General features: G+C 60.1%; 46 protein-coding genes (2 of these 46 only partly in view). 31 read left to right on the top strand and 15 right to left on the bottom strand.

Annotated features, from left to right (window positions below; translation table 11 throughout):
• Together AAF739_06160 and AAF739_06155 are read left to right on the top strand one after the other, a co-directional pair.
• Nucleotides 1-1,964, top strand: the 3' portion of a protein-coding gene (locus AAF739_06160; protein ID MEM6382241.1) for an ABC transporter permease. It extends 643 nt beyond the left edge of the window; 1,964 of the gene's 2,607 nt are visible here — the last part of the coding sequence; its start codon lies off the left edge, out of view; its stop codon occupies nucleotides 1,962-1,964.
• A gap of 126 nt (nucleotides 1,965-2,090) precedes the next feature.
• Nucleotides 2,091-4,529 carry a mechanosensitive ion channel domain-containing protein gene (locus AAF739_06155; GenBank protein ID MEM6382240.1) on the top strand — a complete coding sequence of 813 codons (2,439 nt, stop codon included), beginning with the start codon at nucleotides 2,091-2,093 and terminating at the stop codon, nucleotides 4,527-4,529.
• A 42-nt stretch (nucleotides 4,530-4,571) separates the two neighbouring features.
• Here the strand turns inward: AAF739_06155 and AAF739_06150 are convergent, their stop codons facing one another.
• The gene (locus AAF739_06150; GenBank protein ID MEM6382239.1) at nucleotides 4,572-5,288 is read right to left on the bottom strand and encodes a glutathione binding-like protein; all 717 of its coding nucleotides are present in this window, start codon (nucleotides 5,286-5,288) and stop codon (nucleotides 4,572-4,574) included.
• 159 nt (nucleotides 5,289-5,447) lie between these two features.
• On the opposite strand from AAF739_06150, the gene AAF739_06145 reads away from it, so the two are divergent.
• From AAF739_06145 to AAF739_06125, 5 genes are all read left to right on the top strand, one after another.
• Nucleotides 5,448-5,819 (top strand): helix-turn-helix domain-containing protein, encoded by a 372-nt coding sequence (locus AAF739_06145; GenBank protein MEM6382238.1) that lies wholly within the window; start codon nucleotides 5,448-5,450, stop codon nucleotides 5,817-5,819.
• Nucleotides 5,820-5,918: 99 nt separating this feature from the next.
• Nucleotides 5,919-6,461 carry a septation protein IspZ gene (locus tag AAF739_06140; protein MEM6382237.1) on the top strand — a complete coding sequence of 181 codons (543 nt, stop codon included), beginning with the start codon at nucleotides 5,919-5,921 and terminating at the stop codon, nucleotides 6,459-6,461.
• A 253-nt stretch (nucleotides 6,462-6,714) separates the two neighbouring features.
• Nucleotides 6,715-7,473 carry a Bax inhibitor-1/YccA family protein gene (locus tag AAF739_06135; protein ID MEM6382236.1) on the top strand — a complete coding sequence of 253 codons (759 nt, stop codon included), beginning with the start codon at nucleotides 6,715-6,717 and terminating at the stop codon, nucleotides 7,471-7,473.
• Nucleotides 7,474-7,569: 96 nt separating this feature from the next.
• Nucleotides 7,570-8,352 (top strand): AraC family transcriptional regulator, encoded by a 783-nt coding sequence (locus tag AAF739_06130; GenBank protein ID MEM6382235.1) that lies wholly within the window; start codon nucleotides 7,570-7,572, stop codon nucleotides 8,350-8,352.
• 196 nt (nucleotides 8,353-8,548) lie between these two features.
• Nucleotides 8,549-9,505, top strand: coding sequence for an alpha/beta hydrolase (locus tag AAF739_06125; protein ID MEM6382234.1), 957 nt, complete (start codon nucleotides 8,549-8,551; stop codon nucleotides 9,503-9,505).
• A 61-nt stretch (nucleotides 9,506-9,566) separates the two neighbouring features.
• Here the strand turns inward: AAF739_06125 and AAF739_06120 are convergent, their stop codons facing one another.
• Entirely contained in the window at nucleotides 9,567-9,791 is a 225-nt protein-coding gene (locus AAF739_06120; protein MEM6382233.1) for a hypothetical protein, read from the bottom strand.
• Nucleotides 9,792-9,897: 106 nt separating this feature from the next.
• On the opposite strand from AAF739_06120, the gene AAF739_06115 reads away from it, so the two are divergent.
• The 4 genes from AAF739_06115 to AAF739_06100 are packed head-to-tail and all read left to right on the top strand — an operon-like array spanning nucleotide 9,898 to nucleotide 12,459.
• Nucleotides 9,898-10,230, top strand: coding sequence for a metalloregulator ArsR/SmtB family transcription factor (locus AAF739_06115; GenBank protein ID MEM6382232.1), 333 nt, complete (start codon nucleotides 9,898-9,900; stop codon nucleotides 10,228-10,230).
• The gene (locus tag AAF739_06110) at nucleotides 10,220-10,942 is read left to right on the top strand and encodes an MIP/aquaporin family protein (protein ID MEM6382231.1); all 723 of its coding nucleotides are present in this window, start codon (nucleotides 10,220-10,222) and stop codon (nucleotides 10,940-10,942) included. The genes AAF739_06115 and AAF739_06110 overlap by 11 nt, the downstream gene beginning before the upstream one ends.
• Nucleotides 10,935-11,657: an arsenical resistance protein ArsH gene (arsH, locus tag AAF739_06105; protein MEM6382230.1), complete on the top strand. Its 723-nt coding sequence runs from the start codon at nucleotides 10,935-10,937 to the stop codon at nucleotides 11,655-11,657. The genes AAF739_06110 and arsH overlap by 8 nt, the downstream gene beginning before the upstream one ends.
• 10 nt (nucleotides 11,658-11,667) lie before the next feature.
• Nucleotides 11,668-12,459: an alpha/beta hydrolase gene (locus AAF739_06100; GenBank protein MEM6382229.1), complete on the top strand. Its 792-nt coding sequence runs from the start codon at nucleotides 11,668-11,670 to the stop codon at nucleotides 12,457-12,459.
• Between the two features lie 55 nt (nucleotides 12,460-12,514).
• Here the strand turns inward: AAF739_06100 and AAF739_06095 are convergent, their stop codons facing one another.
• Entirely contained in the window at nucleotides 12,515-12,961 is a 447-nt protein-coding gene (locus tag AAF739_06095; protein MEM6382228.1) for a DUF2794 domain-containing protein, read from the bottom strand.
• Between the two features lie 872 nt (nucleotides 12,962-13,833).
• Nucleotides 13,834-16,506, bottom strand: coding sequence for an aconitate hydratase AcnA (gene acnA / locus AAF739_06090; GenBank protein ID MEM6382227.1), 2,673 nt, complete (start codon nucleotides 16,504-16,506; stop codon nucleotides 13,834-13,836).
• 211 nt (nucleotides 16,507-16,717) lie between these two features.
• Here acnA and ccmA point away from each other — a divergent pair, with 211 nt between their 5' ends.
• From ccmA to AAF739_06055, 7 genes are all read left to right on the top strand, one after another.
• Nucleotides 16,718-17,434, top strand: coding sequence for a heme ABC exporter ATP-binding protein CcmA (gene ccmA, locus AAF739_06085; GenBank protein ID MEM6382226.1), 717 nt, complete (start codon nucleotides 16,718-16,720; stop codon nucleotides 17,432-17,434).
• Nucleotides 17,431-18,111: a heme exporter protein CcmB gene (gene ccmB / locus AAF739_06080; protein ID MEM6382225.1), complete on the top strand. Its 681-nt coding sequence runs from the start codon at nucleotides 17,431-17,433 to the stop codon at nucleotides 18,109-18,111. Before ccmA ends, ccmB begins: the two co-directional genes overlap by 4 nt.
• Before the next feature lie 68 nt (nucleotides 18,112-18,179).
• Nucleotides 18,180-18,944, top strand: coding sequence for a heme ABC transporter permease (locus AAF739_06075; protein MEM6382224.1), 765 nt, complete (start codon nucleotides 18,180-18,182; stop codon nucleotides 18,942-18,944).
• A gap of 2 nt (nucleotides 18,945-18,946) precedes the next feature.
• A complete protein-coding gene (locus tag AAF739_06070) occupies nucleotides 18,947-19,117 on the top strand; it encodes a heme exporter protein CcmD (GenBank protein MEM6382223.1) in 171 nt (56 codons plus the stop codon).
• Nucleotides 19,114-19,704, top strand: coding sequence for a DsbE family thiol:disulfide interchange protein (locus AAF739_06065; GenBank protein MEM6382222.1), 591 nt, complete (start codon nucleotides 19,114-19,116; stop codon nucleotides 19,702-19,704). Before AAF739_06070 ends, AAF739_06065 begins: the two co-directional genes overlap by 4 nt.
• A complete protein-coding gene (locus tag AAF739_06060; protein ID MEM6382221.1) occupies nucleotides 19,688-20,257 on the top strand; it encodes a hypothetical protein in 570 nt (189 codons plus the stop codon). The genes AAF739_06065 and AAF739_06060 overlap by 17 nt, the downstream gene beginning before the upstream one ends.
• A gap of 23 nt (nucleotides 20,258-20,280) precedes the next feature.
• Complete coding sequence (locus AAF739_06055; GenBank protein ID MEM6382220.1) at nucleotides 20,281-21,237, top strand: M23 family metallopeptidase; 957 nt, start codon at nucleotides 20,281-20,283, stop codon at nucleotides 21,235-21,237.
• Between the two features lie 21 nt (nucleotides 21,238-21,258).
• On the opposite strand, the gene AAF739_06050 is transcribed toward AAF739_06055, so the two are convergent.
• The 3 genes from AAF739_06050 to AAF739_06040 are packed head-to-tail and all read right to left on the bottom strand — an operon-like array spanning nucleotide 21,259 to nucleotide 23,152.
• Nucleotides 21,259-21,636, bottom strand: a complete 378-nt coding sequence (locus AAF739_06050; protein ID MEM6382219.1) for a RidA family protein — start codon at nucleotides 21,634-21,636, stop codon at nucleotides 21,259-21,261.
• A complete protein-coding gene (locus AAF739_06045) occupies nucleotides 21,633-22,505 on the bottom strand; it encodes a hypothetical protein (protein MEM6382218.1) in 873 nt (290 codons plus the stop codon). The genes AAF739_06050 and AAF739_06045 overlap by 4 nt, the downstream gene beginning before the upstream one ends.
• Nucleotides 22,502-23,152, bottom strand: coding sequence for a DUF938 domain-containing protein (locus tag AAF739_06040; protein ID MEM6382217.1), 651 nt, complete (start codon nucleotides 23,150-23,152; stop codon nucleotides 22,502-22,504). Before AAF739_06040 ends, AAF739_06045 begins: the two co-directional genes overlap by 4 nt.
• A gap of 93 nt (nucleotides 23,153-23,245) precedes the next feature.
• Here AAF739_06040 and AAF739_06035 point away from each other — a divergent pair, with 93 nt between their 5' ends.
• Complete coding sequence (locus AAF739_06035) at nucleotides 23,246-24,322, top strand: MaoC family dehydratase (protein MEM6382216.1); 1,077 nt, start codon at nucleotides 23,246-23,248, stop codon at nucleotides 24,320-24,322.
• Between the two features lie 36 nt (nucleotides 24,323-24,358).
• Here the strand turns inward: AAF739_06035 and AAF739_06030 are convergent, their stop codons facing one another.
• A complete protein-coding gene (locus AAF739_06030) occupies nucleotides 24,359-24,910 on the bottom strand; it encodes a hypothetical protein (protein ID MEM6382215.1) in 552 nt (183 codons plus the stop codon).
• On the bottom strand, nucleotides 24,911-26,194 hold the full coding sequence (ispG, locus tag AAF739_06025) for a flavodoxin-dependent (E)-4-hydroxy-3-methylbut-2-enyl-diphosphate synthase (GenBank protein ID MEM6382214.1): 1,284 nt from the start codon (nucleotides 26,192-26,194) through the stop codon (nucleotides 24,911-24,913).
• A gap of 59 nt (nucleotides 26,195-26,253) precedes the next feature.
• Here ispG and AAF739_06020 point away from each other — a divergent pair, with 59 nt between their 5' ends.
• The 9 genes from AAF739_06020 to modC all read left to right on the top strand — a co-directional run bounded on the left by AAF739_06020 (nucleotide 26,254) and on the right by modC (nucleotide 33,379).
• On the top strand, nucleotides 26,254-27,177 hold the full coding sequence (locus tag AAF739_06020; protein ID MEM6382213.1) for a glutathione S-transferase C-terminal domain-containing protein: 924 nt from the start codon (nucleotides 26,254-26,256) through the stop codon (nucleotides 27,175-27,177).
• A gap of 37 nt (nucleotides 27,178-27,214) precedes the next feature.
• On the top strand, nucleotides 27,215-27,892 hold the full coding sequence (gene nth, locus AAF739_06015) for an endonuclease III (protein MEM6382212.1): 678 nt from the start codon (nucleotides 27,215-27,217) through the stop codon (nucleotides 27,890-27,892).
• 161 nt (nucleotides 27,893-28,053) lie between these two features.
• A complete protein-coding gene (locus tag AAF739_06010) occupies nucleotides 28,054-28,851 on the top strand; it encodes a 3-hydroxybutyrate dehydrogenase (protein MEM6382211.1) in 798 nt (265 codons plus the stop codon).
• 9 nt (nucleotides 28,852-28,860) lie between these two features.
• The gene (locus AAF739_06005) at nucleotides 28,861-29,247 is read left to right on the top strand and encodes a pentapeptide repeat-containing protein (GenBank protein MEM6382210.1); all 387 of its coding nucleotides are present in this window, start codon (nucleotides 28,861-28,863) and stop codon (nucleotides 29,245-29,247) included.
• Complete coding sequence (locus AAF739_06000; protein ID MEM6382209.1) at nucleotides 29,244-30,338, top strand: patatin-like phospholipase family protein; 1,095 nt, start codon at nucleotides 29,244-29,246, stop codon at nucleotides 30,336-30,338. Before AAF739_06005 ends, AAF739_06000 begins: the two co-directional genes overlap by 4 nt.
• Before the next feature lie 8 nt (nucleotides 30,339-30,346).
• Entirely contained in the window at nucleotides 30,347-30,772 is a 426-nt protein-coding gene (locus AAF739_05995; protein MEM6382208.1) for an MmcQ/YjbR family DNA-binding protein, read from the top strand.
• The gene (modA, locus tag AAF739_05990; protein ID MEM6382207.1) at nucleotides 30,769-31,566 is read left to right on the top strand and encodes a molybdate ABC transporter substrate-binding protein; all 798 of its coding nucleotides are present in this window, start codon (nucleotides 30,769-30,771) and stop codon (nucleotides 31,564-31,566) included. The genes AAF739_05995 and modA overlap by 4 nt, the downstream gene beginning before the upstream one ends.
• 11 nt (nucleotides 31,567-31,577) lie before the next feature.
• Nucleotides 31,578-32,300, top strand: a complete 723-nt coding sequence (gene modB / locus AAF739_05985) for a molybdate ABC transporter permease subunit (protein ID MEM6382206.1) — start codon at nucleotides 31,578-31,580, stop codon at nucleotides 32,298-32,300.
• Nucleotides 32,300-33,379: a molybdenum ABC transporter ATP-binding protein gene (modC, locus tag AAF739_05980; protein MEM6382205.1), complete on the top strand. Its 1,080-nt coding sequence runs from the start codon at nucleotides 32,300-32,302 to the stop codon at nucleotides 33,377-33,379. The genes modB and modC overlap by 1 nt, the downstream gene beginning before the upstream one ends.
• Here modC and AAF739_05975 read toward each other — a convergent pair.
• The 6 genes from AAF739_05975 to AAF739_05950 all read right to left on the bottom strand — a co-directional run bounded on the left by AAF739_05975 (nucleotide 33,376) and on the right by AAF739_05950 (nucleotide 40,242).
• Nucleotides 33,376-34,641, bottom strand: a complete 1,266-nt coding sequence (locus tag AAF739_05975) for a glycerate kinase (GenBank protein ID MEM6382204.1) — start codon at nucleotides 34,639-34,641, stop codon at nucleotides 33,376-33,378. The two genes, modC and AAF739_05975, sit on opposite strands and share 4 nt — an antisense overlap.
• A 173-nt stretch (nucleotides 34,642-34,814) precedes the next feature.
• Entirely contained in the window at nucleotides 34,815-35,552 is a 738-nt protein-coding gene (locus AAF739_05970) for an amino acid ABC transporter ATP-binding protein (protein MEM6382203.1), read from the bottom strand.
• A gap of 95 nt (nucleotides 35,553-35,647) precedes the next feature.
• The gene (locus AAF739_05965; protein ID MEM6382202.1) at nucleotides 35,648-36,769 is read right to left on the bottom strand and encodes an amino acid ABC transporter permease; all 1,122 of its coding nucleotides are present in this window, start codon (nucleotides 36,767-36,769) and stop codon (nucleotides 35,648-35,650) included.
• 14 nt (nucleotides 36,770-36,783) lie between these two features.
• Nucleotides 36,784-38,004 carry an amino acid ABC transporter permease gene (locus AAF739_05960; GenBank protein MEM6382201.1) on the bottom strand — a complete coding sequence of 407 codons (1,221 nt, stop codon included), beginning with the start codon at nucleotides 38,002-38,004 and terminating at the stop codon, nucleotides 36,784-36,786.
• A gap of 222 nt (nucleotides 38,005-38,226) precedes the next feature.
• A complete protein-coding gene (locus AAF739_05955) occupies nucleotides 38,227-39,249 on the bottom strand; it encodes an amino acid ABC transporter substrate-binding protein (GenBank protein MEM6382200.1) in 1,023 nt (340 codons plus the stop codon).
• Between the two features lie 288 nt (nucleotides 39,250-39,537).
• Nucleotides 39,538-40,242 (bottom strand): SDR family NAD(P)-dependent oxidoreductase, encoded by a 705-nt coding sequence (locus tag AAF739_05950; GenBank protein ID MEM6382199.1) that lies wholly within the window; start codon nucleotides 40,240-40,242, stop codon nucleotides 39,538-39,540.
• A 185-nt stretch (nucleotides 40,243-40,427) separates the two neighbouring features.
• On the opposite strand from AAF739_05950, the gene AAF739_05945 reads away from it, so the two are divergent.
• From AAF739_05945 to AAF739_05935, 3 genes are all read left to right on the top strand, one after another.
• Nucleotides 40,428-40,928: a peptidase S1 gene (locus tag AAF739_05945; GenBank protein MEM6382198.1), complete on the top strand. Its 501-nt coding sequence runs from the start codon at nucleotides 40,428-40,430 to the stop codon at nucleotides 40,926-40,928.
• 315 nt (nucleotides 40,929-41,243) lie between these two features.
• Nucleotides 41,244-43,223 carry a TolC family protein gene (locus tag AAF739_05940; GenBank protein ID MEM6382197.1) on the top strand — a complete coding sequence of 660 codons (1,980 nt, stop codon included), beginning with the start codon at nucleotides 41,244-41,246 and terminating at the stop codon, nucleotides 43,221-43,223.
• Between the two features lie 189 nt (nucleotides 43,224-43,412).
• On the top strand, nucleotides 43,413-57,671 hold the 5' portion of the coding sequence (locus AAF739_05935; protein MEM6382196.1) for a hypothetical protein. 13,977 nt of this gene lie beyond the right edge of the window; the window shows 14,259 of its 28,236 coding nt (coding positions 1-14,259); its start codon is at nucleotides 43,413-43,415; its stop codon lies beyond the right edge, outside the window.

The following is a 57,671-nucleotide window of genomic DNA, read 5'->3' as shown; positions in this document are numbered from 1 at the left end:
CGGAAGGGCTCGACGCGACCGAACTTGTACAACCCGGCTCGCTGGTTGAATGGGAATACACGCTCGCATGGCCGGAGCCGCTGACGGAAGCCGAGCTGGACACCTTTGAAGCGTCTGTTCTGTCCGCCTTTCCCGATGCAGGTTGGCAGATCCGCGACAGGACCGAGGCAAGCCCGCGACTTTCAACGGCCATCGATCAGTTTGCCCAGTTTCTGACGCTTGTTGGTCTGACCGCACTGGTTGTCGGCGGTGTTGGCGTTGCCAATGCCGTGCGCGCTTTCGTCGATGGCAAGCGGAAGGTCATCGCGACTTACAAATCCCTTGGTGCCGAGGGGCCGTTCGTCTTCAAGGTGCAGTTCTTCCAGGTCATGGCTATTGCCTGCCTCGGCATTGTGATCGGCTTGGTCGTAGGCGCGTCGGTGCCGTTTGTGGTGCAGGCGGTGTTCGGCGGCGTTCTGCCGGTGGCGCTTGAAACGCAGCTCTATCCGGGCGCGCTTGGGCTTGCCGCGCTGTATGGCATCCTTGTCGCCCTAGCGTTCTCCATGTGGCCGTTGGGCACCGTCCGCGATGTGCCTGCCACCGCTCTGTTCCGCGACATCTTTGGCAAGAGCCGCCGCTTCCCGCGCCTTTTTTACATTGCATGGGCCGGGGCAGCGATGATCGGCTTGGGCGTCGTCGCGTTCCTTGTTTCGGACAGCCGGTTCATTGCGGCGATCTACCTGGCGGCGGCAGGCGCCAGCTTCCTCGTCTTGAGGCTTGTGGGGTGGGCCGTCATGGCGCTCGCAAAACGCGCACCGCGTCCCAAGTCCACCGCCACGCGCCTTGCGGTGGGCAATATTCACCGACCGGGCGCGTTGACGCCATCTGTGATCCTCTCGCTGGGGCTGGGTCTGACGCTGCTGGTTGCGCTCGCGCTGATTGATTCCAATCTCCGCCGCCAGTTGACCGGCACAATCCCGGAAGTGGCACCGAGCTTTTTCTTCCTCGACATCCAGAACAGCCAACTCAACGACTTCACGGCGTTGATCGATGCTCAGGCGCCCGAGGCGAACCTTGAGACAGTGCCCATGCTGCGCGGCCGTCTGATCTCGCTCAAGGGAATCCCAGCGCAGGACTATGAAGCGCCACCTGAGGCGCGCTGGGTGCTGCAAGGTGACCGCGGCATCACCTACGAGCCACGCCCACCTGAAGGGACCGTTCTGACCGAAGGTGAGTGGTGGCCCGAGGACTATTCCGGTGAACCGTTGGTGTCGTTCATCGATGAGGAAGGCCGCCAGCTTGGCCTCGAGGTTGGTGACCTGCTGACCGTCAACGTGCTGGGGCGCGAGATTACCGCGCGCATCGCAAACTTCCGCGATGTCGAATGGGAGTCGCTGGCGATCAACTTCGCGATGGTCTTCACACCAAACACTTTTGCGGGAGCGCCCCACGCGCATTTGGCCACGATCACCTATCCTGAGCAGCCAACAGACGAGGTCGAGTTGAGCCTTCTGCGGCAGATCACGGCGAATTTCCCCGGGATCACGTCCGTGCGGATTTCCGACGCGCTCGATGCTGTCAACGATCTGGTCGAAGACCTTGCGCTCGCCGTGCGAGGTGCTGCGTCGGTCACTCTGATCGCGTCCATCTTGGTGCTGGCGGGCGCGCTCGCAGCCGGCCACCGTCATCGGCTGTATGATGCGGTTATCCTCAAAACGCTCGGCGCGACGCGCGGGCGTATCCTGGCGGCGTTTTTGATCGAGTATGCCTTGCTCGGGGTCGCGGCGGCGGCGTTCGGCCTCGCCGCGGGAACATTGGCAGCGTTTGCTGTGCTCGAATATGTGATGAGCGCCGGCTTCACGTTCCTTCCCTCGGTGGCGTTTGGAGCTGTTGGGGTTGCCCTTGTCCTGACCGTTGGCCTTGGCTTGATTGGCACATGGCAGATACTCGGACAGAAGCCTGCCCCCGTTTTGCGTCATCTGTGACGGCAGACTGCGGAAACCGCTTCGAAACATAAGTGTCCCAAGTTTGACGATCTGGTTATAACCGCCAGAAGATGTGTGACGCCGCCGTGAAACCGGGCGCGTGCCCAAACGACCACTGATTGTGCGATGATTGAGCGAATTTTCCCCCTCGTCTTGCTTGCGCTGGCTTTGCTTGTACCTCTGGGATCGGCCCAGGCCCAAACGCCCTTCACGCCCAACCAGGACGCCCAGGCGACGGAAGCGGATGGGGGTGCCGCCGCGCTAGAAGGGCTGCTTGATGTGCTGCGCGATGAGGAGCAGCGCAACGCCCTGATCGAGCAGTTGGAGGCGATTGAAGCCGGTGAAGCGCCGGGTGCAGACGCAGCTGCTTCGGACATACCGCCGTCGGAGCCTCCCAGCTTCGCCCGCCAAGTCGCCGAACTGACACAGAGAGCCGTCGAGGGCATGTACTCGACCATTGGGCGCCTTTGGCGTGATCTCTCCGGAATCAGCTCGCTTGCAAGTGGTTTGAGCGAACAAAGGCAACAGCGGATCCTGACCAATGGTCCGCCGTTGGCCGCCACGATTGTGGCCACCTTGATGCTGTTTTGGGCTCTGACAAGCCTGATCTCTCGCATAGCGCGGAACCAAGCGCCCCCGGGCAGAGGTGCCTGGATCACCGTTATCACGGTGGTCATCAATGCGTTTGCGGACAGCTTGTCGGTCGCGCTGGCCTATACCGTCGGTTACGCTCTCGCGATCACAGTTTTTGGGGGCGGGACCCTCGCGGTCGAACAGACGCTGTTTCTCAACGCGTTTCTCGTCGCTGGCCTTGCCCGGATAGCCATCCGTATCTTCGTTCTCCCCGATCGACCGGAACAGGCAATCTTCAATTTTTCCGGTGCGGTTCAATCGTTCATCTACCGCAGGGTGAAAACGCTCAGCTATCTGCTCGCTTTCGGTGTTTCGGCGGCGGTGCCAATCGCAAATTTGTGGTTTTCCTTTCTGGTTGGACGTTCTTTGCGGGCGACAATCGTCACGTTGGCAGCCCTGTTAGCTGTCTGGACCATTCATCGCGTTGCCAAGATGATCCAAGAGGAGCGGCTGGAAGTCGAGCGGAAGAGGCTTGCCGAGCGCCAGCCCGATGAGAATGCAGATGCCGGTGAAATAGCTGCCGCCGCGTCCGAGGCCACGGCACAAGCGTCCTTGTCCGCGTGGCACAAGGTTTGGCCGTGGCTTGCTTATCTGTATGTCGCGTTCGCTTATTTTATTGCGATCACTCGGCCCAGCCTGATGGCCGATCTGGTTGGCCTTGCAACGCTCAAGACGGTTATCGCCGGCGGCATTCTGGTGCTGGCCTTCCGTTTCAAGAACCGTGCGTCAACCGCTGGCGCGCCCGTTCCAAGGGCACTGCAGTCTGCGCTCCCGGAGCTCAAGGTTCGTCTTGACGCTTTCGTGCCGTCCGTGCTGCGCCTGTTTTCTGTCGGCCTTGTTATCGTGGCACTCGGTTTCATTGTGGACGCATGGCAGATCGTGGACGTGGGCTCCTGGGTCGCCAGTCCCACCGGTTCGGACATCATATGGCGCCTGGCGAGCGCGTTTATGATTGTCGCGCTGATCGTGCTCGTTTGGGCGACGCTAACATCGTGGATCGACAATCGTCTGTCGCTCGATCTCGAGGGCCGGAATGTCAGCGCCCGATCCCGAACACTGCTCGCATTGTTCCGCAACGCCTTCACGGTGGCATTGTTCATCTTCGGGACCATGACCGCGCTATCTCAGTTGGGCATCGATATCGCACCGCTGCTGGCCGGTGCCGGTGTTATCGGCCTCGCAATCGGCTTTGGTTCACAGAAGCTCGTTCAGGACATCATCACCGGTATCTTCATCCAGCTTGATAACGCCATCAACGAAGGCGATGTCATCACCGTGGGTGGGATAACCGGAGGTGTGGAGAAGCTGACCATCCGGTCGGTTGGCATCCGCGACATCAACGGCACCTATCACATCGTGCCGTTCTCGTCGGTCGATACCGTCTCCAATTTCATGCGGAAGTTCGCCTTTCACGTTGCCGAGATCGGGGTGGCCTACAAGGAGAACATCCCGGCCGTTAAGCAGGCGATGCACGATGCCTTTGACCGGCTTAAGGCTGGCGAATTCGGCAAACAGGTTATCGGGGATTTTGAGATGCACGGCGTGACAGCGCTTGCGGACAGTTCGGTCAATGTTCGCGCGCGCATCCGCACGAAGCCGGGTCAGCAATGGGGCGTTGGTCGAGAGTATACGCAGCTCGTCAAAGAGATCTTCGATGAGCGCGATATCGAGATACCGTTTCCGCATCGGCAAATGGTCTACCCACCGCCTCCGGCGCTGCCTGGGCCCAAGACTGAGGAGCCCAAAACTGAGGAGCCCAAAACTGAGGAGCCCAAGACCGAGCAGCCCCAGACTGAAGAGCCGAACACGCAAGAGCCCAAGGGCCGGGCGCCAGAGAAGGCTACCCCGACGCGCCGTCGCAGGCGATCCAAGCGGCAGGACGAGCAGAAAGACGAGCAGCAGGATCTGCCCAACGAGCTTGAGGAACACTGAGGTCTGGCCGCCAAGCTCTGTCGCCTCTCGGCTTGAGCCCGTCTACGCCTTGACGTCTGAAGCGAAGCGCTCGGCCTTCTCCTTAAGGAACGCGCTTTCGTCGGCGTCGCCCCAGAAGGCGGGCTGAGCCTTCGGGATGGTCAACGCCTTGCGGACCATCGGGCGGGCGTCCATTCGGTCGAACCAGGTCTTGAGATTGTCGAGCCCATCGATGGACACTTTCGCCCAGACATGGGCGCGCGCCCACGGGTAGGTGGCCATGTCGGCGATGGTGTAGGCCTCCGCGGCGAGCCATTCGCGGCCCGCGAGCCGTGTATCGAGCACTTCCAACAGGCGCCGGCTCTCGTCGACATAGCGTTTGATCGCGAAGGGATTGGTTTCCCCATTGGGTGCCGCGATGCGCTGGAAATACATCGCCTGGCCCATCATTGGGCCGATTCCCCCCATCTGAAACATCAGCCATTGCAATGTTTCGGATCGTGCCTTTGGGTTGGTCGGCAGGAACCTGCCGAACTTTTCGGCGAGATACCAGAGAATTGCCCCGCTCTCGAACACGACGAAACCGTCGTTGGCGCGATCGATGATGGTCGGGATACGGCCATTGGGATTGAGCTTGAGATAGTCAGGCGCTTTTTGCTCTTTCCGGGCGAAGTCAATGAATGTGAGATCGTAGGGCTCACCGGCTTCTTCGAGGAAGATGACGGGCTTGTAGCCGTTCATCGTCGCCGCGGTAAAAAGATGAATGTCTGGCGTGGTCATGAAGGCAGTCTCCATTGCGCTAGAGCGCGGTTTGCGGACCCTGCGTTGTGTGATAACCAAAAGCAACCAGTATACTTTTTGTAACCTGAAGCCTCCCGATCGAGTGCGCGTTTGGTTTCGCGCGGGGACAACGGCGCCGAAATAGGGAGCATGCCGAAAATGCGGGCGAGTGTTTCACAGGACCCCAAGGGCCGCCGGCTCGTCAGCGAACCCTGCGAGACACCCTGCGCCATCGAACAGGGCATGCGCATCCTTGGCGGGAAATGGACCGGCTCCATACTATGGCATCTCAAGGATACGCCCGTCCGCTTCAACGACCTCGCCCGCATGATCAATGGAGCGAGCAAGAAGATGCTGTCCGACCGGCTCACCCATTTGCAGGATCATGGGCTGATCGTTCGAGAGGTCGTTTCAACGGCACCCCTGGCCATTCAGTACCGCATTACGGCTTATGGGCGGACTGCGCTTGGGGTCCTCGAGACGCTGAAGGCGTGGTCAGAGGGGCAGCCCGATCAGTCTGTCCGTAGCTGAGGCTTGCTTCGCGGAAGCGCCCTCGTGTGAGCAGGAAGATAGCGGGAAGGGCTAGTCCTAGCTTGTTCGCGGCTATGTGGTGCCCCTAACTCTACCCGGATGGATCGTCGCCTTGTTCTCGAGTTTTTGCCCGGAATCGCCTTCCTTGCCGGGAATGCCTACGGTGGGCTTCTATGGGCCGCGGCGGTCACCGTTGTGGCTACCGCGGTGGCGGTTGCGTTGCGGTGGCGCTGGGATGGCTCAATCCCTTGGCTTGCGGTTTCGACGCTCGTTCTTGCTGTCGTGTTGACGGCTTTTGGGCTGGCGCTGAACGATGAGACGTTCGTCCTCGTCCGCCCGACCGTTGGTGCGCTGGCCTTCGCCGGTATTTTGGCCGTCGGTGCTTTCGCGCGGCCCAGCCTGTTGCAGCGGACGCTGGGGTATCGCTTGCAGATTAAAGAAGCCGGTTGGCCGGTTCTGCACGCCGCATGGATCAGCATTTCAGTATTCTCAGCCTTTGCCAATGAAGTCGCAAGGCGTGTGCTTTCGACGGACCACTGGGCCATCTACAATGTGGCGTCCGACCCTGCGCTCTTCGGGTTGATTTACCTTGCAACGCGGTGGATTGCTGAATGGTATTGGGTGGAGGACGAGCCTATTTGAGCGACAATCTTTCACAGATCGATTGCAGAAGAGGCGTCCGAAAGATCACCCCTTGCTGTTCCGTCGATCCTAAGGTCCTCCTTCAAAGCCGCAGCGCGTCACTTTGCATTAGTCTTTTCTCATGGAACGGAGCGTTTACCGTCCGATTTCTCTTGAGAAAGTCGCCATTCATATCCATATTCAGTATCAATTCCCGCAGAGCATGGGATTCTGCGGTCTTTTTGGCCGTTTTCGACCATTTGGAGACAAACACATGAACAACCCGCTTCGCGACGGTTACGCGCCCCAAGCAGGCGCACAGACAGCCGCAGGCATTGATGAAGGCCTTCGCGCCTACATGCTGAAGGTCTACAACTACATGGCCCTGGGCCTTGCCATCACCGGCATCGCCGCGATGGGTCTGTTCCAGCTCGCCGTCGTTCAGGACGCGTCAGGCGACATTGTCGGTCTGACTGGCATCGGGGAAGCGATCTACACGTCGCCCCTGCGCTGGGTAATTATGCTTGCGCCGCTTGGTGCCGTCTTTTTCCTGAGCTTCCGTATTCAGGCGATGAGTGTGTCAGCAGCCCAGATTACATTTTGGCTGTTTGCCGCGATCATGGGCGCATCGCTGTCGTCGATCTTCCTCGTGTACACGGCGGAATCGATCACGCGCGTCTTCTTCATCACCTCGGCTGCCTTCGGTGCGCTGAGCCTTTGGGGTTATACCACCAAGAAAGACCTGTCGGGCTGGGGCTCGTTCCTGTTCATGGGTCTGATCGGCGTTGTCATCGCTTCGGTGGTGAACATCTTCCTTGGCTCGTCCGCGCTTCAGTTCGCCATTTCGGTGATCGGTGTTCTCGTGTTCGCCGGCCTCACCGCCTACGACACGCAGCGCATCAAGACGATGTACTATGAGGGCGATGGCGCCGAAACCATGGGCAAGAAGGCCATCATGGGCGCTTTGAGCCTTTACCTGAACTTCATCAACATGTTCATCATGTTGCTGCAGCTGTTCGGCAACCGCGAATAGGTTTTCGCACGCCAAACTTGCGCAAATAAATGCGCCCCGGTGGGTTCCAGCCCGCCGGGGCGTTTTTTGTTGGTAATGCCCTAACCCTTGAAGCTGATGGCTGGCCAGAAGTCGAAATCACCCCCTGTTGCGGCGAACCGTCTGGAAACACCGGCGGGGGGCGGTGCCTTTGCACTCGACCGTTTGACGGTCGGCATCTTCCTCACCGACCAGCCTGAACACCGGTTTGCGCTTGGGAGCGATCGGCCAACCGCGCAACCCCTATCGGCCAATCAGGGCTTCGTTCTGCCGGCGGGCGCGGAAGGTCTGTGCTTGTACGAGAACGACCACAGCTTCCTGGCTGTTGGTCTTGAGGACCAGCTTTTACGCGAAGTTGGGCTTGAGGGTGCCGACGCCGTCGCGCCGCAAATCGGAACGCTTGATCCGCTCTTGTTGCAGATGAGCTTGCAAGCGCCTGCGCTTGGGGAAGCGCCGAACGCCCTTTACCGGGAGACTATGCAGCGCGCGCTGGCGGCCCATGTCGCGCAGATTGTCCAGACCGTTTCTGCCGAAGTGCAGGCGCTCGATGATGCACGGCTGCGGCGGGCGGTTGCCTATATCCACGATCACCTCGCTGACGATGTATCGCTTGAAACGCTGGCGGGCGAGGCGGCGGTGAGCGCGTTTCATTTTGCACGCGCCTTCAAGAAAGCGCTTGGCCAATCACCGCTGCAATATGTGATCGGCGAAAGGATGCGCGTCGCGGGGGTTCTCCTCAACACGACACAGCTGCCGGTGAGCGAGATCGCGCTCAGGGTCGGCTATGACGACACCAGCCGGTTTGGAAAGCACTTCAAGCGGGCGATGGGTGTCACGGCTGGGGCCTGGCGGAACGGGTAGAGCCAGATCGGTAATCCGGATCCTTTGCACTCGAATTTGCATCTTGTTGTTGAGCATCGGCTCATCATCTCCGCAAGAATTGCCCATACGAGCGCAAGAATGACACCTGTGGGCGAGCGTCCCATCGGTCATTGTCTCCTCATCGCAGCAGGCACCGGGCACCCCGCCCGCCGCTGCCAACCCAGGAGACAGTCCCATGACCAAGACGACCACGACCCTCGCAACCGCCGCCATCGCATCCACTCTGATGGCCTCAACTGCGCTGGCCTCTGACATCCAGACCCGTACGTTCGCCTTTGAAAGCGAGGGTGCGGCAATGGCAGGCACGCTTTATCTGCCGGCCGATCATGATGGCTCGGCCCTGCCGACCGTGATCGTCACCGGTGCCTGGACCTCCGTCCAGCAGCAGATGCCCGCCACCTACGCCCGCGAAATGGCGGCGCGCGGTTTCGCAGCCGTGACCTTCGATTTCCGCGGCTGGGGCCAGTCCGGTGATCTGCCGCAGGGCATCCGCTTCGAAGAAAATCCTCAGGCGAAGATTGCCGACATTGAGGCCGCGATCGCGTTCTCTGCGACGCTCCCCGAAGTCGACGCTTCCAACATCAATGGGCTCGGTATCTGTGCTTCCGCCGGTTACATGGTCGATGCTGCGTCGAGCAACGATCTCATCCAGCGTGTTGGGCTCGTCGCGCCGTGGCTGCAGAACGAAGGGCTCGTCAATGCCGTCTACGGTGGCGAAGAGGGTGTCCAGAACCTGATCGCCATGGGCCGGGCGGCTGAGGAAGCTGGTGGCCAGATCATTCCTGCCGCGGGACCGGAAGGTGCTGAAGGCGTACTGATGCCGATCGGCGGCTATTATTACGAAGCCGATCGCGGCGCGATCCCCCAGTACGACAACCAGTGGAACAACTCGAGCTGGGAAGGTTGGCTGACCTATCACCCCGCCGACCACGGCGCGGCGCTCGATAAGCCGCTTGCTATCGTCCACTCCGAAGCGGCTGCGATCCCGCAAGGTGTGCGCGACTTCCTCGGCGGGTTCGGAGGCGACGCGACACTCGAATGGCTCGAAGACGTCACCCAGTTCGACTTCTACGACAATCCCGAAGACGTCACACGCGCGGCGGACACGATGGCCGCGCACTTCGCTTCCTGACCCAAAGCATGAGCTGCGCCATACTTACCGCTGGCGCAGCCTTCTCCCTCGTTTTCGTCAGCTACGATCCTGCGCGGACGCTCATGATACCGGCGGCGCAAATGAGGGTCAGGCCCAGAACTGTCAGTGTGTCGGGACGCTCGGCGAAGAACAGGATGCCCCAGAGCGCCGCGAAACCCGCATAAGCGAATTCGAAGGTCCCGACGATTGCAATCGGGGCCTTCTGGTAGGCGATGGTGGTGCCGATCGAAGCCGCGAGGATTGAGGCCGTTGGAAGGGCGATCAACAGCCTTTCTTATGCATGAGGACTGATCCACCCAAAACAAGAAAGCTGCCATCCGCCGGGGGTTTTTCGTTTGCCTATGCTTCAATACATCGATATATCGTGAAATATGGATATAAATTCGGCTCTCTCCGCGTTCGATGCTCTCAGCCAACAGGCGCGCCTTGAAGCCTACCGGCTCTTGGTGCGGGCCGGTCCGGCCGGAATGCCCGCAGGCGAAATCGCGACGCGACTTGACGTTCGCCAGAATACTATGTCCGCGCATCTTGCGGTCATGCTGCATGCCGGTCTCGTCCAGCGGCAGCGCGAGGGACGGGTCATCCGTTACTCGGTCGATATCGATGCCATGCGCGCACTGCTTGCGTTCATGCTGGAGGATTGCTGCGGCGGCAATCCAGCACTCTGCCAGCCGATCATTGAAGAGGTCGCCTGTGCTTGCTGAGACCTATTCCCTTTCGCAGCGCCTCGCTGCCGAGTTTATCGGTACGGCGTTTTTGCTGGCGACCGTTATCGGCTCAGGAATCATGGCGGAGCAGCTGGCGGGCGGAAATGTGGCGATTGCGCTCCTTGGCAACACCATCCCCACGGGCGCCATCCTGGTGGTTTTGATCACGATGTTGGGCCCGATTTCCGGCGCGCATTTCAACCCTGTGGTGACGTTGGTTTTCGTGTGCCAGAAGGCGATCCCCGATCGCGATTCGTGGTTCTACGTCCTGGTTCAGATTGCAGGCGGGCTTTTCGGTGCGTGGACCGCGCACCTGATGTTCGAAGAGCCGGTCCTCCAGCTATCGCAAACCGTGCGCACAGGTCCGGCGCAATGGTTCGCAGAAGGCGTTGCGACTTTCGGCCTGATCTTCACAATCCTTGCCACTCTCAAGGTTCGGCAAAGCGCGGTGGCAATGGCCGTTGGGCTCTATATCACGGCCGCTTATTGGTTCACGGCCTCGACGTCGTTCGCCAACCCTGCGGTGACCATTGCGCGGTCATTTTCCGACACGTTCGCTGGCATCCGGCCCGCCGATATGCCGTGGTTCCTCATCAGCCAATATGCCGGCGGTTTCCTCGCTCTGCTGGTTTGCGCGTGGCTGTTTAACCTGCCTTTAGGAGCCAGGGCGCTGGAAGCGCGTGCGCAGAAGGTAATAACCGATGAGTGAGAGTCCCAACCTGATTGCCGAGCATCTGCATCCCATTGACGCCAAGGCGCTTGGCGACACGCTCAGCCACAAGCCTCGGGTCCTCATGCTGTACGGCAGCTTGCGGGAGCGGTCCTACTCGAAGCTGCTGACGCTTGAGGGGAAGCGTATTCTCGAGCGCCTCGGTGCCGAGGTGCGCGTGTTCGATCCAACCGGCCTGCCGCTGGTGGACGACCCGCAAGGCTACGAGCCCTCAAGCGATCATCCGAAGGTGCTCGAACTGCGTGAGCTTTCGCTGTGGTCGGAAGCGCATGTGTGGTGCTCGCCGGAGCGCCACGGCGCGATGACCGGTCTCATGAAGACGCAGATCGACTGGCTTCCGCTGGCCCCCATTGGCGGCATTCGTCCGACGCAAGGCCGGACGCTGGCGCTCATGCAGGTGTGCGGCGGTTCTCAGAGCTTCAACACGGTCAACCAGATGCGCATTCTTGGCCGGTGGATGCGGATGATCACGATCCCCAACCAGTCATCGGTACCCAAGGCATGGCTTGAGTTCGACGATGAGGGGCGCATGAAGCCCTCCTCGTTCTACAATCGGGTCGTCGATGTGATGGAGGAATTGATGAAGTTCACCCACCTCACGCGCGGGCGATCGGCCTATCTGGTCGACCGGTATTCCGAACGGGTGGAGAGCGCCGAACAGGTCAACAAGCGTGTCGCCATCCGGTCAGTTTAGAGGAACAAGCATGATCCTCGTCAAGACGACGCTGGGGTCCTTGGCGACATTGGTGCGTGGCCAAGGAGATCGGACCCTGGTTCTCTGGCCATCTGTCTTCACCGACCACCATATTTTCGAACGGCTGGCTGACGGTCTTGAGGACCGTTACCGCATCATCCTGATCGACGGGCCGGGCCATGGGCAAAGCGGCGGTCCTGAAGCCAGCTTTTCGATGGCCCAGTGCGCGACCGCGATGCTTGAGGTCATGGATTATCATGGCGTCGAAGTGGCGAGCGTAGGCGGCGTTTCATGGGGCGGTATGGTCAGCGCGCATGTCGCCGTGATGGCTCCCGAGCGGGTCGAGCGGCTGCTGCTGATCAATACACCAATGTTCCTTGGCGACAGTGAACCCGCGCTCGCCGCCCGTCTGATAGCCCTTGGCGCGCGCTGGATGCCGGGCTCGACTCTCTTCCGAAAAGGCGTCGCGGGCAGTTTCTTTTCTGATAAGGCTCTTGCGGCGAACCCCAGTTACGCCAAGGCATTCAACGCGATGCTCAAGAGGGCGAAGCCTCGAGCGCTCGGCGCCGCCATCCGGTCGGTGATGCTCGAAAGTGAGCCAGTTGCACCGCTCTTGCCGCAGATCGCCGCGCCGACGCTGGTGATCGCCGGTGAAAACGACGCAATGTACCCCATCGCAGACCTGCGAAAGGTCTCCGAACGCCTGCCAAAGGGGCGTTTTGAAACCGTCCTTGGTAAGCACATTTCCCCCATCGAGGCACCGGACGATGTCGAGCGGCTGGTGCACGAGTTCTTGCAGTAGCCTGGCCTACAAATGGTGGCGCGTTATCGATCCAGCCCTGCATGTGCCACGTGCTTTAGACGACGCTGAGCTTCGGTTTGCTGTCAAAAACGCGCAGGACCGCCTTCAGATCATGGCCGCGCTTGAGAATCTGGCCGGACGCGGACACCACCATGTAGGCGCCCTGGCGGCGGGCAAGGCGGGGATCTTTTTCAATGCGGTAAAGCGGCACTTCCGCGGTCCGGCGAAAAACCGAAAAAACCGCCCGATCCTTGAGATGATCGATCGCATAGTCCCGCCATTCGCCTTCGGCGACCTTGCGGCCATAAACGCTCAACAGCAGATCAAGTTCTCGGCGATGGAACGAAATCTGGCTTGGCGCTGATTGGGAAGCAGGGGCATTGTTTGATGTGACAATGCTTACACGGTCATGGCTCGCGGCGGGGGCCTTCTTTGATGTTGAAGCCAGGCGATGCGCATCAAGGGAAATCGGTGCGCTGACGTCAAGCTGCTCATCTTTCATGAAGGGTATCTCCGGGCCGTATCCAATCCAAAAGCAATGTTCCAAGGGTTTTCGGGTTTGGCAAGCCGAACCGGTGTTCGGTCAAGCACGGAGCGAACCTTTGACGCGCCGTGACGTTGACACATTATAGCCGCAAAAGGGCCGCGATCCGGCCCTTAGCCGGCCAAACTCTTTCGATCTGTTCCGTACTATTACCTGGTGGCGCGGCGCTGGCGTTTCAGACCCTCCAGCCCCCAGCCCCTGAGGCGGTAGCGCCGCGCTCACCAAGGTGAAATCACTCAGCGTACCGAGTGATGCATCGCATCGGCTGTAGTTTGGTGCTGAGCGATAGCTTTAAGACAAACCGTGGTCCTGCGGTTATCGACTACGGCCCGTCATCGCTTATGCGGTGGCGGGTTTTTTGCGGCTTTCGGCTCGTGACTGACCGTCCAAACGCTTGCACCGTCTAAGCAACGTAGAGCCGGTTCAGCTTTGCCAGTGATTGAGCGACCTATCGAACGGCTGTTTACGTTTCCGCGCAGGTCGCCAAATAGTGCGTTGACCATCGCGTGGCCGGCCTTGTTCAGACCGCACGGCCACCGCCGCTCGACGACCAAGGTTCAGTCGCTGAAACAGGCGCGGTAAGACGTCACGTTTAACGATGGTTTCCACATCCTTGACGGACGTGGAAGACTTCCAAGGCGATGTGCCCATGTGTTTCCCCCGGAATGCGAAATAGGCAACACGCACACTCTACGCGACCAAAGACTAGCGTATAAAAGACGGCTAAGCAATAGTCGGCTTATATTAGCAACACTACATATATAATCAGTATAAGAACGGACTAATATTCGCGGGCTTCCGTGGTCTTACAGTTGCAGCAACCGGGGTGTTTAGGCCGCCTGGGCGAGGTTGCGCAGCACGTAGTGCAGCACGCCACCGTGCTCGACATACTCAATCTCGACTTCGGTATCGATCCGGCACTTCAGCTCGATCTTCTTGGTTGTGCCATCGCCATAGGTGATGTCGGCCGTCACCATCTGCCTGGGCTTCAGGTCACCTTCAAGCCCTGTGATCGAAACAGTCTCATCGCCCTTCAGCCCGAGCGATTTGCGATTATCGTCGCTGGTGAACTCGAACGGAATGACGCCCATCCCAACAAGATTGGACCGGTGAATGCGTTCGAAGCTTTCGGCGATGACAGCCTTCACGCCCAAAAGGTTGGTGCCTTTGGCCGCCCAGTCACGCGATGACCCCGCGCCATATTGTTCGCCGCCAAAGATGACCAGTGGAACGCCTTTTTCCTGCCATGCCATCGACGCGTCAAAGATGGGTGTTTGTTCCCCGTCAGGTCCCAGCGTGTAGCCGCCTTCAACGCCATCGAGCATCTCGTTCTTGATGCGAATGTTGGCGAAGGTCCCTCGCATCATGATCTCATGATTGCCGCGACGAGACCCATAAGAGTTGAATTCCCGAACGGGAACCTGGCGTTCGGTCAGATATTGGCCTGCTGGCGTCGTGTCTTTGAACGAGCCGGCCGGCGAGATGTGATCGGTGGTGATCATGTCGCCGAGAATGGCCAGTACCTTGGCGTTCTCGATGTCGGAGATTGTCCCCGGTTCGCGGTCCATTCCCTGGAAATAGGGCGGGTTCTGGACGTAGGTTGACGAAGGCGGCCAGTCGTAGGTGTCGCTATCGGTGGTCTCGACGCTGCGCCACTTATCGTCGCCCTTGAAGACGTCGGCGTACTTCGACTGGAAAGCATCGCGGGTTACCGTCTGGTGCACAAGGTCGGCAATCTCCTGGGAGGTCGGCCAGATGTCCTTGAGGTAGACGTCGTTGCCGTCCTTGTCGTGTCCCAGCGGCTCGCGGGTCAGGTCGATCCGCATGTCTCCCGCAAGGGCATACGCAACGACGAGCGGGGGCGAGGCGAGGTAGTTGGCCCGTACATCGGGGCTGATACGCCCCTCGAAGTTGCGGTTGCCCGACAGAACGGAGGTCGCAACCAGATCACCATCGTTGATCGCCTTGGAGATTTCTTCCTGCAGCGGACCTGAGTTGCCAATGCAGGTTGTGCAGCCATAGCCCACCAGGTTGAAGCCGATGGCATCCAAGTCGTCCTGCAAACCCGCTTCTTCGAGATATTGCGAGACGACCTGTGAGCCCGGTGCAAGCGATGTCTTGACCCATGGCTTTTGCTTCAGGCCCTTTTCCCGCGCTTTGCGGGCCACAAGGCCTGCGCCGATCATCACGTAGGGGTTAGACGTGTTGGTGCACGACGTGATCGACGCGATCACCACCTTGCCCGAAGACATCGCGTAGTCTTCGCCTTCGACCGGAAACGACGTGTCGAGCGGTCGCTTGAAGGTCTCCGCCATCTCCTTCTCAAAGCCCTGAGCCGCTTCGGTCAGTGGGACGAAGTCCTGGGGGCGCTTGGGTCCGGAGATGGCCGCGCGGATCGTCCCCATGTCCAATTCGAGGGTATCGGTGAACACCGGTTCGACCCCCGGCTCACGCCAGAAGCCGCAGGTTTTCGCGTAGTCTTCAACGAGCTTGATGCGCGCCTCATCGCGCCCGGTCATCCGCAGATAGCGCAGGGTCTCCTCATCGATCGGGAAGAAACCGCACGTTGCGCCATATTCCGGCGCCATGTTGGCGATGGTTGCGCGGTCCGGCAGTGGCAGGCGATCAAGGCCATCGCCATAGAACTCGACAAATTTGCCGACCACGCCCTTCTCGCGCAGCATCTGCACCACCTTAAGGACGAGATCAGTCGCCGTTGTGCCCTCAACCATTTCACCGGTCAGCTTGAAGCCGACAACCTCAGGGATAAGCATCGAGATCGGCTGGCCGAGCATAGCCGCCTCCGCTTCGATGCCGCCGACACCCCAGCCCAGAACGGCCATACCGTTCACCATGGTTGTGTGGCTATCAGTGCCTACAAGTGTGTCGGGATAGGCAATCGTCTCGCCTTCGGCGTCATCGGTCCAGACGACTTGAGCCAGATACTCCACGTTCACCTGGTGACAGATTCCTGTGCCGGGCGGGACGACGCGAAAGTTGTTGAACGCCTTCTGGCCCCATTTGAGGAAGGTGTACCGTTCAAGATTGCGCTCATATTCGCGGTCGACATTCATCTGAAAGGCGCGCGGATTGCCGAACTCATCGATCATCACCGAGTGGTCGATCACGAGATCAACCGGGTTCAGCGGATTGATTTTCTCCGGGTCGCCGCCTAGCGCGACAATGCCATCGCGCATCGCGGCAAGATCAACGACCGCCGGCACGCCCGTGAAGTCCTGCATCAGGACACGTGCCGGTCGGTAGGCAATCTCCTGTTCGGACGTCTTGTCGATCACCCATTGGCTCATGGCCTCGATGTCGGCCTTATGAACGGTTTTGTGGTCTTCGTGCCGCAACAGGTTTTCAAGCAGCACCTTGAGCGAGAACGGAAGCTGGCTGACGCCAGGCAGTCCATGCTTCTCAGCTTCCAGTGGATTAAAAACGGTGACAGTCTGATCGCCAATCGTCAGTGTCTGCCGGCTATTAAAGCTGTCGAGCGACATCGATGGCCTCTCCAATCCGCAGCAGGTGATCCGATGGGAGAATCCCGTTGCGCGCTGCCATTGGCGAACGCGCATCACTCCCGAAGCCCAAAGTTCCCGATCTGGGCAGCTTGAAATTGAGATAAGGAACTTTGTAACGGTTTAAAAGAGCGAACGCGGCTAATGGCAGTGTTATGTGAGGCTGTCCGTGGTCTTAGGTGGAGGTTGATGCGTGTGGCGTGAAGCGCGGCTGGACTGCGAAGCTATGGCTTTCAGCCGTGGAGAACGTCCTTTGGCAGCCGGCATCTCCCTATCCTTGACCGCGGGGGACGCCGTTGCGTTAGTAGGCCCCAACGGGTCGGGAAAGACATCGTTGCTGCGAATTCTGGCCGGTTTGGCAGAGCCGCAGGCTGGGCGTATCGCACTATCGGTTTGCGATGTGGCGGCCGATGTGCCGCGCTCAGCCTTATGTCATCTGGGCGGGCACGCCGATGGCCTGAAGGGCGCGCTCACCGTTGAGCAGAACCTCGCATTCTGGATCGCCTATTTTGGTAGGCCGCCGCAGTCGCCCACCATCGCCGAGGCGCTGGACCGTTTGGGGATCGGTCATGTGATAGGACTTCCCGCCGGGATCTTGTCGCAAGGTCAAAAGCGGCGGGTCGCGCTGGCGCGCTTGCTGGTTGCGCCGCGCCCGATCTGGCTGCTTGATGAGCCTACCGCCGCGCTAGACGACGCCTCGGTCGAGCGCTTCATGGCGCTGGCGGCCGCGCATCGCGCCGCTGGCGGAATTGTGGTCTTCGCGACGCATAGCGCCCTGCCCATGGATGGATTGAAGACCCTCGATCTGGCTGACTACCCACCGAAACTTCCTGCATCGTTCGGATCCGCAAAGGCGGATGGGCGGCGGGGTGCATCGGAAGACTACTGGCTCGACGGTGGCGGGTCATGAGCCGTTCCGCATCGCCATTCCTAGCCCTCATCCTGCGAGATCTGCGTCTGGGCAGTCGCGTCGGCGGGGGTGCGCTGACCGGTGTCCTGTTTTTCCTCGCAGTGATCACCACGGTTCCGTTCGGGATAGGTCCGGATCTCAATCTGTTATCCCAGATAGGCCCCGCGATTATGTGGATCGCTGCACTTCTAGCGACGTTGATCGGTCTGGAGCGCCTGTTTCAGTCTGATCGCGACGATGGCGCACTCGATCTGCTGCTCCTGACAGATACGCCGGTCGCATCGATGGTGATCGCAAAGGTGATCGCCCATTGGCTCGGCGCATCGCTGCCGCTGGTGCTCGCCACGCCGGTGCTATCGTTGCTTCTTGCGATTGAACCGGCGGCGATCGCGACGTTGACCGCAACGCTTGCCGTTGGGACGCCCGCGCTATCGTTTTTGGGCGCCGTAGGAGCTGCACTTGCTGTGACCTTGCGTCGCGGAGCGCTGCTTATGGCGGTCATCATTCTACCGTTTTCGGTTCCCGTTCTTATTTTCGGTGTCGCGGCGACCCGCGCGGCAATCATTGAACCTGATCCGTTCTGGCCTCCATTTGCGCTTTTGTGCGCGGTCAGTTTGATTTACGCGGTTGTCGGGACGATCGGCGCGGCTGCCGCAGTTTCAATCGGTGATGGTTGAGACACCTAATGGTATATTAAACCGTGGCTGTGCTATCGGAGCACAAACCAAGGTCATCGTGAGACGAGATGGGCATTCTTGATTACGCCAATCCAACCCGTGTGATGCGCTTCTCGCGCATTGCGAAGCCGTGGGTTGGCGGCGTTGGACTGCTCATCCTCGCCTATGGCCTGTACGGTGCGTTTGTCACCGCGCCAGCCGATTACCAGCAGGGCGAGACCATTCGCATCATGTACCTTCATGTGCCGATGGCCTGGCTCGCCATGGGCACATACTCGCTGATGGCACTCGCCGCGCTCGGCACGCTGGTTTTCAAGCATCCCATGGCCGACGTATCGGCCAAGGCCATGGCGCCCATCGGCGCTGTCTTCACCGCGATCTGCCTCGTTACAGGCTCCCTGTGGGGCAAGCCGATGTGGAACACCTGGTGGGTGTGGGACGCGCGGCTGACAAGCGTCTTGATCCTGTTCCTCGTTTATCTTGGGATCATCGCCCTATGGCAAGCAATCGAGGAGCCGGTAAAGGCCGGCAAGATCACAGCGATCATCACGCTGATCGGTGCGATCAACCTGCCGATCATCAAATTCTCGGTTGATTGGTGGTACACCTTGCACCAGCCGGCTTCGGTTTTTCGCATGGACGGGCCGACCATTTACCCCGCGATGCTCTATCCCCTTTTGACGTGCGCCCTCGGCTTCGCGCTCATCTTCATGTTCCTGCACCTTGTGGCGATGGACAATGAAATGAAGCGTCGGCGCATCCGCGCGTTGCAAATGCGCGCGGCGCGCCGCTCAATACCGCGCCCAACCGCGCAACCGGCTGAGGCAACCTGATCATGGTGATCGACCAGCACTTCGGGTTCATAGCCTTTGCTTGGCTTGCTGGTATTGCAGGCTTTGCTGGCATCGGGCTGTGGCTATGGCTCGATCGACGCGGGCTCGACCGGCAACTTTCGGAGCTCGAGCGGCAGGGCCACGACGTCCGCCGCCTCAAGGGTGGCGAATGAGCGAGCAGACCGCCGCCGGACCATCCAAACGTCGGGTAAGCCTGCTTGCGTTTGCGCCACTGCTGATCGTTTTGGCGCTGGGTGGCGTGTTCAGCTACCAGCTGCTGTTCGGTGGGCAGGCGAGCGATATCCCCAGTGCCCTGATCGGGCAGCAGGTCCCGCAAGTTTCCCTGGAACCGATCCCCGGCCACGAAAGCCCCGGCTTTTCTCCGGACGACTTCCTTGGCCAGGTGACCCTCCTGAACGTCTTCGCAAGCTGGTGCGCGCCTTGCCGCGATGAACACCCGATGCTGATGGCTCTTGCCCGTGGCGGGCGCTTCCAGATCGTCGGCATCAACCAGAAGGATCAGCCGGCCGATGCTCGCAGGTTCCTGTCGACGCTGGGAAACCCCTTCGATCGCATCGGCGTGGATCCCAGCGGCCGTGCGTCCATAGAGTTCGGCGTTTATGGCGTCCCGGAAACCTTCATCATCGGAACCGATGGCGTCATCCTGCACAAGCATATCGGGCCTTTCACCGCGCGCGATATCGACGTCACGCTTATGCCGATCATTGAAGAGGCTCTAGGTCGTGACCGCAGCAGCTGAGCCGGGTCCGCAAGCGCTCTATGCATCGCCTCTGCGCGCTGGCATCGCAGCGGTTGCGCTGCTTGCGGTCGGCATAGGGCTGGCCGGGGTCCCGATTTTCCAGCTGCTGAGCGGTGCGGCTTTGCCGCTGTCGGTCGGAGGTGCGGTTGCTGCGCTGGCGTTCGTTGTCTTCGGCGGCTTCATCGCCTTTCCTGGATACCAGTTTGCCCGCGCAATCGCGACCGGGACACCGCTTGTGACGACCGACGGCGTGGTTGTCCGGAAACTGCGGATGGGAGCGGGGACCACCGAGCTGGCATGGTCCGATGTCGGTGATCTGGGCCTGCGCGGTATCTGGGTCATCCTTGTCGATGGCCGCATTGGCCAGACAAAATTCGCCCAATCCATGTTTGGCGCGCGGGGCCTCTGGCTTCCCGCACTGTTTGTCCATGGTGGTGGTGCGGAGACGGTTCGGTTCATCGCCGCGCATCGTACGGATCTGGTTGACCCCGTGCTCGCCCAAGTGGAAGCGCGGTCGAAGTCGGCGAGTAAGAAGCGAGGGGCAAGCGCTTGATAAAGGCGGCAGGACCCTTGGCGATGCTTCTCGCCACCGCCTGGTTTCACCCTGCCACTGCGCAGGACCAGCCCACTTTAAGCTTCCCGGTTCAATGTGATCTGGGCGCAACCTGTTTCATCCAGCAATTGGTCGACACCGATTCCGGTCCCGATGCACGTGACCCCTTCTGCGGGGCTGCGAGCTATGATGGACACACCGGAACCGACATTCGGGTGCCTCAGCTTCTCGATACGGCGGTGCATGGAACCGTTGTTGCGGCGGCAAATGGGACCGTGCGTGCCATCCGTGACGGGCAAGCCGACAGGTTTGTGGACGATGAAAGCGATCGGGCGGCAGTGGCAGGCCGCGAATGTGGCAACGGGGTTGTCATCGACCACGCCGGTGGCTTGCAAACCCAATATTGCCACCTCGCGCAGGGTAGCGTCGCCGTCAGCGTCGGTGATACCGTCAGTGTTGGCCAGACGCTCGGCGCCATCGGCCTATCGGGCCTGACCCAGTTTCCACACCTTGAGTTCCTCGTTCGGCGCGATGACGAGATTATCGATCCGTTCAGCGGCCAACTGGCGGATGGCGATCGCTGTGGAGCCGGTGAAAGCCTCTGGTCCGACCAGCGCGTGACGGATCAGGTGACTGAGATGACCCGCATGATTGGCGCGGGCTTTTCCTCTCAACCCGTCGAGCACGACACGTTGATATTTGCCGACCCCGTTGGTCTTTATCCCGGTGCGGAGGCGATCGTTGGGTGGGTTTGGGCAATCAACACCCAAAAGGGCGACCAGTTCCGCTTCTCGCTGAGCGGGCCGGGCGGGTTCACTTTCGAGCATGCCAGCGATCCCCTAGAGCGCGGGCAGGCGACGTCATCTCTGTTTGCCGGGCGCCGGGAAGCGATTGTGCCAGGAACCTATGCGGGGACCGTCGAATTGGTGCGTGGTGATACCGCCATCGCCACCCGGACGTTTGAAGCGACCGTGGAATAGCCCGCGCCTCGCTGCGCGCGGTCAGAGCGTTGCGGTCGCCTCGATCTCGATAAGCATCTCCTCGGTGAGCAAGTCGCAGATCACCAGAGTTGCAGCAGGCCTGATGTCGCCAAAGACCTCACCCGCGACACGCATGACGGCTGGCGCATTGGCTCGATCGGTCACGTAGTAGCGCACGCGGACGACGTTTTGCATGGACGTTCCAGCCTGCTCGAGCGCGCCGGAAATCGTCGCGAACGTGTTCCGCGTCTGCGCCTCGATACCTTCGGGCATCACCATGCTCGCGTAATCGAAGCCCGTTGTCCCAGAGACGTGGACATAGGTTCCATCGCTCACGGCACGGGAATAGCCGGCCTCGGCCTCCATCGGGGAGCCTGAGGAGATCAGGGTTCGGCTCATCGGAACCCTCCTTCGCGCCACGTATCGTAAATCGCGCGAGCATCGTCGCTCCATTGTTCGATAGCGGGCCGCGCATCGGGTGCGCCTTCGTTGAAGAAGGCGGAATAGACCTGTTCGTTCGCCGGATCGACCGCGATCAGGCCGATTGCGAAGCTGCACTGGCTGGGCAGGCAGCCGGTCTGGATGAGGAAATTCCCCTCGATCTGCGGCAGGGAACGCGTTCGCAAATGCTGAGCGAACACAAACAAGCCGTCCCCCCATTGTTCGTTGAGATCCGCGTAGACCGGCTCAGCGGCATACAGATCAAGCGCGGCAAGGTCGCTATACCCGCCAACTTCGGCGTCAAGCGCGTCCCACCCCCGGCCGGGCTGGGGGGCATAGACGATCGGGCCTAGCCGTATCGGCCCCGCTTCGAGATCAAACATCACCGCATCGCCATCGGCGTGCAACTCCGGAGGGCTGAACAGAATGGCCCCGCCCGGATAGGTGGCGGCCGCATACGGCGTGCAGGGCAGACCGATTGGTCCTTGCAGCCAGGGCTCGCCGAAGCTGACGGTCAGCACATAGGGAGAGGCTGCGCAGCCTTCCTCACCCTGATCGACGTACAGGACATGGCCGGCCGTTCCCGAATCGACTTGCAGGATCGGTGCATCGCGAACGATCACTGGTGCGCGGATAATCTCGTTACCCGAAGACGTAAGAATTTGCTCGTTCGTCGCGCTGTCCACGGTAATCGTGACGTCGACATCGCCGGTCAGCGTGAAAACGTCGAGCGTTTGGGCGGGAACGCTTGTGGTGGGCAGGCCCAGAACGAGCGTCGTCGTAAGCAACGCAGTCAAGGCCGAATTCGCGGTTGTGGGGCGCATCATCGTGGTCGCTTCCAAACGCTCATGAGGTTGTTGGCGGGCATGGAAAGGCAGTCGCATCGCGTGAGCCCCAGCGCAAGCAAATGATCCTCTGTTGAGGTGATCGACTTGTACCCGGCATCGTGGTTTTCGGCCCGGATTGCGGCGTCAAACCTTTCATCGCCCGCACTTGCATAGCCGGATTCGCGCAGGAACGGTCCGTAAATCGCGAGGACGCCTCCCGGCGCCAAGGCGGCGGCCATGCAATCCACGATGCTCCGCGCGTCTGCCGCTGAGACCAAATGCAGAAGGTTGGACAGGAACACAACATCAGTTTTGGGGCCCAGCCACTGCTCCTGTGCTGCATCGAACGCGACCGGCGGCAAGACCTGATCGGCCTTGGCGTAGTGGGTCCAGGCCTCGATGCTGGCGAGGCGCGCCGGGTCCACGTCCGTTGGTTGCCAGCGCAGCCTAGGAAAAGCGGTGGAAAAGGCGACGACGTGCTCGCCCGTACCCGATGCGATCTCGAGTGCGAAGCCAGTTTCCGGCACAAACTGCCGAAGGCCGTCGATGATCGGCCCGATGTTCCGCGCGGCGGCGGGGGCGAAAAGCCGATGGTCACCGGTTTCGCCGGTGGGCAGGGCCACGGAGTGGCGGGGGGTTTCATTCATACAGCGGTGACCTGATCAGGCTCTTGCCTCAAAGTCGATCTTGTTGCGGTGCACCATTGCGGCGCACAAGGACGTCGTAATGACAAAGGGACGATAAGCATGGCTACCGAGCCTCTAGGCAAGAACGATGCGGGCAACTTTTTTGAAGATTTCAGCGTTGGTCGCACGCTGGTGCACGCCACACCGCTGACCCTGACGATGGGGGACGCCAGCCTGTATCGCGCGCTCTACGGAACGCGCACCGCTGTGCAGTCCGCCGATAGCTTTGCCCGGGCGATCGGTTATCCGCAGGCGCCGCTTGACGATCTGCTGGTTTTCCATGCCGTTTTTGGCAAGACGGTTCCCGACATTTCGCTCAATGCGGTTGCCAACCTTGGATATGCGGAAGGCGTTTTTAACAAGGCTGTCTACCCTGGCGATACCATCTCGTCGGTGTCGGAGGTGATCGGTGTCAAAGAGAACTCCAACGGGAAGACCGGGACGGTCTACGTCCGCACGACCGGGTCCAACCAGCGTGGTGAGGTGGTTGTGTCCTATGTCCGCTGGGTCATGGTCAGAAAGCGCGACGCGCAAAACCCTGCGCCCGATCCGGTCATTCCGGAACTTGCGAAAGCCGTGGACCCTGCAAATCTGGGTGCGGCCGTCCCGCCACTCTCCGTTGCGGGCTGGGACACCGCGCTCTCGGGTTCGGGCTTTTTCTGGGACGACTATGAGCCGGACGAAAGGATCGACCATGTCGACGGCATGACGGTCGAAGAGAGCGACCATATGCTCGCCACGCGCCTCTACCAGAACACGGCCAAGGTTCACTTCAATCAGCATACCGAAGGTCAGGGACGTTTCGGGCGCCGCCTGATCTACGGCGGACATGTCATCTCGCTGGCGCGCGCGCTTTCCTTCAATGGGTGCCAGAACGCTTTTCACGTTGCCGCGATCAATTCCGGGCGACACGTCGCGCCGCTCTTTGCTGGTGAGACCGTGTATGCGTGGAGCGAAGTTCTGGATCGCGCGGAGATCGCCGGACGAAGCGATGTTGGCGCGACAAGAGTGCGACTTGTCGCGACAAAAGACCGGGTTTGTCGCGACAACCCTCTCATGGACGGCGACGGATACGCCGAGGGCGTCATCCTCGATTTTGACATGTGGGTGGTGCTGCCTCGGCGGGGCTGATCCAGCCCAAGGGCAGCCAACCAGTTCCAAATTCCCTCAGTGGAACAAGACCCCGCCGAGGCTTTTTTCGCGGCAGCCATTCCAGAAACCGGCATTGCGAAACTCCAGCATTGCAATGCGTTGCCCGGCGTAGACGAACGATGTCGATGGGCAGTCATTCGCCAGGGTGCCGCGTTCTGCCGGTCCAGCCCCGCCGCTTGGATAGCGCTCACGAACCAGTTCATAGGCAAGCGCGGCGACCGCGCTTTGCGAAAGGGAGTCGCTTTCGATCCAGCACCATTCGGTGAGCAAAAGTGGTGCTAGAAAGCCGCTCCATCCGGGGCTACGAACGTTGAACGTTCCTTCATCCGCGGGCACGACGGAGTAGCCGCGCTCCTCGAACGATGCGGTAGGGTCCTTGTCGACAAGGTGGTCGAGACAAATCTCAACGGCCTTGGCGAATTCCGCCTCCGAAGCCGATACGGGTTGGGCGTTGAGGGCAAAAAGGCACAGCGTCGACGCAGCAACAAGGGCCACAATGCGAACAGCTATTCCGGGCACTCTTCGGAAAAGCATAAGAGGCTTCTCGGCAACCGCGATGTGGGCCACTTAGGCGTCCTGACTTTCCAACGGGCCTTGTCCAAACCTCTTTTCGATGTAGTCCTCGACTAGGTCCTTGAAGTCTTCGGCGAGGTTCGGACCGCGGAGCGTCATCGCTTTCTTGCCATCGATGAAGACCGGCGCGGCGGGCTGCTCACCCGTACCGGGGAGCGAAATTCCGATGTCGGCGTGCTTGGATTCACCCGGTCCGTTCACGATGCAGCCCATGACCGCAAAGTTCAGTTGTTCCACCCCGGGATATTTTTCCTTCCACGCAGGAAGCTTCGTTCGGATCATCTCCTGAACGTCCTGGGCCAACTCCTGGAACACGGTGGACGTCGTCCGCCCACAGCCTGGGCAAGCTGCCACGACCGGCACAAACGTGCGGATGCCCATCACTTGCAACAGTTCCTGTGCAACGATCACCTCTTTGGTGCGATCGCCACCGGGTTCGGGCGTCAGCGAGATGCGGATCGTGTCGCCAATCCCCTGCTGCAGCAGGATCCCAAGAGCGGCAGACGACGAAACGATGCCCTTGGACCCCATACCCGCCTCGGTCAGGCCCAAATGCAGCGCATAGTCCGACCGTTGGGCAATCTTGGTGTAAACCGCAACGAGGTCCTGCACCTGGCTGACCTTGCACGAGATAATGATGCGATCCCGCCCCATGCCAAGGCTTTCGGCATGGTCCGCCGACAGAAGGGCCGATTGCACCATCGCTTCGTGGGTGACTTCACGAGCGGTAAGTGGTGAACCGTTATCGGCGTTCTCATCCATCAGCTTGGTCAGGAGCGCTTGATCGAGCGAGCCCCAGTTGACCCCAATGCGAACCGCCTTGTTGCGCTTCATCGCCTCTTCGATGATGGCGGCGAACTGAACGTCCTTCTTCGCCTTGAAGCCGACATTACCCGGGTTGATACGGTACTTGTCGAGCGCGTCGGCGCAGGCGGGATGATCGTGCAGGAGCTGGTGGCCGATGTAGTGGAAGTCGCCAACCAGCGGCACCTCCACGCCCCATTTGAGCAGTTTCTCGCGAACCTTGGGCACGGCCGCTGCGGCCTCGTCGCGGTCGACGGTGATACGGACCAACTCCGAGCCAGCCTTGGCCAGCGCGGCGACCTGTGTTGCGGTCGCCCGAATGTCTGCCGTGTCGGTGTTGGTCATTGACTGGACCACCACGGGTGCATCACCACCGACGATGACGCCGCCGACGTCAACGGGGACCGACCGGCGCCGTTTGAAGGGCTCGGAATAATAGTGCAGGCCGGGATCGAGTCTTGGGCGATCGAGCATAAAGGTTCTATAGGCGTGCGAAGGTTGGCTAGCAACTCGCACAGTGAAGGATCGTGACGATGGGCATGCTCCTCGATGGTCAATGGCATCATGATGCAGACCTGTCCATGAAGGACGGAGCGTATCGGCGTGAAAACAGCGCGCTGCCCGACGCTCTGGACGATCCGACCCTGGCTGCGTTGGCTGGGACGCCCGGTCGCTTCGTACTGGTTGCCTCGGCAAGCTGCCCGTGGTCGCACGGAGCCGTTCTTGCCCATCACTTCAAAGGCTTTTCGCCGGCGCTCTGTATCCATATGGCCGGGGGACCCCGCATAGAGGGTTATGCGCTACGGCCGTCCGGGCCATTAGAATTCCTGGGATTTGCGCACCTTCATCAGCTCTACACAGCCACGGATCCGGCCTATACGGGCCGGTCCACCGTTCCGGTGCTTTGGGACATGGAATCCGGGCGCATCGTATCGAATGATTCGACGAATATCATGCGGGCTTTCGACAAGTGCGGCGTCGGGCCAGCTCTCTTTCCAACCGACCGCGCCAATGAGCTTGATGGGTTTATGGCGTGGCTGTTCGAGGGGCTCTCCAACGCGGTTTATCGGGCTGGAAAGGCGCAGCGGCAGGACGAGTATGAAAACGCGACGGCGAGCGTCTATGCGACGCTTGAGGCCGTTGAAGAACGGTTGTCCGATCAGCCCTATCTGTTCGGCGCGACTGTGACGGCTGCGGATATCCGACTGTTTGCCACGCTCGTGCGCTACGATACGGTTTATGCCACCCATTTTCGATGCACCCGACACCGATTGATGGACTTTCCGGCGCTGTGGCGCTTCACGCGCCGGATTTTCCAGCTGCCGGGCATTGCTCAGACTGTCGATTTCGATGAGATCAGGCGTGGCTATTACCTAAACGATGGCTCCCACAATCCCTTTGGCCTCGTGGCCGATCAGCCGATGATTGATTGGTGGGACCGCAGTGACCTCGACTGAGTATTGACACCCCAACGGTCCGCCCCAGTTCCGCGCGATGCCCAAAGCATCTCACACCCTTGCCGCGCGGCTCCTCAGCGCGGCTGATATCGAGCTGGTCTATCAACGTTTGAAGGCCGCCATGCCGGGTCGGACGCCAACTGCAAAAGGGCCGAAGGATCAGCCCGATCCATTCCGGTCCTGCATCTCCTGCATGCTTTCAGCTCAGAGCCGCGACGCAAACACAGCGGCGGCAACCAATGCGTTGTTCGCGCTGGCCAAAACGCCGCAAGCGATGCTTGCACTTGATGATCAACGTATCGCAGCGGCGATCAAACCTGCTGGCCTTTACAACATGAAAGCCCGCAATATCCGGAAATTCTGCACGGCCCTGATAGAGGACCATGGCAGCGTCGTGCCATCGACGCGCGAGGGCTTGCTCAGCCTACCGGGTATCGGCCGCAAATGCGCCGATATCGTCATGAGCTTCACGTTCGGCGCGGACGTGATCGCGGTTGACACCCATGTGCACCGTGTTGCCAACCGCCTTGGGCTTGCGCGCGGCAAAACCGAAGCCCAAACCGCGCAGAGCCTCGAAGATCGCTCCCCCGACTGGGCCAAGGCAGACGGTCATTTTTGGCTTCTGCAGTTCGGCAAAACGATTTGCACCGCTCGGTCTCCCAAGTGCGATGGGTGTGTAGTGTCCGACGTTTGCGTCTGGCCGGAGAAGGCCTAATTCGGCAGGTCCTTAGCGAGACGTGCGGCCTGGTACAGTGTACCTTTCGAGGCCATCGTTTGACGCAAAACTGAATCGGCGCCTCTCCATGCTGCGTTGCAAAAGAAATCAATTCAGCTAAGGTCCGCGCGTTTTTTGATTGATTGGGGGGGAGCGCCGTCATGGCACTGGAATTAGACCTAAGCGGACACGTTGCGGTGGTGACAGGATCGACTTCGGGTATCGGCCTAGGGGTCGCCGAAGCCATGGCAAAAGCGGGCGCAAAGGTTGCTCTCAACTCCCATCTGGATCGTGACGAAGACTACGCGATTGCCAAGGATCTGGCCGACAAGACAGGCGTGGAGGTCGAGTACATTCAGGCTGATATGTCCAAGGGCGACGACTGCGTCGCGCTGGTTGAGAAGGCGACGGAGAAGCTGGGGACCGTCGATATTCTCGTCAACAATGCCGGAATTCAATACGTCGCGCCGGTCGAGGACTTCCCGCCGGCCAAATGGGACGCGATCATCGCGATCAACCTGACGTCTGCGTTCCACACCATCCGTGCCGCCGTGCCGGGGATGAAGGAAAAAAAGTGGGGCAGGATCATCAACATCGCCTCCGCCCACGGCCTGACAGCATCGCCCTACAAAAGCGCCTATGTTTCAGCCAAGCACGGCATTGTTGGCCTAACGAAAACGATCGCGCTGGAACTTGCCGAATGCGGCGGTACCTGCAACGCTATCTGCCCCGGCTACGTGCTGACGCCGCTGATCGAGGGGCAGATCCCCGATCAGATGAAAGCGCACAACATGTCGCGTGAGGATGTCATCAAGAACGTGATGCTTGACCGTCAGCCGACCAAGGAGTTCGTGACCATCGAGCAGATGGGCACATTCGCGGTCTTCCTTGCCTCCGATATGGGCGCCCAGATCACGGGCTCTGCGCTGCCTGCCGATGGCGGTTGGACTGCGATGTAGGGGGAGATTATGGCGGAAGAGGAAGCCGGCTCGGACAAGCTCGACATCGATAACATGTATCTGTGCGGGTCGTCCTTCAACCGGGTGAATCTGTCGGGTACCACCTTTACCGATACCGTCATTGCCGGCGCGACCTTCAACGATGTGAACGCTTCGGGCTTCACATTTGAGAATGTGAATTTCTCTGAATCAAAACTGCACAATGTGAACCTGACCAATGTGGCAGTCAGCTATGTGACGATGAATGGGTTTTCGGTAACAGGCGGGCAGATGGTCGCTTCGCGCTTTGATGATGTGAATCTCACTGGCGCATCGATTTCGAACTCGAACCTGTCGGGCATGACGATCGATGGCATTCTCGTCAGCGATCTTTTGAAGAAGTGGAACGACGGTTGAGCCGCGCACCAAAACGCAAGAAAACCGCCCAGACCAAGACCAAGATGGTCAATCTCGCTCTTCAAGGTGGCGGTGCACATGGGGCGTTCACCTGGGGGGTGCTTGATCGTATTCTTGAAGATGGACGTCTACGCTTCGACGGTATCTCCGGCACCAGCGCCGGCGCGATGAACGCTGTTTCTCTGGCTGATGGCTGGTATCAGGAAGGCGCAGAGGGTGCGCGTGAGAAACTTGAGCATTTCTGGCGCGGTATTTCGCGCAATGGCTCGTTTTCGATCACCGATCAGCAAAGCGAGTTGCTTGACCGGCTGATGAGTTTCTGGATGTGGCCGATGTTGCCCGGCGGGGGTAAGGCAGACTTCACGAAGTTCTTCCCCAGCGCGCCGTGGGCCAACCCCTTTGTTTCGCAGTTGACGAGCCCTTACGATGTCAATCCGCTGAACATCAATCCGCTGCGCGATGTCGTCGAAAAGCTGATTGATTTCGATCGCGTCCATTCTTGCAATGATTTCAAGCTGTTCATCGCAGCCACGCGGGTCTATTCGGGTAAGATCCGGGTGTTTCGGCGGTCCGATGTTACCGCGGACGCGGTGCTGGCGTCTGCTTGCTTGCCCTATGCCTTTCAGGCGGTCGAGATCGACGATGAGCCTTATTGGGATGGCGGTTACACCGGTAACCCGGCGATCTGGCCGTTCTTCACCGAGACCGAGTGCGAAGACATCGTGCTTATTCAGATTAATCCTCTGGAGCGCAGGGAAACGCCAAAAACGAGCCAGGAGATTCTTGAGCGCATCTCCGAGATCACCTTCAATTCCTCTTTGCTGCGGGAGTTTCGCGCGATCGATTTCGTCAATCGCCTTATCGACGCGGGAAAGCTTGAGAGCAGCGGCTACAAGCGCAATCGCATCCATAGAATTGATGCCAGCGAGGAGCTTGCCGCGCTTGGTGCTGGCTCGAAGTTCAACACAAGTTGGGCCTTTTTCACACGCCTTCGCGATATTGGCCGCAATGCGGCCACGGAGTTCTTGTCTGCGCACTATGATGATGTCGGCGTGACGTCGACTGTCGATTTGCGCGGCGCGTTCTCGTAAAAAAGGTCATGCTTGATCGTCCTGCATTCGATGCGCTCTGCGAGGCCCTGCCGGCCACATTCATGGTCGTACAGTGGGGGGATGCGCATGTGTGGAAGGTGGGGAACGCCGACAAAAACAAAGTGTTTGCCATGTCCACCTTCTGGGTCGGTAAGGACGGCGTGGATGCCGACAACCCCCGCAATGGCCAGCATGCTCTGGTGTTCAAAGTAGCTCCGATGAGCTTTGAGATGCTGACGCAGAAGCGCGGTATCACGCAGGCACCGTACATGGCGAAAGGCCAGTGGGTGAGGGTCACCGAAAGCAGTCCGCTGACCGATGAAGACCTTGAAGCCTATATCGGGCAAGCGCATCGGATCATGGCTGGCGGGCTGACCAAGAAGCTTCAAGCTGAACTGGGACTAGTGGACTGGGTGGCGGGAGCGGCCCGATGATCCGTATCGTGCTCGCAATGCTGCTGGTGCTGCTGGCAAACCCTTCGCGCGCGGAACCGTTGACCGTTTTCGCTGCTGCAAGCTTAAAGAACGCGTTTGATGCAATCGCGGATGCATTCGAGACACAATCCGGGTCACAGGTCGTTGTTTCTTACGCCGGGACGTCCGTTCTGGCGCGGCAGATCGAGCAAGGTGCTCCGGCCGATGTTTTTCTTTCGGCGCATCCCGACTGGATGACCTACGCGCGTGAAAACGGCCTTGTCATCGAAGCGAGTATTCAGACGTTCGCCAGCAATCACATCACCGTTGTTGAGCCGACTTTTGCAGCAGCATCGATCAGCTTTGATCTCACCGTACCGGATGACTGGTTGGAAAGGCTGGGGGATGATGGGCGACTGGCGATCGGTTTAACATCAGCGGTACCGGCGGGGATTTATGCGAGCCAAGCGTTGGAGGCCTTGGGTTTGACGGAGGTACTGCGCCCGCGCCTGGCGGAGACGGACAATGTGCGGGCTGCGCTGCTGCTGGTTGCCCGCGGGGAGACGCCGCTCGGTATCGTCTACGCCACCGATGCGAGGGCGGAGGAGCGCGTTCGCGTTGTTGCACGCATTCCTGCCGGGACGCATGCGCCCATCGCTTACCAGGCGGCCCGCACGACCGGTAGCAACCACCCTTCGACAGATGCCCTTCTGGACTACCTGTCTGGTTCTGCGGCCCGGACAGTCCTCGAGGAGCAGGGTTTTCGTGTTCAATCCGGTGACCAGGATCACGATGGGGAAGCCCGCCTTGAATAGGGTCGACTGATATGGCGCAGTGGCTTGCGCAGCAGGTTGGCTGGCTTGCGGAACCCGAATGGCAAGCTGTCGTGCTGTCGCTCCAGGTTGCGTTCTGGGCGGTGCTTGCGAGCTTACCCTTCGGGCTTCTGGCAGCCTACGCACTGGCGCGTTGGCGTTTCCCCGGCCATGGCATCCTCAATGCTCTGATCCATCTTCCACTTGTCCTGCCGCCCGTCGTCACCGGCTATCTGCTTTTGATCGGTTTCGGCCGCCAGGGCCCGATAGGCTCCTTTTTCGAGGAGACCTTCGGCTTTCGTTTCGCCTTTGAATGGACTGGAGCGGCGCTTGCCTGCGCGGTGATGAGTTTTCCGCTCATGGTCCGGGCAATCCGCCTATCTCTTGAAGCGGTCGACCCGAAGCTCGAGGATGCTGCAGCCACCCTTGGATCAAGCAGGTTGCGGGTCTTACGAACGGTCACGCTGCCTTTAGCACTTCCGGGCATCATCGCTGGGTTGGTTCTCGCCTTTGCGAAGGCCATGGGCGAGTTCGGCGCAACGATCACCTTTGTCTCCAATATCCCCGGTCGAACCCAGACAATCCCAACCGCAATCTACGCTTTCCTGCAGGTCCCCGGCGGCGAAGAAAGCGCGTTTCGCCTGATCGCGGTCTCGATCGGCGTCTCGATTGCAGCGGTTGTGATCTCCGAGGTTCTGGCACGGGGTGTGCAGGCTGGACGCCGGGAAAACGAATAATGTTGCAGGTGGCCATCACAATCCGGCGGGGCGACTTTCAGCTTGAGGCCAACATAGAGCTTACCGGTTCCGTTGCGGCGGTTTTCGGTCCTTCGGGTTCCGGCAAGAGCACGCTTCTAAAGGCCATTGCTGGCCTGATTACGCCCGAAAGCGGGCGCATCGCCTTGGGGGACCGGGTGATGTTCGACGCTGCCACGCGCACAAACGTGCCCGTGCATCAGCGTCGCGTCGGTATGGTGTTTCAGGATGCGCGGCTGTTCCCGCATCTTTCGGTCCGGCGCAACCTGACCTACGGCGCGCGTGGACAGGGTCAGGCATCGGTCACCGATGTCCGAGAGATGGCTGCTTTTCTGGGTCTCGAAAACAAGCTGGATCGCAAGCCGGCCGGTCTGTCAGGTGGCGAAGCGCAACGCGTTGCCATTGGACGGGCGCTGCTGTCGAAGCCGGATCTGTTGATGCTCGATGAACCGTTAGCGGGGCTTGACCAGGCGCGGAAGCACTCGGTGCTTTCGCTGCTTGAAACGCTGCGGACGCAGTGGGATATACCCATCGTTTACGTCAGCCATGCGCGCGATGAGGTCGTTCGGATCGCCGATACCCTAGTCGTGGTTGCTGACGGAGTTGCCAGTGAAGCCGGGACGCCCGAGACCGCGTTGATGGTTGCTGGGCCCGGACCGGTGACGGCGGTGAAGGCAAGGCTCGTGGCGAAGAGCGCGCTCGATGGTTTAAGTGAGCTGAGTATTTCCGGTGGACGGCTTTTCCTGCCGCAGGTCGATGCACCATTGGGCTCTGAACTGACGCTTGAGATCAGCGCTCGGGACGTCATGCTGGCAACGGTCGAACCGAAGGGCTTGTCCGCACTTAACGTGCTGTCTGGCGTCATCACCAGCGTCGAGGATGGAGGTAACCATGCCACCCGTCTTGTCACGGTTGATCTAGGTGGTTCGCTGATCAAAGCCGAATTGACCGATCGATCCTGCCGGCTAATGGAGCTGTCAGGCGGGAAGCCTGTCTTTGCGATCATTAAGGCGGCGGCCTTGGGCCAGCCGGCCGGCAATGTCGAAAAGGTCGAGCTCTAGTCAGCGGTGTCTGAGTGTGGCTCGACCAGAATGGCGCGAAAATCGTTGACGTTGGTGAGCGTCGGGCCGGTGATGACCTGCGCCCCGATTGTCGCAAACGCCGTGTGCGCATCATTGCGCTCAAGCGCCTCGGCCGGGTCGATACCGGCATTGTGAAGCATCTGATAGGTCTCGGGGCCGAAAACTGCTCCCGCAACCTCGGCAGCGCCGTCGACGCCGTCGGTATCGCACGCCAACCCGTAAATGCCCCGTGCCCCGGCAAGGTTTGCGCACAGGCTCAACGCGTATTCGGCGTTAGGCCCCCCGATCCCATCGCCTCGGCGCGTGACCGTGCACTCTCCGCCGGATAGGATCACGGTGGGCTCCTGAACGAATTTCGAAAGCGTGCGGGCAATACTGGCGTGATCGCGTCCCACGTCGCGTGCTTCTCCCTCGATAGCATCACCAAGATGTTTGACAGCATAGCCCTTAGAGCGCGCAACCGCTGCGGCAGCCTCAAGCGACTGGGACGGGGCCGCGATGATGCGGTTCTCGGTCGTGGTGAGGCGCCGGTCATCGGGTGGAACAACCCCGGTCGTGTCATTTAGAACGGCCTGTGCCGTCGGCGGTAAGTTGATACCCCAACGCTTGACGATCTTAAGTGCATCGTCCGCCGTTGAAACATCGCCAATCGTTGGACCCGATGCAATGAAGGCCGGGTCATCGCCTGGAACATCGGAAATCATCAAGGCGACAAGGCGCGCGGGATAGGCTGCTGCGGCGAGCTGGCCACCTTTGATGCGGGACAGGTGTTTGCGCACCACGTTCATCTGATTGATGGGTGCGCCGGACCCCAGTAGCGCTTCGTTGATCGCCTGCTTCTCAGCCAGCGAAAGAGCGCCGGCTGGGTCGACCAGAAGCGCTGAGCCACCTCCTGAGATGAGAGCGACAATTGTCGTGTCATCGCTCGCAGCTTCGACCATGCTGCGTAACTCGCGGGTTGCCGCGACCCCGGCCTCATCAGGGACCGGGTGCGATGCGCTGCGCAAGGTGATCCCTTCTAATGGGCGCTCATAGCCGTAGCGGGTGATGATCAGACCATCGCAGGGCCCCCAAGCTGCTTCAAGCGCTTCTCCCATGCGTGCGGAGGCCTTGCCAGCCCCAATAACAAGGATTTTCTCGGGTCTTTCTGCGGGCAGATTGCGAGCGACACACACCATAGGGTCCGCTACGCGGACCGCTTCATCGAATAGCGCGCGTAGGAATTCAATTTGATCAGACATTGCGCGGGGTGCTTAGCACAGGAACCGGGAGAGGGAAGCAGGCCGGATCCGGTGCGTGCGAAAACCAAAAGCACAAGCACCCGGATGAGCCCACAATAACAGAGGACCATTAGATGCGCGAAAGCTCGCGCGATCCACCAGCTTGCTTGAGGACTTCGGGCGTATGGGCGCCGTTACAGGATCTGGTTCAGGAATTCCTGCGTGCGATGGTTCTGTGGATTGTCGAAAAACGCGTTGGGTTCGTTCTGCTCAACGATCTCGCCCTGGTCCATGAAGATAACGCGGTCAGCAACCGCCTTCGCAAAACCCATCTCGTGGGTGACGCACAGCATGGTCATGCCTTCCTTGGCGAGGTCGACCATCGTATCGAGGACCTCCTTGACCATTTCCGGATCGAGCGCGGACGTCGGCTCGTCGAACAGCATGATTTTCGGCGTCATGCACAGTGCACGCGCGATCGCCACGCGCTGCTGCTGACCGCCCGAGAGTTGGCCGGGATATTTCTGGGCCTGGTCGCCGATGCGCACGCGGTTGAGGTATTTCATGCCGATCTCTTCGGCTTCCGCTTTCGGCGTCTTCTTCACCCAGATCGGCGCCAACGTGCAGTTGTCGAGAACCGTCAGGTGCGGGAACAGGTTGAAGTGCTGGAACACCATGCCAACATCGGCGCGCACTGCGTCGATGTTCTTGATGTTGTCGGTCAGCTCGATGCCGTTGACGTTGATCGCGCCTTCCTGATGCTCCTCCAGACGGTTGATACACCTGATCAGCGTCGACTTGCCGGAACCAGACGGACCGCACACAACAATACGCTCGCCTGATTTGACGGCCAGATTGACATCCTTGAGTACGTGAAAATCACCGTACCATTTGTTGACGCCCGTCATGGTGATGACGTCGCTGGTGCCCATCGTTGATGCGGCTGTTTCTGCGGGTGCGGTAGCTGACATATGCAGATGTCCTTGGGGTTACACGAAACGAAGGGAAGCGATGAAGGGGTGGGCGATCATGAGCGCTTATGGCCCCGGTGCAGATCGTTCTCCAGCCATTGGCTGTACTTTGACATGGAATAGCAGAACACGAAGTAGATGATCGCAACGAAGATCATGCCTTCCTTGTAAAAGGCACGCCATTCGAGATCGTTGATCGCCGCGCGCATGGTGAACATGAGATCGAATATGCCAACAATCAGCACCAGCGACGTGTCCTTGAACATGCCGATGAAGGTATTCATCTGCGGCGGAATGGTGATTTTCAGTGCCTGCGGCAGGATGATGAAGACCATCGCCTGCCAATAGGACAGGCCCATTGCGTCGGCCGCCTCATATTGGCCTTTTGGAATAGCCTGAAGACCGCCGCGTACCACCTCTGCGAGATAGGCGGCAGCGAACATAATCACAGCGACCTGCGCGCGTAACAGCTTATCGATCGTCACGCCTTCGGGCATGAACAGCGGGAACATCACCGAAGCCATGAACAAGATGGTAATCAACGGAACACCGCGGATCAGTTCAATGTAGCCGACGCAAAAACCCTTGACGACCGGCATGTTCGAGCGGCGTCCAAGCGCTAGCAAAACGGAAATTGGGAACGCGATGCCGCAGCCGAGTACAGCGAGCATCAGCGTGATTGGCAGGCCTCCCCACAAATTGTTGGGCACACGATCGAGGCCGAAGATGCCGCCAGCCAGCAGTATCCAGCAGATCGCCAAGCCAACTGGCCAAATGACCAACAGGCTTTTGTTCCACATTGGCTTGAAGCAACTCAGAATGACGAGACCAACGAACAGGATCACCGACGCTCCGGGGCGCCATTGCTGCTCAAACGGATAGGTGCCGAAAAGAATGAACCGCCATTTCTCGTAAACAAACGCCCAGCAGGCGCCTGCAATGTCATCGCAAATGTCGGCTGGGCCCGCTTGCCACTGGGCATCGGTGATGAACCAGCTAACCATACCTGGGATAACGCTGTAGGCCGCGTAGGCCAGCAGGATGGTCAAAACGGTGTTGTACCATGTGTTGAAGAGATTTTCCTTCAACCAGATTATCGGACCGGGGCGCACCGACAAAGGCGCGGGACGAGCCTCGGTGGGTGTGAAGTCTGTGCCAGTATTTGAAACGTCAGCCATCGTCTCGTCCTCCCTCAGCGTTCCGTGAGGGCGATGCGCCCATTGTACCAGTTCATGAACACGGACGTGAGCAAGGACAGTGTCACATAGACTGCCATCCAAATGCCGACGACTTCGATCGCCTGGCCCGACTGATTCAGTGCGGTTTGCCCAACCGCCACTAGCTCAGGATAGCCGATTGCAATGGCAAGCGACGAGTTCTTGGTCAGGTTCAGATATTGGCTCGTAATCGGCGGAATGATCACCCGCAGTGCCTGCGGAAGGATAACCAGACGCAGGTTTTGTCCCGGGTTCAGACCAACGGCCTTCGCCGCTTCGGTCTGGCCATAATTGACTGCTTGGATGCCGGAGCGGACGATTTCGGCGATGAAGGCACTGGTGTAAATCACGAGGCCTAGAAGCAGGGCCAGAAACTCGGCACGGAGCGTCGCACCGCCTTGAAAGTTAAAGCCGCGCAGCTCTGGCGCGTTGACTTCGGTGGGCGCACCACCGACGAGCCACACCAGCACGCCAAAGCCAAAGATGAGGCCAAGCGAGGGAAGAAATGTTGGGGGCCGGTTTCCCGTCGCCGCTTGAATGCGGTCTGCGCGGCGTGCGTAGAGGTAGGCGGCGACCGCGCCAGCCAGCATCGCGATGAACACCCACATCCAGATGGGATGGTCTGCCATTACCGGGACTTTAAGGCCGCGATTTGAGAAGAAGATACTCGGTCCCAAGACCCAGCTGTCGCGTGGCCGCGGTAGAACGTTAATCAGCAGGCCATAGAGGAAGAATAGGTGCAGCAGCAACGGGATGTTGCGCAGGACCTCGACATAGATGGACGCAAACTTATTGACCATCCAATTCGTTGACAGTCTGGCGATCCCCATAATTACGCCAAGGACGGTGGCCAGAATGATCCCGAAGAAGGCAACCCTTATGGTGTTGAGGATACCGACTAAAAAGGCCTGACCGTAAGTACTGTTGTTGGAGTACTCGATCAGGGAGTCATTGATGTCGAACCCAGCCCGCACATCAAGGAACCCGAAGCCGGATTGAATCCCTCTGGCCGCGAGGTTCGCCAGCGTATTTGAATACAGGTAATATCCAATGGCCACGACCGTCACAATCAGAACGACCTGGTAGATGACAGCGCGGAATTTCTCAGAGTAGATCAGGCTCGATTTGGGCTGGGCTTTTCCAGATGGCCCCGACGGCCCAGGAGTGCCAACCCCAGTGTGCGCATGATCTGTCATAAGGCAGCTCTCTGACTGTTTGTTGTACCGCTTGTTCTGGAAGGCCTCTTCAAAGCGTCTACTCTCCAGACCACGTTAGTGTGTGACGCCGCCAACGGGCTTTTCCGCCATGGCGCCCATGTCTCGACTATGCTCTCGCCAGCGCAGGCGGTGTTCTTTACTGGGGTCATACAAGAAACGGGCCACAGTGTTTTCACACTGTGGCCCGCAATTGCGTGGCGGTTAGCGAACCGGCGGAGCGTATTGAATACCGCCGTCTGTCCACAGCGCGTTCAGGCCGCGCGGCAGACCGAGGGGTGTAATGTTGCGCTCGTACATTTCGCCATAGTTACCGAACTCGGCAATGATGTTGTATGCCCAATCATTGTCGACCCCGAGCAAAGAGCCCATCTCACCAGATGCGCCGAGCAGACGCTGCACGGTCGGGTCAGACGAATTGGCCCGCATGTCTTCGACATTGGCCATCGTTACACCTTTCTCCTCAGCTTCGAGGAAGGCGAACAGAACCCAGCGTGCGATTGCGTAGAACTCGTCATCGCCACGGCGCAGCATCGGGCCAAGCGGCTCTTTCGAGATAAGGTCAGGCAAAATGGCGTAATCGTCCGGGTTCGGAGCGTTTGCGGTACGCACAGCGGCCAACGCCGAGGCGTCCGTGGTGTAGACGTCACAACGGCCTTCAAAGAAGGCGGTCAGAACTTCCTGCAACGCTTCAAAAAGCACGGGCTCGTATTCGATGCCGCGTGCGGCAAAGACGTCCGCAAGGTTTAGCTCAGTGGTGGTGCCGGACTCGACGCAAACCGACGCGCCGTTCATATCTTCCAACGTTTCAATGCCGTCTTCGGCGCGAACCATGAAGCCCTGGCCATCGTAGAACCAAACGCCGGCGAACGTTGAGCCGAGCGAAGCGTCACGGGTCAGTGTCCAGGTCGTGTTGCGCGAAAGAATGTCGACTTCACCTGCTTGCAGAGCGGGGAAGCGCTGCACTGAGGACAATGGCACAAAGCTGACCTTCGAGCTGTCGCCCAGGATCACCGATGCGACGGCACGGCAGTATTCGACGTCAAACCCGGTCCAGTTGCCCTGGCTGTCGGCAATGCCGAAGCCAGCAAGGCCAGTGTTCACGCCGCAGATAAGCTCGTCACGCTCGATGATCGTGTCGAGCAGCTCACCTGCTTGCGCCGGCATGGCGGTCGAGGCGACGGCCATTGCCGATGCTGTCAGCATAGCTGCTGAAAGTTTTTTCATTGAGTAGTCCTTCCCTGTTAAACGCGAGCAAATACTTGCAATCATGGGTGGCCGGACGGGTTTTGGCCCGCACCTGGTCGCCCATTCACCCTCCTGCAAGGCTTGCACTCCCTACAGATTGACGCCGTTTGGTAGGCCAAAAGTCTGAAGGTTGGCGGATCGGTAACACAGCGATTTGGGGTGCTCAAGACCTGTGCAGCGCACAAAATGCGGGCGGGCTGCCGCGCATTTGAGCATGAGCCAGCTAAGCAACCAAGCCTGTCGTCGGCTTATAAAATTGCTACAGTTTCAAAATGGGACGATGTGGCCGTCATACGTGACCAGCTGTCCTGTCAGCTCAACGGAGGCTCCATCGATAACACCGAGCATAGCCGCAGCGGATTGGACGGGTGTCTGCAACCTGACGCCCGACTTTGCAAACGGCGCCGAGAGCGGCGTCTCGACCGTTCCGGGGTGAAGCGCGAGGCAGATGGCGTGAGGGTTTTTGCGCGCCAGTTCGATCGCAGCCGTTCGCACCAGCTGGTTGAGTGCCGCCTTCGCCGCACGGTATCCATACCAACCACCAAGCCGGTTGTCGGAAATTGAGCCAACCTTGGCTGACAAGGTCGCAAACACAGCTTTTTCAGTGTCTGATAGCAGCGGCAGCAGATGCTTCATCAGCAGCGCCGGTCCGATGGCGTTGATCGCAAACTGGTGTGCAAGGGCCTCGGGTTCCATTGCACTCCAACTGCGTTCCGGCCCACCCTTGTCCCCGTGTAGATATCCGGTCGCGTCGAACACGAGGCGCAAGGGTTCCGACTGTTTGGCAACCGTGTCGGCAAGTGCCGCCACGCTTTGCTGGTTAGTAATGTCAACCTGCAAGTCGGCTTCGTTGCGCGGTTTGCGCGACGCCCGCATCACCGCAGAAAACCGTCCGCCGCGCTCGACAAGGTCTGCGACCGCCGAGCCGATGCCACCGCTCGCTCCAATGATCAACGCAACGCCCTTACCCATGCCCAGCCTCCCATGCCAGCAAAGCCAACTTTCGTCTGATGGCATTCAGTGCTCAAAAGACCGCAAAGTGCCATTGTGTGCTGTTGCGCACAGATTGACCAAACGAGGTTTTTGACAACCCCGGTGCAGCGCTTGGATGCGGCTTCAACCGCCGCTGCGTCGATAAAAGTCCATAAAGGGAGATCATGGCGATGCGCACACTCTTGAGCCTGGCGGTAGGCGCTGTCTTTACCGCCGTCGTGGCGGCCGTTTCGGCGCCTTGGGGCGCTGCACCCGCAGCAGCGTGCCCGACATACAATGGTAGTCCGCATTTCGGGACCATTTCTCTGAACGAAGGCTTCCTGCCCGATCCCTACTACCGGCAGGTAACCGCTGGCGGCACGCAAAACATTGGCAATTGCGGTGTGCCGGGCTGGGGTTGGACAGCGCGCCGGCCGGACTTCCGTATTCAATACAACTCATCGGGTCGTTCAGCGCTCAGCTTCGTCATTCGGTCCAATGCTGACACCGTCCTGCTGATCAATGACCCGCGTGGGAATTGGCACTTTGATGATGATGGCGGGCAGGATCTGGGCGCGTTCCTGAAGTTCCCCAACGCAATGGGCGGACAGTGGGATATCTGGATTGGGTCGTACAATCAGGCGCGGGGCATTCCAGCCAATCTGGAAATCTCTGAGCGCTATTGATCGATACGGCTATCGGCCTGGAAACCGAGGGCTGATGGGTCTGTGCTTTGTCGCCCACCGCCGCCGATTGAGCGTGAAAGCGTGTCTCACCATGGGACACGCTTAGACGGCTCAAGGTAAGCGTCAGTTCACACTCATTTTAGGGAACATTAAGGTTAATCGCGTCTACTGCGCCGGATGGTGATGTCTGATCGCCGCTTGCGTCCAAGGTTGCAGTAACCCGTGTATCGTTCCCTCAACACTCGGTCGGCTCATCTCCGCCGCTCCCAGCACTTGCTGCTGGTGGCCGGGTTGTCCCTCGCCCTTGCGGGGTGCATGTCACGTCCGCAGGTCGGTTTGGGCGTATCATGTCCCCCTCACAAGCCTGGTTGTACCCACCCTGCGCAGGCGCCTGATCTTGATGCGGTCCAGGGCTACAATGATGATCGGCTGATCACCGGCTCCGTCGGGGCTGCCCCGAATGCCGTTCGAACGTCGACCGTTGAGGCTGGGCAGACGCCAGAGGATGAACAGGTAGAAGGCGCCCAGCCTTTGCCAAATACCACTGAGCCCAACGAGGCCGAGCGCAGCGCAAACGCCGAAGCGTTGGCGCTGTCGCCTGCCTTGAGGCTACGGTCCTTGCCTGAAACCCCGTCTGACCAAGAGCCGGTGGACATCGCCCCACAAGAACCAACCGAAGCGATGCCGGAGCAAGTGCCCGGCGATCCTTCAGCACAGGTTCGCGGCCGCTTCGACGCGCTGGCAGATGCCGAACCGCTGGACTTGAACGCGCAGCCGGACGCGGTCTTGCCGATGGCCGACAGCGACGAACTGGATTTGCGCGCGTCGACTTCGCCGATCGACCTCGATCCCCCGATTGTCGACGCAAGCCTTTCGGCTCCCGCTGCTACTTCAGTGGGTGGCGCGACCGCCGCTGCTGAGATCGCCGGAGGTGGCGCCGATACTGCTTCAGCTGAAACCGAAGTTGCGGCTCTTGAGACACCAGCGTTGCAGGTGGAAACCGCGCCTCGTTTCTCGGGTGAGGTTTCGGTGCAGGGAAGCATCGGAACCGGCCCGAGGATGACGCTGCCTGAAGTTGTCAGCCGGGCGGCAACCATGCATCCCGAGGTCACGCTTGCCTTGGCGCAGGTTGATGAGGCGCGCGCAGGGGTCATGCGGGCACGCTCAGGGCTCGGACCGCAAGTCGATATCCGCCTCGCTGCTGGCCAGGAAGCAAGTGCCGGGATTAGCCCAACCGTGACCGATGTGGACGCCCGCAACGATGAAGCGTCGATGCGCGTGGATGGCTCGATCCGGCTTCGTCAGATGCTCTACGATTTCAACGCAACACGTGATGAGGTCCTGTCCACAGTCGCGGCATCAGATGCCGCCCGTCTGCGCACCATCGACGTTACCGAAGACATTTCCCTGCGTACGTCCCGCGCGTATCTGGACATTCTACGTCAACGCCAGCTGCTTGCACTTATCGATCGAAACATCGCCGAGCATGAGCGGCTTCTGCAGATCGTTCGACTGAACGAGGCCGATGGCAACTCGACGATGGCCGATGTCAATCGCGTCGAAGCGCGTTTGAGTGAGGTCCGTTCCGCTCGCACGGATCTGGCCGCAAACCTCGACGCAGCGCAGGATCAGTTCCAGCGGCTCGCACGGATAGAGCCCGGTCGCCTGGTTCCGCCCGATCCGATCATCTCGCGCTTAGCACCTAACGCGGATCAAGCAATCGAGCGCGCTCTTGGCCGCAATCCGAGCCTTCTCTCCCAAGCCTACAATCTGCGCGCGCTGCAGCATGAGCTTGATGTCGTCAATGGCGATGGCAGCGCTCGGGTCGATCTGGAAGTTGAAGCAAACTCGCGCAACTACTTCTCCGGTGGCAGCCGGTCGGACAATGACGTGCGCGGAATGGTGGTGTTCAGCTACTCCCTGTTCGATGCCGGTGACGCCGAGGGCGAACAGCGGCAGGTTGAGGCGCGTATCCGGCAGACGCGTGCTCGGTACACCGCACGGCGCGATCAGGTGGAAGCCGATATACGGCAAGCCTATCGAGCGATCGCATCGGCGCGCCGTAAACTTGGCGATTTGCGCGAGGGTCTGGCGTCCAGCCGTGAAGTCCAGGCGCTGTATACCGAGCAGTTCCAGGCTGGTGAACGGACCATCTTCGAGTTGTTGGACGCACAGACCGCTCTGTTCACTGCCGAGCAGCAGTTGATCAGCAACCAGTTTTCGGAATTGGACGCTGCCTATGCCGTTTTGCGGGCCACCGGTGATCTGACCGCAACGCTCCTGCACGCCTATTAGCAGACACGAGTCCCAAAATGGGGCGTGTCGCAAGATCGCGGTTTAACGCCGTGCTCAACCGGGTGTGATTCCCTGTTTTGTGGGCTTTTGCGCCCGAATTTGACCAGTTTTTCATCCCGTCCGTCGGCCGGTGCCAATGGAGGTGGTCTCAGTTGCGTTGCGTTGTCCGTGTAGTTTGGATGTCGGTTAATGGTTGATCAAGACGAGCCAATAGAAGCGACCGCGCAATCCGCGTTTGGTGACAGCTTCGAGCTTGCTCAGGCCGACACTCCGGCCGCTCAACCCGCCGACGGTGAAGCCTCGGAACCTGCCGCTGCCACCGACCACGCGGAAGACGCGGCCGAGAGCGAGCAGCCGGAAGAGAACGACGAGCAGCGCGCGTCGCTGGACCAGATCACGGTTGATCGCCCCCTTGAGGGTGAAGTCCTCGTCGTTGACACTGCGCGCGCCAGCGACGTGCAGTTCACCTTCAGCAAGGATATCGTCAACATCGTCATCCTCGATGTCGACGTCATCCTCCTGTTCGACGACGGCTCTCGGATCATCTTGCCAGGATTTGCGATGCAGGTCGTGGGTAACCAGCCGCCGCGCATCCACTTTACAGAGGAAAGCCTCGATCCCCAGGGCTTCATGGCCCTGATTGAAGATGTTCGACTGGTGGAAGAACGCCCGACCTTTCAGGTGACTTCAATCGATTCAGAAGTCGCCGAAGCGGAACAGGACAATCAGAACACCAATCAGGCTCCGCCGCAGCCGCCAGCCCCTGCCGCTAATACGCCTATCCAACAAGCAGGTGCAGCTGAGGATCGCGCGAACGCTGAAAATACCAACACCTCAACTGCTCAAGAGGCGCAGGAAGCTGTTTCTGAAGCCCCGCTGACCCAGCCGGGCACGCCCCAAGTGAATGATAACGCGAATGTGCAAGTCGACGTTGATGACTCAAACGTTCTGCAAGCTGAGCTAACGATCGAGCTGCTTTCGCTGGTCGGGCCTAGCGTAAGCGTCCTGCCAAGCGGGGGTATAGAACTGCGGGGCATGGGCGCTGCGTCGCCGGCTGATGAAGATCCCGCCTACGCCGTGCAGGCGGGGGTCGAGACCTTGAATGGCACGGCCGGCTCCGATGTCATCTACGCTGAGGACCCGGAGTTCTTTGCTGCGGGCACCTTCACACGCGTCCTCGACATTGTTGTTGACATGCCGTCCGACGGCTTTGTCGCACAAGCGGCTATCGTGACCACTCCAGATGGCTTTTCGATCGTCAATGGCACGCGCGAGAACGACTCTTATGTGCTGGAGCTGGAGACGGAAGACAGTCAAAACGTATTCCAGCTGCAACTGCAATACACGCTGCCGACCGATGATCTGGAACCGGGTTTCCTGGGCCTCTTCCAACAGAATTCATTCACCATCGATTTCATCACCGAGACCCCAGATGGGATCGAGACGGTCACCGCGACCGTCAACACTGGCACGCGCGAGGTCACGGACGAAGACTCCGCCTTCCTGATCAACCCGCTTACCCAGCAGGCAATCCAAATCCTCTGGGACGTTCCGACCGGAAACGTCATCAATGCCGGCGCCGGTGATGATCTGATCTATGCGGGTGCTGGCTTAGACCAGATCGACGCGGGAGCCGGATTTGATATCGTCGATTACTCGTTCTCCCACTCCTCCATTAACGTCGATTTGCTCAACGGTGTTGCGGCGGGCGGCTACGCGTTCGGCGATACGCTGACGGGCGTCGAAGGTTTGGTCGGGACGGCGTTCGATGACACGCTTACCGGTGACGCAGGTGCAAACTCCCTCGAAGGGGGAGCCGGTGCCGATACGTTGGACGGCGGCGCTGGCATTGATGTTGCTAACTACAGCACATCCGACACCGCCATTTCCGTTGATCTCGCTGCCGGAACCGGCCAGGGCGGTGACGCAGAGGGCGACAGTTTCGCAAACATTGAGAACCTTGCCGGTTCCGCTTTCGATGACACGCTGCGAGGTGATGCATCGGGCAATACCTTAAGCGGTGCCGATGGCAATGATACGCTGTTCGGTGGAGGTGGCGCCGATCTGTTGCAGGGCGGAGGCGGCGACGATCGGCTTGAGGGTGGCCTCGGGGCTGATGCCCTGGATGGCGGCGAAGGGGTCGACCTTGCATCTTACGCCGATGCGGCTGGAGGTGTCGCGGTTTCTCTCCGGACCGGAACTGGCTCGGGCGGCGCGGCCAACGGCGATACATTTACCAGCATTGAAGGTGTGGCGGGCTCGGCGTTCGATGATACGCTGGAATTGTCTGATGCTGGCGGCGTTCTCGAGGGTAATGGCGGTAACGATACCCTCATTGGCGGTTCGGGTGTCGATGATCTCGCCGGTGGCTTAGGCGATGACACCATTCGCGCTGGCGCGGGCGACGATACGATTGATGGTGGAGAGGGTGCCGATCTTATCGAGGGCGGTGCCGGGGCCGATAGCTTGGCTGGCGGCCTTGGGGTCGATACGGCGACGTATCAGAATTCTGGTTCTGGCGTTGAGATCGATCTGTCCGCCGGCACTGCTGTGGGCGGCGATGCGACCGGTGACAGCCTTTCTGATATCGAGAACCTGCAGGGTTCGGCGTTCGCAGACGATCTGTCGGGCGATAGCGCGGATAACCGTCTGAGCGGCGGTGGTGGTGATGACCGGCTTGCTGGGCAGGGTGGTGCAGACGTCCTCGATGGCGGGGCGGGTCAGGACGTTGCCGATTATTCCACATCCTTTGGTGCCGTCACCGTCGACCTTGAAGCTGTTTCCGGCGTCGGCGGAGACGCTGAGGGAGATACCTACGTCGACGTTGAAGACGTTGTCGGCAGCCAACGCAGCGACACCCTTCGAGGCGACGACGCGGGCAATGTGCTGATTGGTGATGTTGGTAACGACACGCTTGAGGGCCGCGGTGGCGCGGATCGGCTCGACGGCGGCGTCGGCATTGACACGGTTACGTATCAGAGTGCCGCGAGCGGGGTGAACGTCGATCTGGCGACCGGTGTCAATACTCAAGGGGATGCTGAGGGCGATACGCTGATCGGTATCGAGAACCTTGTCGGCTCGGGCTTCGACGATACGCTTGCTGGTGATGATCTTGCTTCGGTCCTTGAGGGCGCAGACGGCAACGACACACTGTTGGGACGCCAAGGCGCTGATACGCTCATCGGCGGCCAAGGTTCTGACACCGCGTCCTACGAAGGCTCGCTTGCTGCTGTTAATGTTGATCTTTTCTCCGGTTTCGGTGTCGGTGGCGATGCCGAAGGCGATGCACTCATCGACATCGAAAACCTACGCGGTTCGGATCGGGCTGACACGCTTTCAGGCGATGCAGGCGCCAACACCTTGCAAGGTGGAATGGGCGACGACGTGCTGGTGGGTCGTGCTGGCGGCGACACGCTCGATGGTGGCCAAGGTTCGGATACTGCAGATTACACGAACTCTACCGCTGCGGTGGATATCGACCTTGATGCGGGAATCGCTTCAGGTGGCGATGCGCAAGGTGACACGCTGATCAACGTCGAACGCGTGGTCGGCTCAATCTATGATGACACCCTTGTCGGTGACGGCCTTGCAAACACGTTCGATGGTGGCAACGGAGCCGACACCTTAGAGGGTGGCGACGCATCCGATACGCTTCGTGGCGGTGCGGGCAACGATACGCTTGAAGGCGGTTTGGGCGCCGACGTCCTTGCAGGCGAGACCGGGGTCGATACCGCCACCTATGCGAGCTCCGCCGGTGCGGTCACCATCGATCTGGCACAAGGCGTCGCGTCGGGTGGCGATGCTAGCGGCGATACCATTACTGACGTCGAGAACCTGGTTGGCTCGGCTTTCAACGATACCTTGATCGGCTCATCCCAGGCCAACCTCCTTCAGGGCGGTGCCGGCAACGATGTACTCGCAGGCGGCTCCGGGCAGGACACCTTGCGGGGCGGTGCCGGCGACGACGTTATCGACGGTGGCGCGAACGAAGACTTCATTGATGGCGGCGGCGGGTTTGATGTCGCTACCTACATAAACTCCAACACAGGCGTCGTCGTCGACCTTCAGTCTGGCATAGGACAAGGCGGTGATGCGCAGGGCGACCAGCTTCTCAATATTGAAGAGGTTGAAGGCTCGACCCTCGGCGACACGCTGCGCGGTAGCAACGCTGATGACATCCTCTCAGGTGCTGCCGGAGATGATGTCATTGAAGGCCGTCAGGGCTCTGACATTCTGTCCGGTGACAGCGGGAACGATCGGATCGTCGGCGGTGAGGGTGCGGATACGCTCGATGGTGGGTTGGGTACTGATACGCTTGATTACAGCTTGTCCAACGCCGGAGTGAACGTCGATCTGACCGCGCAATCTGCGACGGGCGGACATGCCCAAGGCGACACCATTGTTGATTTCGAGCAGGTGCTCGGATCAGGTTTTAACGACGATTTGCGGGGAACCGTTTCCGCAAACGTTCTTGTTGGAGCAGCCGGAAACGATGTTCTGGTTGGTCTAGGCGGCGCGGACGAGCTGGACGGTGGTGCTGGCACGGACGCCGTTGACTACTCGGCGTCAGCTGGTGGGGTCACGATCGATCTGCAGGCCGGTACGGGCGTTGGCGGGGATGCGCAGGGCGATGTTCTCCAGAGCATTGAAAATGCAACCGGATCGTCTTTAGACGATACGCTGCGAGGAAATGCTCAGGCCAATGTTCTCGACGGTGGTGCGCTCAACGATACGCTCATTGGTGGCGAAGGCGCTGATACCCTGCAAGGCGGCAGCGGCACGGATACGGCCGTTTACGCCGACTCGTTTACCGCCGTCACGGTTGACCTGGTCGCCGGGATCGGTAGCGGCGGTGAGGCTGATGGCGACACACTAAGCGGTATCGAGAATGTTGTCGGGTCGGCGCTTGCCGATACCATTACCGGTGATGCCGAGGCCAACGATCTGAGCGGTGGCGGATCTGCCGACACCCTGCGCGGCGGGCAGGGCAACGACGTGCTGTCCGGTCAGGATGGAGATGATCTTCTGCAAGGTGGTGCAGGTGGCGATACGCTGCGTGGTGGGTCTGGAAGCGACATGGTCGACTACTCCGGGTCAAGCGACTCGGTGACTATCGACCTGGCCGCCCAGACAGCATCCGGCGGCGAAGCTGACGGCGATACGCTGTCGTCCATTGAGAGCGTTCGCGGCTCCACCAACGATGACGTTTTGCTTGGAGATGGCGGATCGAACACGCTTGAAGGCGGCGCAGGTGCCGACCGTTTGCTGGGCGGTGGCGGGGCGGACCAATTGGATGGCCAAGGCGGGATCGATGTCGCCGACTATTCCACCTCGACCCTTGCAGTGAACGTCAATCTTCAGACGGGCCTGGGTTCGGATGGAGATGCTCAGGGCGATCGACTGACTGGCATAGAAAATGTCATCGGCTCATCAAATAACGATGTGCTGACTGGCGATGGTTTGGCAAACACGCTTGAAGGCGGGGCGGGCCAGGATACGCTCCTTGGTGCCGGCGGGAACGATGAACTCATTGGTGGCCTCGACAATGATACGCTCACAGGTGGTGCGGGAGCGGATTCGCTTGTTGGCGGTGCTGGCATCGACACCATCAATTACACCGGCTCAACGGCTGGGGTGACGGTCAACCTTGTCACAAACACCGCGACCGGCGGCGACGCTAATGGCGATACGTTTTCCGGTATTGAGAACGTTACCGGCACCGGTTTCGCGGACACCCTGACAGGTGATACTGCTGACAACACGCTCAGCGGAGCGGTTGGCGATGATGTCCTCATCGGCGGTGCCGGCGCCGATGCGCTTGTCGGCGATGCTGGTAACGACACTTTGCGTGGCGGCGCAGGCGCGGACAGCCTCGTCGGTGGGACAGGCAGCGATACCGCTGACTACAGCGACGCCAACGCCAGTATAAGCATCGATCTTTCGACGTCTGTTGCGGCCGGCGACATAGCCACCGGCGACACATTCTCCAGCATTGAAAACCTCACTGGGGGAGATTTTGCCGACACGCTCACAGGCAGCGGTCTGGGCAACCGCATTGAAGGTGGAGACGGCGGCGACACTCTGTCCGGTCTTGGCGGGATCGATCAACTTTTCGGGGGACTTGGCGACGATACGATCGAGGGCGGCTCCGGCGCTGACACCCTTGATGGAGGATTGGGCACCGACACGCTCTCCTATGTTAATTCGTCTGCCGGGGTGAATGTGAACCTTCAGGCGGGCACCGGATCGGGTGGCCACGCGGAAGGCGACAGTTACAGCAATTTCGAGATTATCGTCGGTTCGGGTTTTGCAGACACTTTGATCGGCACGGCAGGTGTGAACACCTTCGTTGGCGGTGACGGCAACGACTTCCTTTCGGGCGCCGGTGGCGCGGACCAGCTCGACGGGGGTGCTGGGTCAGATACAGTCAGCTATGCCGACTCCGTTGGTGCAGTCAGCGTTTCGCTGCGTGATGAGACGGCCGCTGGCGGAGATGCGCTTGGTGATGTGCTTACAGCGGTTGAGAACCTGATCGGCTCAGGCGCGGACGACACGCTGATTGGTGATGCGCAAGTCAACGTACTCACCGGCGGCGGCGGCAATGACGTTCTCGATGGCGATATCGGGACCGACAGTCTTCAGGGTAACTCAGGCGACGACCTTCTGATCGGCGGCGCAGGCAGCGACTCGATCGACGGTGGCCTCGATTTCGACACGGTCGACTACTCGGGCTCAAACGCAGCGGTCACCATCAATCTTCTGACAGGAAGTGCGTCCGGCGGGCACGCGCAAGGGGACCTGCTGGCCAGCATCGAAGGCGCGATCGGATCGATCTACGCCGACCAGTTGACCGGTTCGAACGACGCCAACACGCTGATCGGCGGCCTGGGCACCGACACCCTCATTGGCAGGGACGGTGCCGACCTGCTTCAGGGTCAGGAAGGCGATGATACGCTTTTCGGTGGCTTGGGCGCTGATACACTTGATGGCGGGTCCGATTTCGATACCGCCGACTATGCCGATTCGGCGTCTGGTATCACCATCGACCTGGTGGCTGGAACTGGTGTCGGTGGCACTGCCGATGGCGACGCGTTCGTCTCAATCGAGCGGATTGTTGGTTCAAGCTTTGCCGATACGCTTATCGGGGATACGGCCGACAACGATCTGGTCGGGTCACTCGGAAACGACGTTCTGCGCGGCGGCGCAGGTTCCGATATCCTGAGCGGTGGCGAAAACAATGACACGTTGGAAGGCGGCGGAGGCGGCGACACGCTGCTAGGTGGTCTGGGGACGGACCGGGTCGACTACACCGGCTCGAATGCTGGTGTGACCATCAACATGGACGCGGGCGTCTTCGCCGGTGGCCATGCAACTGGCGATGTTCTGTCGTCGATTGAAGAGGTCACAGGTAGTGGATTCGACGATGTTCTGGTTGGCGATACCGAAAGCAATCGCCTTGATGGCGGCGGCGGCAATGATGAACTGACCGGTGGCCGCGACGCTGACATACTCATTGGCGGAACTGGAACGGATACGGCGTTTTATAGCGACTCCCTTGCAGCCGTTACCGTGAACCTCACATCGGGCGTCGGCACAGGAGGTTCGGCAGACGGCGACCAGCTATCTGAGATCGAGAACATCGTCGGCACGGCGCTGGGCGATACCCTTATCGGCGATGCGCTTGCCAATGAACTGACAGGTGCCGAAGGCGACGACACACTCGCCGGTCTTGCGGGTGGCGACGCCCTCATTGGTGGGATCGGCAACGACAGGGCGGATTACTCGCTGTCCAATGCGGCCGTCACGATCAATCTGACGACCAGTGTTACGACCGGCGGACACGCGGCAGGCGACACGTTCTCCAGCATCGAGATCTTCCGTGGGAGTGGCTTCGCTGATCAGCTGACCGGCGATGCGAATGCCAACCAGTTTGAGGGCGGTCTCGGCAACGATGTGCTCAGTGGTCTTGGCGGCATCGACCTGCTTTTCGGAGACGGCAATGACGATACGCTCATCGGTGGTGCTGGTGGCGATCAGCTCGATGGCGGAACCGGCATCGATACGGCGTCCTACACTGGGTCTGCCGCCGTTTCGATCAATCTGCTTACAGGGGTCATCAGCGGTGGCGACGCAGCGGGCGATGTTCTCACAAGCATAGAAAACCTGACCGGTGGAGCCCAGGGCGACATACTGACAGGTAATGCTGCAGCGAACCGTCTTGATGGCGCTGAGGGCAATGACATTCTGACTGGCGGGGTCGGAGCTGACGCTCTGATTGGTGGCGATGGAACGGACACTGCCAGCTACACTGGTTCCTTGGGCGGGGTGAATGTCGATCTTACTGCGGGCACCGGCAGTCTGTCGGATGCTGCGGGCGATACACTGACGGGAATCGAAGACGTTCTAGGTTCGCTGTTCGCCGATACAATCCAAGGTGATAGCGCGAACAACCTTCTGCGCGGCAATGGCGGTTCTGACACACTCACCGGTCTTGGCGGCACCGATACGCTGATCGGCGATGATGGGAACGATGTTCTTGAGGGCGGCGGTGGTGCGGATGCGCTCAATGGTGGCAACAACACCGACCGCGCGGTTTATGCCAATTCGGCTGCTGGCGTCATCATTGATCTGACAGCTGGTACGGGGCTTCAGGGTGAAGCCCAAGGTGACGTGCTGACCTCGATCGAGGATGTGACCGGCTCGGGCTTTGACGATGATATCTCTGGCAACGCCGATGACAACGATCTCGACGGTGGCGGCGGCAATGACACGCTGTCAGGCGACGGCGGGAGCGATGATCTTGATGGTGGTGCCGGCGATGATACGCTGATCGGTGGTGCCGGTGGGGATGCACTAACCGGCGACATCGGGACCGACACAGTTGATTATTCGGCGTCCACAGGTGGCGTCCAAGCCGACCTGCAGGCAGGTTTCGGTATTGGTGGCGATGCTCAGGGTGACACGTACTCTTCGATCGAGAACGTCATTGGTACCAGCAGCATCGATACCATTACCGGAAATGCGCTCGACAATGTCCTTCAAGGGGGCAACGCATCCGACACGCTGAGTGGCAACGCAGGTGACGATACCCTCGAAGGCGGCCAGGGCGACGACACGCTCACCGGTGGTTCGGGCGGTGACGTCCTCGACGGCGATATTGGCGCCGATACCGTCATCTACGCGCAAAGCGACGCGGGCGTTGACATCGACCTGGGTGCGGGAACCGGGTCGGGTGGACATGCACAGGGCGACGCTCTGGTAGACATTGAAAACGTGACCGGCTCGGACTTCAACGACAGTCTCACCGGCGATGGGCAAAATAACAGGCTGCAAGGTCTGATTGGCGCCGATACCCTCGTCGGTCTGGGCGGCATCGACACGCTGATCGGCGACCAGGGTAACGATAGTCTGACGGGCGGCGCTGGCGCGGATCAACTTGATGGTGGTTCTGGCTCGGATACGGCCATCTACACTGGCTCGGCTGCGATTACGATTGACCTCGATACGGGAACAACAAGCGGTGGTGATGCGGATGGCGACACCCTGACCGCTATTGAGAACATTGTCGGTACCGCTAACGATGACACATTGTTGGGCGACAGCCAGATCAACGCGCTGACCGGTGATGGTGGCGCCGATGTTCTGCGCGGGCGCGGCGCGAACGATGTTCTGGATGGTGGTGCAGGGGACGACCTTCTTGAAGGTGGTGCCGGTGGCGATGACCTGCGTGGTGGTGCCGATACGGACACCGCTTCCTATGAAGCGTCCGCGACTGGGGTCACCATTGACCTCGCGACAGGAACCGGGACCGGCGGCGACGCGCAGGGTGATACCTTCAACAGCATCGAAAATGTGCTTGGTTCGTCCCAAAGCGATAACCTCATCGGTGATGGGGCCGACAATGCGTTGTCGGGTGGTGGTCAAGATGACGTTCTTGAAGGTGGCGCTGGCGCTGACGCCCTTGATGGCGGTACCGGAACCGACACGGCTGTCTATAACCGTTCTGCACTCGGGGTTGATGTCAGCCTTGACCGGGCAACTGGGCTTGGCGGCGATGCCCAGGGCGATACTTTGGTCAGTGTCGAGAATCTGATCGGGTCCGATAATGCCGATCAGTTGGAGGGCGACGGCGCAATCAATGATCTGCGCGGTGGTGACGGCGACGATACGATCGGAGGTCTGGGTGGCGCCGATGAAATCTACGGCGAAGCCGGTGACGACATTTTGCAAGGTGGTGCTGGCGCCGATCGCCTTGATGGCGGTGCGAACACGACCGTCGGGGACATGGCTTCTTATGTCGACTCGTCCGGCGCCGTTGTTGTCAATCTTGAACTTGGAACGGGCTCAGGCGGCGACGCCCAAGGCGACACTCTGGTTAGCATTGAAAATGTTGCCGGCTCCGCCCAGGGCGACACGCTCACGGGCAACAGTGGTGACAACGAGCTGTTCGGCAATGCCGGCGCAGATACGCTGGCGGGCGGCGAAGGCGCTGACCGGCTTTTGGGCGGCGCGAGCAATGACCTTCTAACCGGTGGTATCGGCTCAGATGATTTGGTTGGCGGCGATGGCGTCGATACAGCGAACTATGCTGATGCAGGAGGTGCGGTAACGGTCAATCTCGGAACCGGAACGGGAAGTGGCGACGTTGCTCAAGGCGATACGCTGGCCACGATCGAGAACCTGATTGGCTCCAACTTCAATGACACGCTGACAGGTGATGGGGAAGACAATGTTCTGCAAGGAGCCGGTGGTGCGGACGAACTCATCGGTGCTGGCGGCAACGACCAGCTGCAAGGTGGACTCGGCGACGATACGCTGACCGGTGGTGCCGGCGGCGACACCCTCGATGGTGCAGGTGGCATCGATACTGTCGCATACGATGGGTCCGATGCAGCCGTCTCGGTCAACCTGACCTCGGGTGCGATTTCCGGGGGACACGCGGATGGCGACGTCCTCAGCGAGATCGAAAATCTTCGGGGTTCAGCCTTTAACGATGTCCTCGTCGGTAACGTCGCAAGCAACATTCTCGAAGGCGGTGACCTGAATGATGTTCTTCAAGGTCGCGGTGGCGCCGATCAGCTGATCGGCGGCGACGGCATTGACACTGCGACGTACGCTTCGTCTGGTAGTGGCGTGCAGGTCAATCTGCAAACTGGCGCGACCAGCGGCGGGGACTCAAGTGGGGACACTTTTGTCAGTATCGAGAACCTGACCGGGTCAGCCAATGCTGACCAACTAACTGGTGACGGCGGGGCTAACACGCTTAATGGTGGTGCGGAAAACGACGTGCTCGCGGGCGGCGCTGGTATCGATACGTTGATCGGTGGCTTTGGCAACGACACGCTGCGCGGTGGTGCCGACGGCGACGTCATGCAAGGTGGCGACGGGGTTGATACCGTTGATTACGCAGGCAGCCTTGTCGGCGTGAACATCAATTTCACCGCCAACACGGCCACCGGTGGTGATGCCACTGGCGACACCTTCTTCGACGTTGAGAACATCACTGGCAGTGACCAAAATGATGTTCTGACGGGCAACGCGTCGGCAAACACACTGCTTGGTGGCTTACTTGATGATGTGCTCTCCGGACGCGGTGGTGCAGATACGCTGGACGGTGGCGATGGCATTGACACAGCAAGCTACGAGGGTTCTCTGGCGGCGGTCAGCGTCGATTTGTTGAACAACACCGTCTCCGGTGGAGACGCTGGCGGCGATACGCTGATCAGCATCGAGAACCTGACCGGAACCGACCTCAACGACTTCCTATTTGGCTCCAACCTCAACAACACGCTGACTGGGGGCGAAGGTAACGATACATTGGAAGGACGGGCCGGCGATGACGTTTTGGTCGGCGGTCTGGGGACCGATACCTTGTCTGGCGGCTCAGGCGCCGATGATCTCGACGGCGGCGGCGGGATCGACACCGTTGACTTCTCAAGCGCACTTGCCGCGGTAACCGTCAATCTGCTCACCGGAACGGGCACTGCAGGCGATGCAGCCGGCGACACCTATACCGATATTGAAAACATTATTGCTTCGGGCGAGGCCGACACGCTCACCGGTGACGGCAACGCCAATCAGATTTTGGGTCGTGGTGGCGACGATCTGATCGTAGGAGCGGGCGGTGCCGATGATCTGCAAGGTGGTGGCGGGACCGACACGGCGAGCTATGCAGGCTCGACCATCGGTGTTTCTGTCAGCCTCCTCACTGGGACGGGGACCGGTGGCGACGCGCAGGGCGATACGCTTTCAGGGTTCGAAAACCTCTCAGGCTCCGGCGAAGACGACACGCTGACGGGCAATGCTGGCAACAACCGGCTTGCGGGTGAAGGCGGCGACGATACGCTCATCGGTGGCGCTGGCGGTGACACACTTGTTGGCGGCGCTGGCACCGACGTTGCAAGTTACGCGACATCGACTGCGGCAGTGACCGTGGACTTGGGCGTCGGAACCGGCACGGGCGGCGATGCAACGGGCGACACCTACAACTCGATCGAGCAAATCGTCGGCTCAAATCTGAACGACACGCTCATCGGCGACGGGGCTGCCAACCGGTTTGATGGTGGACAAGGCAACGATACGCTGATCGGTGCCGCGGGCGCCGATGAACTCATTGGTGGTGCTGGCAACGATACGGCCAGCTATGCTGGGTCGGCAGTGGGCGTCGACGTCACGCTTGGCGGTGCGGCAACGGGAGGCGATGCCCAGGGCGATACGCTAACCGAGATCGAAAACCTCATCGGCTCGGCCGAGGCCGATACACTCGTCGGTGATGCGCTCGCGAACACCCTGCGCGGTGGAGAAGGCGGCGATACGTTGACCGGTAACGGCGGCGCTGATCAGCTTTTCGGAGATGCAGGCGACGATGTTCTAACGGGTGGTGCGGGGGCCGATGCGTTCGACGGTGGCGCGAACATCGACACCGTCCGATACGATGGTTCGGCAGCGGCCGTCACCGTGGACCTCGCGACCAGCACCGGTGCGGGCGGCGATGCGGCGGGTGACACGTACATCCGTATTGAAAACGTCGTTGGTTCGGCCAACGATGACGAAATCATCGGCTCGACCGGAGACAATGAGCTTTCGGGCGCTGGCGGCGCCGATACGCTCCGTGGCGGCGCTGGTCTGGACACGCTGATCGGTGGCGCGGGCAACGATACGCTTGAAGGCGGTGTTGGCGCCGATGACCTGCAAGGCGGCGGCGACATCGATACCGCATCGTATGCCGGCTCAAGCGATGCTGTGACCGTCAATCTCGCGACCAACACCGGAACCGGCGGCGATGCGCAAGGCGACAGCTTCACCAGTATAGAGAACCTGGTGGGGTCGGCGCTCTCCGATGATCTGACCGGTGAGGCCGGTAATAACCGTATCGACGGGGGTGATGGCGACGACACGCTCGCCGGTCTCGCGGGCGCCGACGAACTGATTGGCGGGGGTGGCAACGACACCGTCGATTACACCGGCTCTGACCAGGCGGTCACTGTTTCGCTTGATGACGGCACGGCTATTGGTGGGCATGCCGCGGGCGACACGTTCACGTCCATCGAGCGGGTCGTTGGTTCAAACTTTGCGGACACGCTCACCGGTGATGCCGACGCCAATGTGCTGTCAGGTGGTGATCTTAATGATACTTTGGCTGGCTTGGGCGGCGCCGATCTGCTGCAAGGTGGCGATGGAACCGACACCGTCTCGTACGCCGATTCCCTGCTTGGCGTTACGGCCGACCTTGATCAACGCCAGGGCACCGGCGGCGATGCCCAAGGCGATGGATATGACAGCATCGAGAACCTCATAGGTTCAGACCAGAGCGACCTTCTGATCGGCGATGCCGCGGTCAATCGCCTCGATGGTGGTGACGGCAACGATGTCTTGCGGGGTCTTGCGGGCGGCGACGCCTTGATCGGCGGTGCCGGCACCGATGTTGCCGACTATTCGACCGCTGGTACCGGCGTGACCGTCAACCTCGGAACGGGTGGTACCGCGGGAGAGGCCAACGGTGATACCTACGATAGCGTTGAGAGCGTTACAGGCTCCGCGCAGGCTGACAGCCTGACAGGAACCGCAGGGGCTAACACTATCCGTGGCGGAGGCGGCGCTGACACCCTGATCGGCCTTGCTGGTGCGGATACCTTCATTGGCGATGGTGGCGTTGATACCGTCGACTACACGGCGTCTGATGCCGCGGTTACAGTTGATCTTGCCCTCAACATAGCAACCGGCGGGCACGCGGAGGGTGATACATTCTCCACCGTCGAGAACGTCATCGGTTCAACCGAGGGCGACTCCATCACCGGCACAAGTCTCGCAAACACGCTCAGCGGCGGCGATGGTAATGACACCCTGCGCGGCGGCGATGGCGTCGATACTCTGCGCGGTCAAGACGGCAACGACACCCTTGAGGGTGGTGCAGGTGCAGACGACATCGATGGCGGCACCGGGGTTAAT

This window comes from Pseudomonadota bacterium (assembly GCA_039024915.1).
Taxonomy (GTDB): domain Bacteria; phylum Pseudomonadota; class Alphaproteobacteria; order Rhizobiales; family MH13; genus MH13.
Note: the sequence above shows the minus strand (reverse complement) of the source record. Positions and strands in the feature narration are given on the sequence as shown.

Coding starts and splice junctions, on each gene's coding strand:
- AAF739_06155 (MEM6382240.1), top strand. CDS start 2,091: ATGATTGAGCGAATTTTCCCCCTCGTCTTGCTTGCGCTGGCTTTGCTT.
- AAF739_06150 (MEM6382239.1), bottom strand. CDS start 5,288: ATGACCACGCCAGACATTCATCTTTTTACCGCGGCGACGATGAACGGC.
- AAF739_06145 (MEM6382238.1), top strand. CDS start 5,448: ATGCGGGCGAGTGTTTCACAGGACCCCAAGGGCCGCCGGCTCGTCAGC.
- AAF739_06140 (MEM6382237.1), top strand. CDS start 5,919: ATGGATCGTCGCCTTGTTCTCGAGTTTTTGCCCGGAATCGCCTTCCTT.
- AAF739_06135 (MEM6382236.1), top strand. CDS start 6,715: ATGAACAACCCGCTTCGCGACGGTTACGCGCCCCAAGCAGGCGCACAG.
- AAF739_06130 (MEM6382235.1), top strand. CDS start 7,570: ATGGCTGGCCAGAAGTCGAAATCACCCCCTGTTGCGGCGAACCGTCTG.
- AAF739_06125 (MEM6382234.1), top strand. CDS start 8,549: ATGACCAAGACGACCACGACCCTCGCAACCGCCGCCATCGCATCCACT.
- AAF739_06115 (MEM6382232.1), top strand. CDS start 9,898: ATGGATATAAATTCGGCTCTCTCCGCGTTCGATGCTCTCAGCCAACAG.
- arsH (MEM6382230.1), top strand. CDS start 10,935: ATGAGTGAGAGTCCCAACCTGATTGCCGAGCATCTGCATCCCATTGAC.
- AAF739_06100 (MEM6382229.1), top strand. CDS start 11,668: ATGATCCTCGTCAAGACGACGCTGGGGTCCTTGGCGACATTGGTGCGT.
- AAF739_06095 (MEM6382228.1), bottom strand. CDS start 12,961: ATGAAAGATGAGCAGCTTGACGTCAGCGCACCGATTTCCCTTGATGCG.
- acnA (MEM6382227.1), bottom strand. CDS start 16,506: ATGTCGCTCGACAGCTTTAATAGCCGGCAGACACTGACGATTGGCGAT.
- ccmB (MEM6382225.1), top strand. CDS start 17,431: ATGAGCCGTTCCGCATCGCCATTCCTAGCCCTCATCCTGCGAGATCTG.
- AAF739_06075 (MEM6382224.1), top strand. CDS start 18,180: ATGGGCATTCTTGATTACGCCAATCCAACCCGTGTGATGCGCTTCTCG.
- AAF739_06070 (MEM6382223.1), top strand. CDS start 18,947: ATGGTGATCGACCAGCACTTCGGGTTCATAGCCTTTGCTTGGCTTGCT.
- AAF739_06065 (MEM6382222.1), top strand. CDS start 19,114: ATGAGCGAGCAGACCGCCGCCGGACCATCCAAACGTCGGGTAAGCCTG.
- AAF739_06055 (MEM6382220.1), top strand. CDS start 20,281: ATGCTTCTCGCCACCGCCTGGTTTCACCCTGCCACTGCGCAGGACCAG.
- AAF739_06050 (MEM6382219.1), bottom strand. CDS start 21,636: ATGAGCCGAACCCTGATCTCCTCAGGCTCCCCGATGGAGGCCGAGGCC.
- AAF739_06045 (MEM6382218.1), bottom strand. CDS start 22,505: ATGATGCGCCCCACAACCGCGAATTCGGCCTTGACTGCGTTGCTTACG.
- AAF739_06040 (MEM6382217.1), bottom strand. CDS start 23,152: ATGAATGAAACCCCCCGCCACTCCGTGGCCCTGCCCACCGGCGAAACC.
- ispG (MEM6382214.1), bottom strand. CDS start 26,194: ATGCTCGATCGCCCAAGACTCGATCCCGGCCTGCACTATTATTCCGAG.
- AAF739_06020 (MEM6382213.1), top strand. CDS start 26,254: ATGGGCATGCTCCTCGATGGTCAATGGCATCATGATGCAGACCTGTCC.
- nth (MEM6382212.1), top strand. CDS start 27,215: ATGCCCAAAGCATCTCACACCCTTGCCGCGCGGCTCCTCAGCGCGGCT.
- AAF739_06010 (MEM6382211.1), top strand. CDS start 28,054: ATGGCACTGGAATTAGACCTAAGCGGACACGTTGCGGTGGTGACAGGA.
- AAF739_06005 (MEM6382210.1), top strand. CDS start 28,861: ATGGCGGAAGAGGAAGCCGGCTCGGACAAGCTCGACATCGATAACATG.
- AAF739_05995 (MEM6382208.1), top strand. CDS start 30,347: ATGCTTGATCGTCCTGCATTCGATGCGCTCTGCGAGGCCCTGCCGGCC.
- modA (MEM6382207.1), top strand. CDS start 30,769: ATGATCCGTATCGTGCTCGCAATGCTGCTGGTGCTGCTGGCAAACCCT.
- modB (MEM6382206.1), top strand. CDS start 31,578: ATGGCGCAGTGGCTTGCGCAGCAGGTTGGCTGGCTTGCGGAACCCGAA.
- modC (MEM6382205.1), top strand. CDS start 32,300: ATGTTGCAGGTGGCCATCACAATCCGGCGGGGCGACTTTCAGCTTGAG.
- AAF739_05975 (MEM6382204.1), bottom strand. CDS start 34,641: ATGTCTGATCAAATTGAATTCCTACGCGCGCTATTCGATGAAGCGGTC.
- AAF739_05970 (MEM6382203.1), bottom strand. CDS start 35,552: ATGGGCACCAGCGACGTCATCACCATGACGGGCGTCAACAAATGGTAC.
- AAF739_05965 (MEM6382202.1), bottom strand. CDS start 36,769: ATGGCTGACGTTTCAAATACTGGCACAGACTTCACACCCACCGAGGCT.
- AAF739_05960 (MEM6382201.1), bottom strand. CDS start 38,004: ATGACAGATCATGCGCACACTGGGGTTGGCACTCCTGGGCCGTCGGGG.
- AAF739_05955 (MEM6382200.1), bottom strand. CDS start 39,249: ATGAAAAAACTTTCAGCAGCTATGCTGACAGCATCGGCAATGGCCGTC.
- AAF739_05950 (MEM6382199.1), bottom strand. CDS start 40,242: ATGGGTAAGGGCGTTGCGTTGATCATTGGAGCGAGCGGTGGCATCGGC.
- AAF739_05945 (MEM6382198.1), top strand. CDS start 40,428: ATGGCGATGCGCACACTCTTGAGCCTGGCGGTAGGCGCTGTCTTTACC.
- AAF739_05940 (MEM6382197.1), top strand. CDS start 41,244: ATGTCACGTCCGCAGGTCGGTTTGGGCGTATCATGTCCCCCTCACAAG.